General features: G+C 71.4%; 54 protein-coding genes (2 of these 54 only partly in view). 21 read left to right on the top strand and 33 right to left on the bottom strand.

Annotated elements, in window-relative coordinates; genetic code table 11:
• Positions 1-377, bottom strand: partial view of a polysaccharide deacetylase family protein gene (locus tag ACFU8V_RS00255; protein ID WP_025105445.1) — the 5' portion only. The gene continues 550 nt to the left of window position 1, outside the view; only the first 377 of its 927 coding nucleotides appear in the window; the start codon lies at positions 375-377; its stop codon lies beyond the left edge, outside the window.
• A 23-nt stretch (positions 378-400) separates the two neighbouring features.
• The gene (locus tag ACFU8V_RS00260; protein WP_085605933.1) at positions 401-1,546 is read right to left on the bottom strand and encodes an ROK family protein; all 1,146 of its coding nucleotides are present in this window, start codon (positions 1,544-1,546) and stop codon (positions 401-403) included.
• A 248-nt stretch (positions 1,547-1,794) separates the two neighbouring features.
• Between ACFU8V_RS00260 and ACFU8V_RS00265 the strand changes: the two genes are divergently transcribed.
• The gene (locus ACFU8V_RS00265) at positions 1,795-2,322 is read left to right on the top strand and encodes a GNAT family N-acetyltransferase (protein ID WP_378868103.1); all 528 of its coding nucleotides are present in this window, start codon (positions 1,795-1,797) and stop codon (positions 2,320-2,322) included.
• 12 nt (positions 2,323-2,334) lie between these two features.
• Here ACFU8V_RS00265 and ACFU8V_RS00270 read toward each other — a convergent pair whose 3' ends face one another.
• Positions 2,335-3,783, bottom strand: a complete 1,449-nt coding sequence (locus ACFU8V_RS00270) for a gamma-aminobutyraldehyde dehydrogenase (protein ID WP_378868106.1) — start codon at positions 3,781-3,783, stop codon at positions 2,335-2,337.
• A 99-nt stretch (positions 3,784-3,882) separates the two neighbouring features.
• Between ACFU8V_RS00270 and ACFU8V_RS00275 the strand changes: the two genes are divergently transcribed.
• The 3 genes from ACFU8V_RS00275 to ACFU8V_RS00285 are packed head-to-tail and all read left to right on the top strand — an operon-like array spanning position 3,883 to position 6,127.
• Positions 3,883-4,350 carry an Lrp/AsnC family transcriptional regulator gene (locus ACFU8V_RS00275; RefSeq protein ID WP_025105441.1) on the top strand — a complete coding sequence of 156 codons (468 nt, stop codon included), beginning with the start codon at positions 3,883-3,885 and terminating at the stop codon, positions 4,348-4,350.
• A gap of 26 nt (positions 4,351-4,376) precedes the next feature.
• The gene (locus tag ACFU8V_RS00280; protein ID WP_378868110.1) at positions 4,377-5,780 is read left to right on the top strand and encodes an NAD(P)/FAD-dependent oxidoreductase; all 1,404 of its coding nucleotides are present in this window, start codon (positions 4,377-4,379) and stop codon (positions 5,778-5,780) included.
• On the top strand, positions 5,777-6,127 hold the full coding sequence (locus tag ACFU8V_RS00285) for a cupin domain-containing protein (RefSeq protein WP_378868113.1): 351 nt from the start codon (positions 5,777-5,779) through the stop codon (positions 6,125-6,127). Before ACFU8V_RS00280 ends, ACFU8V_RS00285 begins: the two co-directional genes overlap by 4 nt.
• Before the next feature lie 23 nt (positions 6,128-6,150).
• On the opposite strand, the gene ACFU8V_RS00290 is transcribed toward ACFU8V_RS00285, so the two are convergent.
• The 5 genes from ACFU8V_RS00290 to ACFU8V_RS00310 all read right to left on the bottom strand — a co-directional run bounded on the left by ACFU8V_RS00290 (position 6,151) and on the right by ACFU8V_RS00310 (position 11,588).
• Complete coding sequence (locus ACFU8V_RS00290) at positions 6,151-7,068, bottom strand: site-specific DNA-methyltransferase (RefSeq protein WP_036293392.1); 918 nt, start codon at positions 7,066-7,068, stop codon at positions 6,151-6,153.
• A gap of 104 nt (positions 7,069-7,172) precedes the next feature.
• Entirely contained in the window at positions 7,173-8,222 is a 1,050-nt protein-coding gene (locus ACFU8V_RS00295) for a biotin/lipoate A/B protein ligase family protein (protein WP_025105437.1), read from the bottom strand.
• Between the two features lie 33 nt (positions 8,223-8,255).
• Entirely contained in the window at positions 8,256-8,993 is a 738-nt protein-coding gene (locus ACFU8V_RS00300) for a DUF1684 domain-containing protein (protein ID WP_062765531.1), read from the bottom strand.
• A 972-nt stretch (positions 8,994-9,965) separates the two neighbouring features.
• Positions 9,966-10,820: an alpha/beta fold hydrolase gene (locus tag ACFU8V_RS00305; RefSeq protein WP_126894475.1), complete on the bottom strand. Its 855-nt coding sequence runs from the start codon at positions 10,818-10,820 to the stop codon at positions 9,966-9,968.
• A 9-nt stretch (positions 10,821-10,829) separates the two neighbouring features.
• Positions 10,830-11,588: a copper homeostasis protein CutC gene (locus tag ACFU8V_RS00310; RefSeq protein ID WP_378868118.1), complete on the bottom strand. Its 759-nt coding sequence runs from the start codon at positions 11,586-11,588 to the stop codon at positions 10,830-10,832.
• A 71-nt stretch (positions 11,589-11,659) separates the two neighbouring features.
• Here ACFU8V_RS00310 and ACFU8V_RS00315 point away from each other — a divergent pair, with 71 nt between their 5' ends.
• From ACFU8V_RS00315 to ACFU8V_RS00325, 3 genes are read left to right on the top strand one after another with little or no spacing between them, the layout of a single operon-like run.
• Entirely contained in the window at positions 11,660-12,100 is a 441-nt protein-coding gene (locus ACFU8V_RS00315; RefSeq protein WP_025105433.1) for a MarR family winged helix-turn-helix transcriptional regulator, read from the top strand.
• A 5-nt stretch (positions 12,101-12,105) separates the two neighbouring features.
• On the top strand, positions 12,106-13,437 hold the full coding sequence (locus tag ACFU8V_RS00320) for an MFS transporter (RefSeq protein WP_378868121.1): 1,332 nt from the start codon (positions 12,106-12,108) through the stop codon (positions 13,435-13,437).
• A 60-nt stretch (positions 13,438-13,497) separates the two neighbouring features.
• Positions 13,498-13,782 (top strand): hypothetical protein, encoded by a 285-nt coding sequence (locus ACFU8V_RS00325; protein WP_025105431.1) that lies wholly within the window; start codon positions 13,498-13,500, stop codon positions 13,780-13,782.
• 90 nt (positions 13,783-13,872) lie between these two features.
• Here the strand turns inward: ACFU8V_RS00325 and rocD are convergent, their stop codons facing one another.
• The 7 genes from rocD to ACFU8V_RS00360 all read right to left on the bottom strand — a co-directional run bounded on the left by rocD (position 13,873) and on the right by ACFU8V_RS00360 (position 22,952).
• Positions 13,873-15,177 (bottom strand): ornithine--oxo-acid transaminase, encoded by a 1,305-nt coding sequence (gene rocD / locus ACFU8V_RS00330; protein ID WP_378871750.1) that lies wholly within the window; start codon positions 15,175-15,177, stop codon positions 13,873-13,875.
• Positions 15,178-15,179: 2 nt separating this feature from the next.
• Entirely contained in the window at positions 15,180-16,058 is an 879-nt protein-coding gene (gene ddaH / locus ACFU8V_RS00335; protein ID WP_126894479.1) for a dimethylargininase, read from the bottom strand.
• A gap of 163 nt (positions 16,059-16,221) precedes the next feature.
• Positions 16,222-17,220: an NAD(P)-dependent alcohol dehydrogenase gene (locus tag ACFU8V_RS00340; RefSeq protein WP_378868126.1), complete on the bottom strand. Its 999-nt coding sequence runs from the start codon at positions 17,218-17,220 to the stop codon at positions 16,222-16,224.
• A complete protein-coding gene (locus ACFU8V_RS00345; protein ID WP_060922632.1) occupies positions 17,217-17,447 on the bottom strand; it encodes a helix-turn-helix transcriptional regulator in 231 nt (76 codons plus the stop codon). Before ACFU8V_RS00345 ends, ACFU8V_RS00340 begins: the two co-directional genes overlap by 4 nt.
• Positions 17,447-17,881 carry a hypothetical protein gene (locus ACFU8V_RS00350; protein ID WP_062636978.1) on the bottom strand — a complete coding sequence of 145 codons (435 nt, stop codon included), beginning with the start codon at positions 17,879-17,881 and terminating at the stop codon, positions 17,447-17,449. The genes ACFU8V_RS00345 and ACFU8V_RS00350 overlap by 1 nt, the downstream gene beginning before the upstream one ends.
• Before the next feature lie 771 nt (positions 17,882-18,652).
• Entirely contained in the window at positions 18,653-22,327 is a 3,675-nt protein-coding gene (locus ACFU8V_RS00355; RefSeq protein WP_378868131.1) for a proline dehydrogenase family protein, read from the bottom strand.
• 64 nt (positions 22,328-22,391) lie between these two features.
• Positions 22,392-22,952, bottom strand: a complete 561-nt coding sequence (locus ACFU8V_RS00360; RefSeq protein ID WP_025105424.1) for an acyl-CoA thioesterase — start codon at positions 22,950-22,952, stop codon at positions 22,392-22,394.
• Positions 22,953-23,082: 130 nt separating this feature from the next.
• On the opposite strand from ACFU8V_RS00360, the gene ACFU8V_RS00365 reads away from it, so the two are divergent.
• Positions 23,083-23,592, top strand: a complete 510-nt coding sequence (locus ACFU8V_RS00365) for a GNAT family N-acetyltransferase (protein ID WP_025105423.1) — start codon at positions 23,083-23,085, stop codon at positions 23,590-23,592.
• A 52-nt stretch (positions 23,593-23,644) separates the two neighbouring features.
• On the opposite strand, the gene ACFU8V_RS00370 is transcribed toward ACFU8V_RS00365, so the two are convergent.
• From ACFU8V_RS00370 to ACFU8V_RS00390, 5 genes are read right to left on the bottom strand one after another with little or no spacing between them, the layout of a single operon-like run.
• The gene (locus tag ACFU8V_RS00370) at positions 23,645-24,796 is read right to left on the bottom strand and encodes an acetyl-CoA C-acetyltransferase (protein ID WP_378868136.1); all 1,152 of its coding nucleotides are present in this window, start codon (positions 24,794-24,796) and stop codon (positions 23,645-23,647) included.
• Positions 24,797-24,809: 13 nt separating this feature from the next.
• The gene (locus tag ACFU8V_RS00375; RefSeq protein WP_315109185.1) at positions 24,810-25,283 is read right to left on the bottom strand and encodes an ASCH domain-containing protein; all 474 of its coding nucleotides are present in this window, start codon (positions 25,281-25,283) and stop codon (positions 24,810-24,812) included.
• A 3-nt stretch (positions 25,284-25,286) separates the two neighbouring features.
• Positions 25,287-26,942, bottom strand: a complete 1,656-nt coding sequence (locus tag ACFU8V_RS00380) for a cytochrome b/b6 domain-containing protein (protein WP_378868139.1) — start codon at positions 26,940-26,942, stop codon at positions 25,287-25,289.
• A gap of 2 nt (positions 26,943-26,944) precedes the next feature.
• Positions 26,945-27,916: an electron transfer flavoprotein subunit alpha/FixB family protein gene (locus tag ACFU8V_RS00385; RefSeq protein WP_025105420.1), complete on the bottom strand. Its 972-nt coding sequence runs from the start codon at positions 27,914-27,916 to the stop codon at positions 26,945-26,947.
• Position 27,917: 1 nt separating this feature from the next.
• Positions 27,918-28,694, bottom strand: coding sequence for an electron transfer flavoprotein subunit beta/FixA family protein (locus ACFU8V_RS00390; RefSeq protein ID WP_025105419.1), 777 nt, complete (start codon positions 28,692-28,694; stop codon positions 27,918-27,920).
• 175 nt (positions 28,695-28,869) lie between these two features.
• Between ACFU8V_RS00390 and ACFU8V_RS00395 the strand changes: the two genes are divergently transcribed.
• Genes ACFU8V_RS00395 through ACFU8V_RS00405 form a run of 3 tightly spaced genes read left to right on the top strand, consistent with a single transcriptional unit; the run spans position 28,870 to position 30,316 of the window.
• Positions 28,870-29,406, top strand: a complete 537-nt coding sequence (locus ACFU8V_RS00395; RefSeq protein ID WP_025105418.1) for a MarR family winged helix-turn-helix transcriptional regulator — start codon at positions 28,870-28,872, stop codon at positions 29,404-29,406.
• Entirely contained in the window at positions 29,406-29,876 is a 471-nt protein-coding gene (locus ACFU8V_RS00400) for an SRPBCC family protein (protein WP_126894130.1), read from the top strand. Before ACFU8V_RS00395 ends, ACFU8V_RS00400 begins: the two co-directional genes overlap by 1 nt.
• A complete protein-coding gene (locus ACFU8V_RS00405) occupies positions 29,873-30,316 on the top strand; it encodes a YdeI/OmpD-associated family protein (RefSeq protein WP_025105416.1) in 444 nt (147 codons plus the stop codon). The genes ACFU8V_RS00400 and ACFU8V_RS00405 overlap by 4 nt, the downstream gene beginning before the upstream one ends.
• A 14-nt stretch (positions 30,317-30,330) precedes the next feature.
• Here the strand turns inward: ACFU8V_RS00405 and ACFU8V_RS00410 are convergent, their stop codons facing one another.
• From ACFU8V_RS00410 to ACFU8V_RS00425, 4 genes are all read right to left on the bottom strand, one after another.
• Complete coding sequence (locus ACFU8V_RS00410; protein ID WP_085605491.1) at positions 30,331-31,107, bottom strand: enoyl-CoA hydratase; 777 nt, start codon at positions 31,105-31,107, stop codon at positions 30,331-30,333.
• Between the two features lie 101 nt (positions 31,108-31,208).
• Positions 31,209-32,087, bottom strand: coding sequence for a 3-hydroxyisobutyrate dehydrogenase (mmsB, locus tag ACFU8V_RS00415; protein WP_025105414.1), 879 nt, complete (start codon positions 32,085-32,087; stop codon positions 31,209-31,211).
• The gene (locus ACFU8V_RS00420; RefSeq protein WP_303709822.1) at positions 32,084-33,265 is read right to left on the bottom strand and encodes an acyl-CoA dehydrogenase family protein; all 1,182 of its coding nucleotides are present in this window, start codon (positions 33,263-33,265) and stop codon (positions 32,084-32,086) included. Before ACFU8V_RS00420 ends, mmsB begins: the two co-directional genes overlap by 4 nt.
• A 61-nt stretch (positions 33,266-33,326) precedes the next feature.
• Positions 33,327-34,826, bottom strand: coding sequence for a CoA-acylating methylmalonate-semialdehyde dehydrogenase (locus ACFU8V_RS00425; RefSeq protein ID WP_249520914.1), 1,500 nt, complete (start codon positions 34,824-34,826; stop codon positions 33,327-33,329).
• 392 nt (positions 34,827-35,218) lie between these two features.
• Between ACFU8V_RS00425 and ACFU8V_RS00430 the strand changes: the two genes are divergently transcribed.
• Positions 35,219-36,193: a hypothetical protein gene (locus tag ACFU8V_RS00430; RefSeq protein WP_378868148.1), complete on the top strand. Its 975-nt coding sequence runs from the start codon at positions 35,219-35,221 to the stop codon at positions 36,191-36,193.
• Positions 36,194-36,347: 154 nt separating this feature from the next.
• The gene (locus ACFU8V_RS00435) at positions 36,348-36,950 is read left to right on the top strand and encodes an antibiotic biosynthesis monooxygenase (RefSeq protein WP_062765537.1); all 603 of its coding nucleotides are present in this window, start codon (positions 36,348-36,350) and stop codon (positions 36,948-36,950) included.
• A 13-nt stretch (positions 36,951-36,963) separates the two neighbouring features.
• On the opposite strand, the gene ACFU8V_RS00440 is transcribed toward ACFU8V_RS00435, so the two are convergent.
• From ACFU8V_RS00440 to ACFU8V_RS00465, 6 genes are all read right to left on the bottom strand, one after another.
• Positions 36,964-38,451 (bottom strand): MFS transporter, encoded by a 1,488-nt coding sequence (locus tag ACFU8V_RS00440; RefSeq protein ID WP_126894135.1) that lies wholly within the window; start codon positions 38,449-38,451, stop codon positions 36,964-36,966.
• Positions 38,452-38,623: 172 nt separating this feature from the next.
• Positions 38,624-39,757, bottom strand: a complete 1,134-nt coding sequence (locus ACFU8V_RS00445; RefSeq protein ID WP_378868152.1) for a bifunctional 2-methylcitrate synthase/citrate synthase — start codon at positions 39,755-39,757, stop codon at positions 38,624-38,626.
• Between the two features lie 77 nt (positions 39,758-39,834).
• Entirely contained in the window at positions 39,835-40,743 is a 909-nt protein-coding gene (gene prpB, locus ACFU8V_RS00450; protein ID WP_062637018.1) for a methylisocitrate lyase, read from the bottom strand.
• A gap of 123 nt (positions 40,744-40,866) precedes the next feature.
• Positions 40,867-42,393 carry an MmgE/PrpD family protein gene (locus ACFU8V_RS00455; protein ID WP_378868155.1) on the bottom strand — a complete coding sequence of 509 codons (1,527 nt, stop codon included), beginning with the start codon at positions 42,391-42,393 and terminating at the stop codon, positions 40,867-40,869.
• A complete protein-coding gene (locus ACFU8V_RS00460) occupies positions 42,390-43,055 on the bottom strand; it encodes a GntR family transcriptional regulator (protein ID WP_378868158.1) in 666 nt (221 codons plus the stop codon). The genes ACFU8V_RS00455 and ACFU8V_RS00460 overlap by 4 nt, the downstream gene beginning before the upstream one ends.
• Before the next feature lie 105 nt (positions 43,056-43,160).
• Entirely contained in the window at positions 43,161-44,105 is a 945-nt protein-coding gene (locus ACFU8V_RS00465) for a DMT family transporter (protein WP_378868160.1), read from the bottom strand.
• A 38-nt stretch (positions 44,106-44,143) separates the two neighbouring features.
• On the opposite strand from ACFU8V_RS00465, the gene ACFU8V_RS00470 reads away from it, so the two are divergent.
• The 8 genes from ACFU8V_RS00470 to ACFU8V_RS00505 all read left to right on the top strand — a co-directional run bounded on the left by ACFU8V_RS00470 (position 44,144) and on the right by ACFU8V_RS00505 (position 52,463).
• Positions 44,144-44,680 (top strand): CGNR zinc finger domain-containing protein, encoded by a 537-nt coding sequence (locus ACFU8V_RS00470; RefSeq protein WP_105950498.1) that lies wholly within the window; start codon positions 44,144-44,146, stop codon positions 44,678-44,680.
• Between the two features lie 140 nt (positions 44,681-44,820).
• Positions 44,821-46,089 carry an ABC transporter substrate-binding protein gene (locus tag ACFU8V_RS00475; RefSeq protein ID WP_025105402.1) on the top strand — a complete coding sequence of 423 codons (1,269 nt, stop codon included), beginning with the start codon at positions 44,821-44,823 and terminating at the stop codon, positions 46,087-46,089.
• Between the two features lie 99 nt (positions 46,090-46,188).
• Entirely contained in the window at positions 46,189-47,172 is a 984-nt protein-coding gene (locus ACFU8V_RS00480) for a carbohydrate ABC transporter permease (protein WP_231919661.1), read from the top strand.
• Positions 47,172-48,026: a carbohydrate ABC transporter permease gene (locus ACFU8V_RS00485; protein WP_017204137.1), complete on the top strand. Its 855-nt coding sequence runs from the start codon at positions 47,172-47,174 to the stop codon at positions 48,024-48,026. Before ACFU8V_RS00480 ends, ACFU8V_RS00485 begins: the two co-directional genes overlap by 1 nt.
• Positions 48,023-49,939, top strand: a complete 1,917-nt coding sequence (locus tag ACFU8V_RS00490) for a hypothetical protein (RefSeq protein WP_378868167.1) — start codon at positions 48,023-48,025, stop codon at positions 49,937-49,939. Before ACFU8V_RS00485 ends, ACFU8V_RS00490 begins: the two co-directional genes overlap by 4 nt.
• A complete protein-coding gene (locus tag ACFU8V_RS00495) occupies positions 49,936-50,718 on the top strand; it encodes a dimethylmenaquinone methyltransferase (protein ID WP_062637033.1) in 783 nt (260 codons plus the stop codon). Before ACFU8V_RS00490 ends, ACFU8V_RS00495 begins: the two co-directional genes overlap by 4 nt.
• The gene (locus ACFU8V_RS00500; RefSeq protein WP_025105398.1) at positions 50,688-51,632 is read left to right on the top strand and encodes an aldo/keto reductase; all 945 of its coding nucleotides are present in this window, start codon (positions 50,688-50,690) and stop codon (positions 51,630-51,632) included. Before ACFU8V_RS00495 ends, ACFU8V_RS00500 begins: the two co-directional genes overlap by 31 nt.
• A 21-nt stretch (positions 51,633-51,653) precedes the next feature.
• Positions 51,654-52,463 carry an amidohydrolase gene (locus tag ACFU8V_RS00505; RefSeq protein WP_303709810.1) on the top strand — a complete coding sequence of 270 codons (810 nt, stop codon included), beginning with the start codon at positions 51,654-51,656 and terminating at the stop codon, positions 52,461-52,463.
• Between the two features lie 298 nt (positions 52,464-52,761).
• On the opposite strand, the gene ACFU8V_RS00510 is transcribed toward ACFU8V_RS00505, so the two are convergent.
• The 3 genes in view from ACFU8V_RS00510 to ACFU8V_RS00520 are tightly spaced (at most 19 nt apart) and all read right to left on the bottom strand, a layout consistent with a single transcriptional unit that may run on beyond the window.
• Positions 52,762-53,412, bottom strand: coding sequence for a GntR family transcriptional regulator (locus ACFU8V_RS00510; protein WP_060922931.1), 651 nt, complete (start codon positions 53,410-53,412; stop codon positions 52,762-52,764).
• Positions 53,413-53,431: 19 nt separating this feature from the next.
• Positions 53,432-54,037: an SGNH/GDSL hydrolase family protein gene (locus tag ACFU8V_RS00515; protein ID WP_338566805.1), complete on the bottom strand. Its 606-nt coding sequence runs from the start codon at positions 54,035-54,037 to the stop codon at positions 53,432-53,434.
• Positions 54,028-55,582: the 3' portion of an Ig-like domain-containing protein gene (locus tag ACFU8V_RS00520; protein ID WP_378868173.1), read on the bottom strand. The gene runs 2,519 nt beyond the window's last position; the window shows 1,555 of its 4,074 coding nt (coding positions 2,520-4,074); its start codon lies off the right edge, out of view — the gene reads right to left on this strand; its stop codon occupies positions 54,028-54,030. Before ACFU8V_RS00520 ends, ACFU8V_RS00515 begins: the two co-directional genes overlap by 10 nt.

Genomic DNA, 55,582 nt, shown 5'->3' on the forward strand with positions numbered 1-55,582 from the left:
GCGGCGATCTCGGCCGCGACATCCGCTTCGGAGGCGTGCTGCTCCACGGTCGCGACGTCGGCGGGGAAGAAGCCGGCGGCATCGACCAGGGTCGAGGCGCCGGTGAGCGGGCGCCATCGGTACCGGCGCCACTCGCTCGTGAGCACGAGGTGCACGCCCACGTCGAGGTCCGGGTGCGCGGCGGCGAAGGCGAGCGCTTCCGGGGACCACGCGCAGGGCACCATCACCGTCGCCGAGTCGATCCGGCCGCGCACGAGGAGACCGGAGATCGCGGCGTTGGCGGCATGGCACATCCCGAAGTCGTCGGCGTTGAGGATGACCGCCCTGGCACCAGACGGCAGTCCGAGTCGGTCGGCGAGGGCGGAGGAGGCGGTCATGGCGTGTCCTGTCGGGCGGGCGGTCAGCGGCCGGCGGCGGCTGCGCGGGAGGGGGTGAGGATCCGGGTGAAGACATCGGCACGGAGCGCGGAGGCCGCCTCGCCCACGGCTCCGACGAGCGGCGCCTCCGGCCCGAACGCCGAGGCGAGGAAGCGGAGCGGCAGCTGCGCGGAGAACTCGTCCGCGACGCGCTCGATCGCGTCCAGGAGCGCCGGGTGCACCGCCTCCCCGCCGAGGATGAAGGCCTCGGGATCGAGCACGAGCGCGACGCTGCCCGCCGCGAGGAAGAGCCGCCGTCCGATCTCGGCGACGAGGGCCTGCGCCGCCTCGTCGCCGTGCCGCGCCGCCTCCAGGTGGGCGAGGAACGGCGCGTCGACATCCAGTCCGAGGCCGAGGGCGAGGTCGCGCACCACCGTGGCGCCCGCGACCGGGGCACCGATGGGCACCGGCGTCTGCGGGAGATACATGACCTCGCCCGCCACGCCGGAGAACCCGCGGTGCAGCGCCCCGTCGATCACGATTCCGGCGCCGAGGTCGTCATCGAGCAGCAGCAGTGCGAAGCTCGCGAGGTCGATGCCGACGCCGGTGGTCGACTCGGCGAGGGCGGCGAGGTTGACGTCGTTCTCGACGCGGACCGGGCAGTCGAGGGCGGTCGCGAGGGCCGAGCGGAAGGCGCCGCCGTCCGGTCCCTGGTCGTCGCGGATCGCGCCGTCGGCGGCGACGATGCCGGGCACTCCGACGACGGCGAGGTGGAGCGCGCCCTTCACGGATCGCCGGCAGGCCGCGACGAGGGCGGCGATGTGCGCGACCCGGTCTTCACCCGCGGGGAAGGCGCCGTGCCGTTCGGCCCTGACGGCGCCGGTCGCGTCGACGAGGACGACGTGGGCCGCGTGATGGTCCACGTGGACCGCTGCCGCGAAGCCGAGGGCCGGGTGCAGCGCGACGCGGCCGGCCGCCGGTCCGCGGGTGTCGCGGTCGACTCCGGCCGCGGTGACGGCTCCCGCGGCGTCGAGCATCCGCAGCACCTGGGTCACGGCCGTGCGGGAGAGGCCGGTCGCCGCCATGAGCTCGGCCCGAGTCTGCGGTCCGCTCCGGGCGAGACGCTCGAGGATCGCGCGGCCGTTGAGCGTGCGGAGCAGGGTCTGCGGTCCTGCGAGGGGTCGTGACATGCGGCGGAACCTCTGGGGGGTCGATTCTCGTGCGGAGTCGGTGCCCGCCAGCCTGCCACATCGTGTCGCACCCGTCGACCCGTCTCCTCCGGCTGTGTCACCTGCACGACCCGGCGACGGTTGCACGACGGAACACGGGATCCGGCCCCCCCAGACGTACCCGGGTCGTGCAGGTGTGCCCGGGTGTCGGAGGAGGAAGGGACGGGAGGGGACCGAGGGACGTCGGGGGGTCCGCATAGGGTGGAGGGATGACGCCCCTGGTGATCCGAGACGCCGTCGCCGACGATGCCGAGGCCGTGGCCGGAGTGCATGTGCGCTCGTGGCAGGCGGCCTACGAGGGCCTCATCGACCAGGAGGTGCTGGACGGGTTGTCCGTCTCGGAGCGGGCCGACGGGTGGCGCCGCATCTTCGCCGACCCGCTGCCCACGAGCCTCGGGACCCTGGTGGCCGAGCGCGACGGCACCGTCGTCGGCTGGGCGTCGTTCGGCTCCGGCCGCGACCCCGACGGCCTGGACGATGCGGAGCTGTACGGCATCTACGCCGATCCCACCGCGTGGTCGACGGGGGCAGGGCATGCCCTCCTCGCCGCGGCCGAGCAGCGCATGATCGACGCCGGCCACACCCGCGCCTACCTCTGGGTGCTCGACGGCAACGACCGCGCCGACGGCTTCTACGCCCGGCACGGGTGGGAGCTCGACGGGGCCACGAAGATCGATCAGCGTCCGCAGTTCACGCTCCGCGAGCACCGCCGCGTCAAGCACCTCGGCCCGCGCTGAGCCGTCCCGCCGTCAGTCCAGCGCGCTCATCACGTGCTTGACCCGGGTGTAGTCGTCGAAGCCGTACTGCGACAGGTCCTTCCCGTATCCGGAGTGCTTGAAACCACCGTGCGGCATGTCCGACACGAACGGGATGTGGGTGTTGATCCACACGCACCCGAAGTCGAGGTCGCGGGAGAGGCGCATGGCGCGAGCATGATCCCGGGTCCACACCGATGCGGCGAGCGCGTACGGCACGTCGTTCGCCATCGCGAGCGCCTCCTCCTCGGTGTCGAAGGGCTGCACGGTCAGCACGGGTCCGAAGATCTCCCCCTGCACGACCTCGTCGTCCTGCTGCACGCCGGTCACGACGGTCGCCTCCCAGAAGTAGCCACGGTCGCCCTGCCGCGCCCCGCCGGTCGCGACCGTCGTATGCGCGGGAAGCCGGTCGACGAAGCCCTGCACCTGCGCGAGCTGGGCCGCGCTGCTCAGCGGCCCGTACAGCACGCCCTCGTCGTCCGGGGCCCCGGTCCGCGCGTGCGTGCGGGTCCGCTCCACCAGTGCGGCGACGAGCTCGTCGTGCACCGACGCGTGCACGAGCACCCGGGTCGCCGCGGTGCAGTCCTGCCCCGCGTTGAAGAAGGCCCCGGTGACGATGCCCTCGACCGCCTTCTCGATCGACGCGTCAGGGAAGACGATCGCGGGCGCCTTGCCGCCGAGCTCCAGGTGCACGCGCTTGACGTCGTCGGCTGCCGAGCGGGCCACGGCCATGCCCGCGCGCACCGAGCCGGTGATGGCCACCATCTGCGGCGTCGGATGCTCGACGAGGGCTGCTCCGGTCTCGCGGTCGCCGAGAACGATGTTGAGGGTGCCGGCGGGGCTGTGTCGCGCGACGATCTCCGCGAGCAGCAGCGTGGTGAGCGGCGTGGACTCCGCCGGCTTCAGCACGACGGTGTTCCCGGCGGCGAGCGCTGGAGCGATCTTCCACACCGCCATGTTCAGCGGGTAGTTCCACGGCGTCACCTGCCCGATCACGCCGATCGGCTCCCGCCGCACGAAGGAGGTGTGCCCGGGGAGGTATTCCGCGGCAGCGCGACCCTCGAGGCTCCGCGCGGCGCCGGCGAAGAACCGCAGCTGGTCCACCGACTGCAGGATCTCGTCGGCGACGAGCGTCGCCCGCGGCTTGCCGGTGTCCTTCGACTCGAGGTCGGCGAACTCCTCGGCCCGCGCGGCCATCTCCTCGGCGATGCGGAACAGGGCGAGCTGGCGCGCGGACGGCGGCGTGTCCCGCCAGATCGGGAACGCCTCCGCGGCCGCGGCGTACGCGGCATCCACGTCGGCACGGTCCGAGATCGGGATCTCGCCGTAAGCTTCCTCCGTCACCGGATCGATGAGCGGCAGGCGCCCGCTCCCCGCTGCGGTGACGGCGCGACCGCCGATGAAGTTCTGCAGGGGCACGGTCATCGTCGACGGTGAGGACATAGCGCCATGGTAGCCATCCGAACGCGGAATCTGTAGCTTTTCGTCCACAGATCGACGGATTCAGTTGCGCAGCACCCATCGGAATGTCACGATCGGTACATGAGTCCGAAGACGCCTCCCCCCGCCCTCGACGATATCTCGAAGCGCATCGTCGAGCTGCTGCAGGAGGACGGTCGGCGACCCTATGCGGAGATCGCCCGCGAGGTGGGGCTCAGCGAGGCGGCGGCCCGCCAGCGTGTGCAGCGCCTGACCGAATCGGGCCTGATCCAGATCGTCGCCGTGACCGACCCGCTGCAGCTCGGCTTCCACCGCATGTCGATGATCGGGATCCGGGTGTCGGGCGACCCCCGCGCGATCGCGGAGGAGCTTACGGCGATCCCGGAGCTCGCGTACGTCGTGGTCACCCTCGGGACGTTCGACATCCTCGTCGAGGCGGTGTGCGAGGACGACGACCACCTGCTCGACCTCATCGCCACCCGCATCCGCACCATCCCCGGCATCATCCAGACGGAGAGCCTGCTCTACGCCGGCCTCTACAAAGACCTCTACAACTGGGGAACGCGCTGACGCGCTCCCCTCGCATCGGAGTGAACATGGGCACCACGGTCTTCGAACGCCGGCGTCCTCCGCAGTCCGTCATCGACGACGCCCTGCGCGACACGGCCCTGTCGGTCTTCTGGCTCGACGACGTCGAGCGTCCCGCGCACCCGCCGCTCCGCGGCACCGTGCACACGGACCTCGTGGTCGTCGGCGGCGGCTACACCGGACTCTGGACGGCCGTACGTGCGAAGGAACGGGATCCGGAGCGGAGGGTGATCCTCCTCGAGGCGTCCCGCGTGGCCTGGGCGGCGTCCGGGCGCAACGGCGGCTTCTGCGAGTCCAGCCTCACCCACGGCCACGAGAACGGCGTGAACCGCTGGCCCCAGGAGATCGACCGCCTCGAGGAGCTGGGCCACGAGAACCTCGACGGCATCGCCGAGACCGTGCGGCGGTACGGCATGGATGCCGAGTTCGAGCGGACGGGCCAGCTCGCGGTCGCCGTGGAGCCGCATCAGGTCGAGTGGCTGCGCGAGGAGGAGGGGTTCCTCGACCAGGAAGCGGTGCAAGCGGAGGTGCACTCCCCCACGTTCCTCGCCGGCGCGTGGGACCGGGAGGGCAGCGCTCTCGTGCACCCCGCGAAGCTGGGTCTGGAGCTCGCGCGGGTGGCCGTCGAGCTCGGCGTGGAGATCCACGAGCACAGCCTCGTCCGGCGGATCGAGGGCGCGGACTCCGGTCCGGTGACCCTCGTCACGGAGCACGGCCGAGTGACCGCCGACGCGGTGGCGCTCGCGACGAACGTGTTCCCCTCGCTCCTCAAGCGCAACCGCCTCATGACGGTGCCGGTGTACGACTACGTGCTGATGACGGAGCCGCTGTCGGCCGAGCAGCTCGCCTCCATCGGCTGGCGGAACCGCCAGGGGCTCGCCGACAGCGCCAACCAGTTCCACTACTACCGGCTCACCGCGGACGACCGGATCCTGTTCGGCGGCTACGACGCGGTCTATCACTTCGGCGGCAAGGTGCGCCCCGCCTACGAGGACCGGATGGAGAGCCACCGGCGCCTGGCCTCGCACTTCTTCACCACCTTCCCGCAACTCGCCGGCCTCCGCTTCACGCACCGCTGGGCCGGGGCGATCGACTCGTCGAGCCGGTTCTGCGCATTCTTCGGCACCGCCCGCGGCGGCCGGGTCGCCTACGCCACGGGGTTCACCGGCCTCGGGGTCGGCGCCGCCCGGTTCGCCGCCGATGTCATGCTCGACAAACTCGCCGGCGAGGAGACCGAGCGCACGCAGCTCCGGATGGTGCGCGAGAAGCCGATCCCGTTCCCGCCGGAGCCGGCCGCGTCCGTCGGCATCAACCTCGTCCGCGCCGCGATGGACAGGGCGGATCACAACGAGGGGCGCCGGAACCTGTTCCTGAAGACGCTCGACGCCCTCGGCATGGGCTTCGACTCGTGACCGCGCTCCCCCCGGGGGCCGTCGTCGACGCCGGACGCCTCGCGCTGACGCACACCCTGCTGCCCGACGAGGACGTCCGCGACGGCGCGCCGACCACGGCATACACGGTGCTCGACGACGCAGGCGGGATCGAGATCGGCGTCTGGGAGATGACGCCGGGCACCGCGGTGGACGTCGAGGAGGACGAGGTGTTCGTCGTGCTCTCCGGTCGCGCGACCGTGACGTTCACCGCGCCCGCGCTCCCTCCGGTGGAGCTCGGCCCCGGGTCCTTGATGCGGCTCACCACCGGCATGCGGACAGTCTGGACGGTGAGTGAGACCCTGCGGAAGGTCTCGATCGGGATCTGACGGCCGCTGCCGACCAGGCCCGCTCAGGCCCGGCGGACCTCCGCGTGCGGGATGCGCGCGGCCATGACCCGCACCGCCTCCGGGTTGTCGTCGACGAGCACCGCGTCCCGGCCGAGTGCGGAGGCCACGGCTCCGGTCGTGCCGCTGCCCGCGAAGAGGTCGAGCACCCGGTCGCCCGGCCGGCTCGACGCGGTCACGATGCGCCGCAGGACGCCCTCCGGCTTCTGCGTCGGATACCCCGTCTTCTCGCGCCCCGTGGTCGGGACGATCGTGTGCCACCACACGTCCGTCGGGAGCTTGCCGCGCGCGGCCTTCTCCGCGGTAACCAGTCCCGGCGCCATGTACGGCTCCCGGTCGACGTCGTCGGAGTTGAACACGTACGTCCGCGGGTTCTTCACGTACACCAGGATCGTGTCGTGCTTGGTGGGCCACCGCCGCCGGGACTTCGCGCCGTAGTCGTACGCCCAGATGAGCTCGTTGAGGAAGCAGTCCCGGCCGAACACCGCGTCGAGCATGACCTTCGCGTAGTGCGCCTCGCGGTAATCCAGGTGCAGATACAGGGTGCCGTCGTCGGCGAGCAGCCGCCAGGCCTCCTCCAGCCGCGGCATGAGGAAGGCGCCGTAGTCGTCGAAGCTGTCGTCGTAGGCGCGCAGCATGCCGCGCACCCGCTCATACCGGTGCCCGTGGAAGCCGTGTCGCACCTCGGGCTCGCCGGGCGCCCGTTCAGGACTCCGGCCCTCCGCCGCAGGCTCCGCCGGCTCGACGCTGGCGCCGTCCGCATCCGTCGGCTCTTCCTGGGGTGGGAACGTGCGGCGGGCGGTGACCACCTGCCGCTCCCGCACCCGCCCGGTGTTGAACGGCGGGTCGAGGTAGACGAGCGTGAAGGATCCGGACGGCAGGGTCGCCGCGACCGCGAGGTTGTCCCCCTCGATCACCGACACCCGCCCCGGATCCTGGACCCCTGAGCCGCCCCCCTGGGTCCCTGAGCTTGTCGAAGGGCCCTGGGTCCCTGAGCCTGCCGAAGGGCCTGAGCCTGTCGCAGGGCTCACGGAACCCGGTGCAGCCACGCGTCGGTCGAGAACTTCGACTCCACCAGCGCCTGGGCATCGGCGTACTCGTCCGGCGTGATGCCGCCGTCCTCGGCGGAGGTGAGCGAGCGGAACGTGTCCTTGAAGCGCTCGATGATCTCGGCGCGTTCCAGTCCGGTCTGGCTGCGCAGCGGGTCGACGCGCTTGGCCGCCGAGGTCGTGCCCTTGTCACTGAGCTTTTCACGGCCGATGCGCAGCACCTCGGTCATCATCTGGCCGTCGATGTCGTAGGAGAGGGTGGCGTGGTGCAGCACGCCCCCGTTCGCGAGGCGCTTCTGCGCGGCGCCGCCGATCTTGCCGGTCGGGCTCGCGATGTCGTTGAGCGGCTGGTAGACGGCGTCGATGCCGAGCGAACGGAGCGCCTGCAGCACCCAGTCGTCGAGGAACGCGTAGGAGTCGGCGAAGGTCATGCCCGCCACGAGCGAGGCCGGCACGTACAGCGAGTAGGTGATGATCTGTCCCGCCGCCATGAGCATCGCACCGCCGCCGGAGATGCGGCGGACGACGTCGAAGCCGTGCTTCGCGGCGCCTTCGGGGTCGACCTCGTTGCGGTACGACTGGAAGGAGCCGATGACGACGGCCGACTCGTCCCACTCCCAGATGCGCAGGGTCGGGCGACGGCGCCCCTCGCCCACCCGGGAGGTGAGCACCTCGTCGAGCGCGAGGTTCATGCGCGGCGAGACCGCCTTCTCGTGGACGATCTCCCAGTCGAAGTCGCGCCACCCGGGCGCGGTGACCAGAGCGCGACGCACGGCGGTGCCCACGGCCTCGGGGCTGAAGCCGAGCAGCTGCGCCCCCTCGGGGAGGGCACCGCGGACGGCCGCGGCGATGGCCGTGGCGTCGGACTCGGCGGGGAGGCCCTCGACGGCGGCGTTGATGTCGTCGAGCGCGGAGTCCGGTTCGAGGAAGAAGTCCCCGGCGAGCCGGAACCGCGCGATCCGGTCGTTCTCGACCTCGAGGTCGACGACGACGAGCTTGCCCCCAGGAACCTTGTATTCACCGTGCACGGATCCAGCTTAAGGCGCACGCTGCCGCCGTGGTCAGCCGCCGAGCACGACCACGCGTTCCCCGGCCCTGATCGGCGTGGAGTAGCGGTTGCCTGGTGTGGGCAGGGGGCAGATGAACTGGTCGGAGAAGGCGCACGGCGGGAGGTACGCCCGGTTGAAGTCGATCACGGCGGACCCGTCGGCGGCGGGCTCGTCGACGGGGAGAAAGCGGAACCGGTACGTCTCCAGCCCGTTCGTCCCGTCGGCGAAGACCGCACTCAGCGCTCCGCTCCCGCTGCGGGTGACCGTGAGCTCGTGCGGGGCCCCGGCGAGCTCGAACCGCAGGCGTCCGGCGATCGGGGTCTCGCGCTCCTCGCCGTCGACCGCCGTGACGACGATCCGCTCGTCCGGCGCGGGCTCGAACGTGGCCGGGATCCGCCATCGCTCGTCGGGGGCGTAGGCGTCGATCGCGGTGAACCACTCCCGCTGCGGACGGGCGGGGTTCCAGACGCGGAGCGCCAGCAGTCCGTTGCGGTCGAACACACGCAGCTCGCGCCGCCCGAGGCGCAGGGTCTGGGTGCCGCGGAGGGTGACGACCGACCCCGACGGTCCCAGCTCACTGCCGCGGATGCCGCCGTCCCCGGTGAGGGCCCAGAGTCCGGGTACGCCGTCGACCGCGGCGGGTTCGGTGATGAGCCAGTTCGTGGACTCCAGCGCGGACGGCCCGTACTCCGACCCCGCATAGCGCTCGCGCGCCGCATGCCACTCGTGCCAGTCCGTCAGGAAGCTCATCGCCGCGGGCCCTCCCCTCGCTCGTGCGGATGTGCCCCGAATCTAGGGCTGCCCCCGTCGCCCGTGATCCCCGTCCGTCACACGCCTTCACCCCGCGTCATCCCGCGTCACACTCCCCCTCCGTCCGTCCCTCCCTCCGGTGCGGGGTCACACCCGTCCCTCCCCACCCCCTCCCCCGCCCGTTCCTGATCCCGCCCCCGGCCGCCCCCACCGCCGGTCTCCCGCGCGGGATCAAAACCGCCCCCCGCCACCCCATCCCGCGCCCGTTTCTGACCCCGCCACCCGGGCGCCGCGACCGCCCCCTCCCGCGCAGGATCAAAACCGCCCCCTGGCACCGCGTTCCGCGCCCGTTCCTGATCCCGCCAGCCAGACCCGGCCCGCCACGCACCTCCCTCGGGTTCGAAACCGCACCCGCCATCCCGTCCCCCAGCCCGTTTGTGATCCCGCCACCGCGCGGCCCTCCGCCACTCGCACGCTCCGAACTCACCACCACCGCCCCGATCAGCGGCGCGGTCACCGGCGTACCCGCTCACCGCGTGTGTTCGAAAACGTTCTCCCGCCGCCCACCCCGGGCCCGAAAGTGATCCCGCACAGGGCCGGAGGGAGGCACGAACGTTGTCCCGGAGTGGGGTGAGGCGCCCGTGATCCCGACGATGAGCCCGGGCGCCAACGCACCCACTCACCGCGTGTGTTCGAAAACGCCCTCCCGCAGCCCGTCGCAGGGCCGAAAGTGATCCCGCGAGACGGCCGGCGGCCCGAAAGTGATCCCGCGGGATGGCCGGAGGCGTGAAAGTGATCCCGACACGTCGCCACGGACGCTGCCTCGTCGACGCGCGCCGAGGCCCCACACTCGTCGTGAGCGCAAGAACGCGCCTCTGGGACGTGTTCCGGGCACCAAAGTGATCCGGCGTGGCGGACGGAAGGGGCCGGAAGGGCCGGACCGGAACGGAACGGGAGGTAACGGGGCGGGGGTCAGCGGGCGGGGATGTGGGCGTCGAGCCACGCGAGGACGTCGGCGCGTACCTCGTCCTGCTGGAGCTCCTGGAAGATCTCGTGCCGGGCGTCGGGGTAGACGAGGGTCGTGACGTCGGTGAGCCCGGAGCGCCGGCGGTACGCGTCGGCGAGCTTGTGCACGCTGCGGGGACCGCCGACCGGATCGTCACGGCCGACGAGGAGCAGCACCGGAATGTCGCGCGCGAGGTGCTTCGCCGGACGTCCGTACAGCCGCGCCGCGTCGAGCAGGCCGAAGAGCTTGAGCAGCGGCACTCCCGTCGTGAGCGGATCCTCCTCGAAGGCCTTCCACACCGCGGGGTCCCGGCTCAGCCACTCGTATCCGGTCGCGTCGTCGGCGGCCCACGCGGCGTTCAGCGGCGCCGGGTTCAGGGAGCGGGGCGTGCGCAGCGCCGAGCCGGACAGGATGACCGCATCGAAGGCCTCCGCGTGCTCGTTCACCAGCATCTGCGCGAGGAACGACCCCCACGAGTGTCCGAGGAGCACGAGCGGGAGGTCGGGGTTCTCGTCGCGGATGATGCCGGTCAGCTGCCAGACCGCGTCCTTGGCCGCCCGGAGACCCCCGGGACCGAGCCGTCCGAGCTGGGCGGGGTCGCCGTGCTGACGCATACCGGTGCGCCCGTGCCCGCGGTGGTCGTCGGCGTAGACGGTGAACCCGGCTCCGGTGAGCGCGGCGATCAGCGCCGGGTACCGTCCCGCGTGCTCGCCCACCCCGTGCAGGAGCTGGACGACGCCGCGGGGCGTCCCCTCCGCCGGGTGGACGTCGTAGACGATGGCGATGCCGTGGCTGTCGGTGTACTCGCGGGTCTCGGTCATGATCCTGCCTTACCGGTCGGTCTCCGCGAGCGCCTCGCGGATGACGTCGCGGATGGCGAAGGCGATGTCGCGATCCGTCACCTCGTAGCCACCGACCCCGTCGGAGGCGGAGCCCATGCGCACGCCGCCGTCCTCGGTCACGGCCCGCTTCGCGGAGAAGTGGAGGGCGTCCACCCCGGCCCCGGCGAGCACCGGAGCGCTCGCGACGTCGACGCCACTGCCGGCCATCACCTCGATCTGCCCCTCGGCGGCGGCGACGAGCGCGCGCAGGGTGTCGATGCCGTCGATCGCGGCGGACGCCCCTCCGGAGGTGAGCACGCGCCGGAGCCCGAGCTCCCTCGCGGCCCGCAGGGTCGCCACCGGGTCGGCGGTCACATCGATCGCGCGGTGCAGGGTCGCCGGAGCTCCCCCGGCCGCATCCCGCAGCCGGGCCATGGCGTCGCGATCCAGTCGGCCCTCGCCGTCGAGCGCGCCGATCACCACTCCCGCTGCGCCCGCCGCGACCGCGTGCCGCACGTCGCGTTCGGCGACGGCCAGCTCATCGGCGCTGTAGTGGAAGCCGCCGGCGCGCGGACGGATGAGGACGTGCACCTCGGGGCCGCTCGCCCCCGCGGCTTCGAGCGCGAGCTCCAGGGTGGCCGGCGACGGGGTGAGCCCGCCCAGCGCGAGGGCCGTGGCGAGCTCGACGCGAGCGGCGCCGACCTCGGCGGCGATGCGCACTCCGGCGGGATCCTGGACGGCGATTTCGAGAGCGATCGTTCGGGTCACCCCTCCATTGTGCCCGCTGACCTCGGCTCCCCCGGCCCTCGGGGCAGAAATATTAGATAGACTAACTAAGTATGTCTGCGTCCGATGATTCCCTGCACCTCACCGCCACAGACCTCCGCATGGCCACGTTCCGGCTCGCCCGCCGGCTCCGCTGCGCCCGTGCCGCCGACATGATGAGCGACACCCAGCTCGCCGTCCTCGCCGACCTCCGCATGAACGGTCGGCGCACGATCTCCACCCTCGCCGAGCGCGAGCGCGTGACCGCCCCCTCGATGACGAGCATCGTGAACGGCCTGGAGGAGCAGGGCTATGTCGCCCGCACCCCTGACGAGGACGACCGCCGCCGCGTGCAGGTGGACATCACCCCCGCCGGCGTCGAGATCGTCGTCGAGACCATCCGCCGCCGTGACGTGCTGCTGGCCGACATGCTCCGCGAGGTCGACTACACCGAGGAGGAGCTGGCGACGCTGCGAGAAGCGAGCGCCCTGATGCGGAGGGCGGTGGAGCGATGAACGCCATGTTCCGTTCCTTCGCGAACATCAACTACCGGATCTGGTTCGCCGGAGCCCTCGTGTCGAACGTCGGCGGGTGGATGCAGGCCACCGCGCAGGACTGGGTCGTGCTGACCGAGCTCACCGACAACGACGCGACCGCGATGGGCGTCACCATGGCGCTGCAGTTCGGCCCTCCCCTGGTGCTCGTGAGCCTGACCGGCTGGGTCGCGGATCGCTTCGACCGGCGGATGATCCTCCTGACCACGCAGACCGCACTCCTCGCCCTTGCGATCGCCGTGGGCTCCCTGCTGCTCGCCGGGGTGATGACCCTGCCGATGATGCTCACCTTCGCCCTCGGATTCGGCATCGTCAACGCCTTCGACGCCCCCGCGCGGCAGGCCTTCGTGTCGGACATGGTGTCCGCGACGGAGACCTCCAACGCCGTGGCACTCAACTCCGCCTCCTTCAACCTCGCCCGCATGATCGGCCCCGCGGTCGGCGGTCTGCTCATCGTCGCGATCGGCTCCGGCTGGGTGTTCATCGTCAACGCCGCGACCTTCCTCGCCATGATCGTCGCGCTGCTGCTCATGCGCACGAACCTGCTCGCACCGCGGCCCAAGAACCGCAACCGCGGCGGCCTCGCCGAGGGATTTCGGTACGTCTGGGCGCGCAGCGACCTCAAGGTCGTGTTCGTGACGGTGTTCCTCATCGGCGCGTTCGGCATGAACTTCCCGATCTTCGCCTCGACCATGGCGCTGGAGTTCGGAGCCGGCGCCGACGGGTACGGGGTGCTGAGCTCGGTGCTCGCGATCGGGTCCCTGATCGGCGCCCTCCTCGCCGCGCGTCGGGACCGGGCGAGGGTGCGCGTGGTGATCCTCGCGGCGGGCGGCTTCGGGATCGCGGCCTTCGTCTCGGCCGCGATGCCCACCTACCTCTCCTATGCGGTCACGCTCACGTTCACCGGCTTCATGATCGTGACGCTGCTGACCACGGCCAACGGCTACGTGCAGATCACGACGGATCCGGCACTGCGCGGCCGCGTGCTCGCCCTCTACATGGCGGTCATCATGGGGTCGACTCCGGTCGGGGCGCCGATCGCCGGTTGGGTCGCCGACGCGTTCGGCCCTCGTGCCGCCATCATGCTCGGCGGGACCGCCGGTTTCATCGCGTGCGCGATCGGGGTGACCTGGGTGCTCACGTCCGGGCGTCTGCGCCGTGAGGAGAGCAGCCGCTTCCGCCTGACGCTCGACGAGACCCGGCCGCTGCGGGTCGTGCAGGCGGTCGAGCCGGTCGACTACACGGAGAAGGCGGCGGCGACCACGCCCATCCGGCTGCCGCGCCGCGACGGCGAGTGAGCTGTGAAGGCGTTTGTCAACGCCTTCCTCATCGCGGCCCGACGGTCGTAGCGTCGGGTCATGGACGAGAACATGAGCACCCCGCACCCGCAGGATCCGGCCGAAGGCGCTCCCGGCGTCGACGTCCCTGACGAGAACTCCGGCCAGGGCGACGGCACCGGCGGCGCGATCCAGGGCGACAGCTCTCGCGGCGAGTCGACCGGCGGCGCCATCCAGGGCAGTTCCGGCCCGGGCCACGACGCGCCGCTGGGCGGCGACGAGAACACCGAGGACGAGCTCGCGGCCGACAACGCCGCCGAGGAGGACACCCTCCGCACGCTCGACCCGGACTCCCCGCCGGCCTGAGCCGTCGACCCACCCCTTTCGAGACGAGCCACCCCCTTGCGAACGTTCGCAAGGGGGTGGCTCGTGCAGAAGGGGGTGGGTCGGCCGCGGTCAGGCGTCGAGTACCACCTTGAGCTGCTCGACGGCCCAGTCGAGCTCGGTCGCCCGGATGACGAGCGGCGGGGCGATGCGGATGGTCTGCCCGTGCGTGTCCTTCACGAGCACACCCCGGTCGAGCAGCTTCTCCGCGATCTCGCGGCCGGTGCCGATGGCGGGGTCGATGTCGACGCCCGCCCACAGCCCGGCGATGCGCACTTCCGTGACGCCGTGGCCGATCAGCGGCTGCAGCGCCTGCTCGAGGTGCGCGCCGAGCGCCCGCGCACGCTCCTGGAACTCGCCCGTCTGCAGCATCTCCACCACGCGGAGACCGACGGCCGCCGCGAGCGGGTTGCCGCCGAACGTGGAGCCGTGCTCACCGGGGCGGATCACGCCGAGCACATCCGTGTTCCCCACCACGGCCGAGACCGGCAGGATGCCGCCGCCGAGCGCCTTGCCCAGCAGGTACAGGTCCGGCACCACGCCCTCGCGGTCGCACGCGAACGTCTCGCCGACACGTCCGAGGCCGGCCTGGATCTCGTCGGCGATGAACAGCACGTTCTTCTCGTCGCAGATCTCGCGGATGCGGCGCAGATACCCCTCCGGCGGGATCACGACACCGGCCTCGCCCTGGATCGGCTCCACGAGCACGCCCGCCGTGTCCTCCGTGATGGCCGCGGCGATCGCCTCCGCGTCACCGAACGGCACACGGTCGAAGCCCGGCGTGTAGGGACCGAAGTCGTCGTGCGCGGTCTCGTCGTCGCTGAAGCTCACGATCGTCGTCGTGCGACCGTGGAAGTTGCCCTTCGCCACGACGATCCGCGCCTTCCCCTCCGGGATGCCCTTCACGCGGTAGCCCCAGGCCCGGGCGACCTTGATGCCGGTCTCCACCGCCTCGGCGCCCGTGTTCATCGGCAGCACGAGCTCCTTGCCGCAGAGCTCGGCGAGCGCCGCGGCGAAGGGCTCCAGCATGTCGCTCTGGAACGCCCGGCTGACGAGCGTGACCCGACCGAGCTGCTCGGTCAGGGCCGCGACGAGAGCGGGGTGCCGGTGCCCGAAGTTGACCGCGGAGTACGCCGCGAGCAGGTCGAGGTACCGCTTGCCCTCGACATCGGTGACCCACGCCCCCTCGCCGCGCGCGATCATCACCGGCAGCGGGTGGTAGTTGTGCGCGACGTGCGGCTCCGCGACCGCGCTGGGTCCCTGAGCCTGTCGAAGGGTCGAAGCGTCCGTTCCCTGGTTCGCTGCGTCCGCCCCCTGGGTCGCTGAGCTCGTTCTCTGGGTCGCTGAGCTCGTCGAAGCGCCCGCCGCCTGCTCGATCGTCACTTCGCACCCCGCAGTTCGAGCGTGCAGCACTTGATGCCGCCGCCGCCGAGGAGGAGCTCGGAGAGGTCGACGGTGATCGGGTTGTAGCCGCGCTCGCGGAGCTGCCGCTCGAAGCCCTTCGCCCGCGGCGAGATGATGACGTTGTAGCCGTCGCTCGACGAGTTCAGGCCGAACACCGCGCCGTCCTCGTCCGACACGAGGATCGCGTCCGGGAAGCGCTTCTCCAGCTCGGCACGGCTGGCGTCGTCGAAGGCTCCGGGGAGGTAGGCGATGTTCGCCCGCTCGGGGCCGCCGTTCCCCACGCCCTGCACGGGGTCGAGCACTGCGATCGCGGTGTCGAGGTGGTAGAAGCGGGGGTCGGTGAGGTTCAGCGACACGACCTCGCGGCCGAAGACCTCGCCGACCTCGCGGTGGCTGTCACCGGTGGAGCGAAAGCCCGTGCCCGCGAGGATCACATCGCCGACGAGCAGGAAGTCGCCCTCGCCCTCGTTGACCTCCTTCGGCATGACCGTGTCGTAACCCGCGGCGCGGAACCAGTCGGCGAAGGCCGGAGCCTCGCCCTGGCGCTCGACGAACCGGAACTCCGGCACATAGGCGCGGCCATCGATGAGGAAGCCGCCGTTGGCCGTGTAGACCATGTCCGGGTAGCCGGGGAGCGGATCGATGAGCTCGACCTCGTGGCCGAGCTCGACGTACAGGTCATAGAGCTTCTGCCACTGGGCGACCGCGTTGGCGGTGTCGGTCGGCCGCGACGGCTCCATCCACGGATTGATGGAGTAGTTCACCGTGAAGTGCTCGGGACGGCACATCAGGTAGTGGCGGCGGTGCGCGGTGCGCGTGGGGGCGGTGGTGACGGCGGTCTCCGGCGTCGACATGGATGCTCCTCGTGTGAACGGGCGCGGCGGACGCTGTCCAGGGGCCCGGCGGTCCTTCGACCCCCTGCTCGGACGAGGCGGAGGGGAAGATGCGACTCGGGCACGCCGGTGACCATTGTGCCACCGGACCCTGGGCGCCACCAGCATCCGTCCCGTGTCGCCCTCAGCCCTCGCGCTGCGTCACCACGACCTTGCCGACCGTGTGCCCGGCCTCGATGTGCGCGAGCGCGGACACCGCCTCGTCGAACGGGTACGTGCGCTCGATCACCGGAACCAGCTGCCCCTCCTCGACGAGCTCGAGCAGCTTCGTGAGGACCTCCGGGCGCGAGGTCGCCGTGAGCGACACCACTCGGGGTCCGCGGAGCGAGAGCACGGCGGCGCGGATCATCCGCGGCACGGGGCCGAGCACCCGTCCGCCGTCGCCGGTCACGAGCACCACGCGGCCACCCGGACGGACCAGGCGCTGGAGCTCGCGGATCGGCACCCCTCCCGCGATGTCGATGACGGCGTCGAACCGGGAGGAGGGCAGGTGCGTGAGCGGAGACGTGCGGTGGTCGAGCGTGCGCACGGCTCCGAGGCGCTCCAGCAGCAGGGCGTTCCGGGGACGGCACGTCGCCCAGACCTCGGCCCCGCGGAGCGCCGCGAGCTGCACGGCGAAGGTCCCCACGCCGCCGGACGCCCCGATCACGAGGACCCGCTGCGCGCGGTGCCGCAGCCCCACCCCGGCGGCGTCGAGCGCCTGCCACGCGGTGCCACCGGCGATCGGCAGGCACGCAGCCGCCTCGGGTGTCACGTCGGGCGGGACGGGCACGACGCGGTCAGCCGCGATGCGGGCGTGGGAGGCGAGGCCGCCGCCGCCCTGCAGCTCCCCGACGACGAGTTCGCCGAGCTCGGCGTTCACCACGTCCGCGCCGACCGCCACGACGGTGCCGGCGACGTCGAGCCCGCGCACCGGGTGCTTGGGGCGGGTGAGCCCGAAGAACGGCCGGACCAGCAGCGGGTCGCCGAGGAGCAGCCGCACGTCGCCGGCGTTGAGGGCGGTGGCCTGCACGCGCAGCACGACCTCGCCCCGATGCGGCTGGGGGACGGGCTGCCGGGTCCGTGTTGTCCCGGCGGCCGGGCCGTACGTCTCGCGGGTCCAGGCTGGCATGGTCTCGGTCATGCGGCACCTCCGGGGTCGGTCGGATACGCGAACAGGTCGTCGATCCCGACGCCGAAGGCCCGCGCGATCTGGAACGCGAGCTCCAGCGTCGGCGAGTACTTCTGCTGTTCGATCGCGATGAGGGTCTGCCTGGTGACCCCGATCGTGCGGGCGAGCTCGGCCTGCGTGAGTCCGGCGCGCTCGCGATGGGCGCGGATGGTGTTGGAGACGAGGGTGGGCTTGACCATCAGCGGAGCCCTCGGCGGTAGGCGATGGCCCGGGCGACACCGCCGACGACGGCCGCCACGAGGAACCCGGCGAACATGGTGTTCGCGATCCAGAACACGTCGGCGCCGAGACCGCAGAGGACGATGACCCCGAGGCCGGCGATGGTGACGAAGGCCTGCTCCACGCGGGCTCCCATCCGGCCGATGTCCCGGTCGCGGATGTCGGAGCGGCCGACGCCGTCCGGATCGGACATCCCGGCGACGATGCCCCAGAGGACGCTGAGCACGATCGTCCCGACGATGCCCCCGCCGATCGTCCACAGCATCAGCGGGAACCAGTCCGTGGCGGTGAGCGGTCCGCCGCCGGCCTGCTGCAGCAGCAGCACGACGTAGACGACCGCGACGATCGGGCTGACGATGAGCCCGGCCCAGACGTTGCGCTCCTCGTAGACCATGCGAATCTCCTCGTGTCAAAAATTCTTGACACGAGACTACGTCCGCCCGTCCCCCATGTCAAGAATCTTTTACGCCGCACCCCGTCCCCGCACCCCCGTCCCTTCCCCGCAGTCTCTCCCCGGGATCACAATCGCACCCCCGCACCTCCTCTCCCGCCCGTTTCCGATCCCGCACGCCACCCACTCCCCCACGCCCCGCGCCGCGGGATCAACAACGCACCTCCCCAGGCCCCCGACGGCACCTTTTCGATCCCGCCTCCCCGGAACCTCCCGCCCCTCCCCGCAGCACCCCACACCGATCCCGCACACCCACCGCAGGCGGGATCGAGAACGCACCCGCAATGTGGAGGGGCAGACCGCCAGGAGACGGGATCAAAATCACCCTTCCACAGACCTGCGTCAGCTCTCTTTTGCACCGGCACCGAAACCGGCGCGGCACCCCTCGGCACGGGCGGGATCAGGATCGCACCCCCGGAAGCCCGGAGCGGCACGTTTTTGCCCCGCACCCGAAAGGGGCGCGGAACCCTGGCGACGGGATCACAAACGGACCCCTGGGGGTTCCAAACCGGGTACCCATTCGCACCCGCACCCGAGACGGGCGCGGCATCCTCGGCTGGCCGGGATCAGAAACACACCCCGGGCGGCCCCACGCGGGGCCTTTTCGCCCCCACACCCGAGATGGGCGGGGCACCGCGGCGGGCCGGGATCAGAAACGGACCCCTGACGGACCGGAGCGGCACGTTATCGCCCCCGCACCGAAACGGCCGGGGGTCAGATGACGGAGGCACTCCAGGGGTCGGGGTTTCCGTAGCGGTGGGCGGTGATCGAGACGGACTGCTCGTGCACGAACGGGAGGAGCTCGATGCGGGCCGCCGCCGTCACCTCCGCGTCGTACACAGCGAGGTCCGGGTCACCGCCGGTGGCCACCGCCAGCGCGGAGCGCAGCGCCGCCACCGACTCCCGTCCGCCCACGAGCCGCACGCGCCCATGCCGCGGAAGCACCGGAACACCCGCATCTCCCGCGGCCCCGGACTCCTCGGCCACCTGCATCCGCTGGAGCCACTCGACCTCCGTCTCCAGGAACACCACGGCGTCGAGGTCACCCAGAGCATGCCGCACGCCCGCCGGAAGCCCGACCGGAGTGGACACGACGAAGCCCGCCCCCGCGCGCACTCCCGCGATCACGACCCGCAGCAGGTCGTGCAGGGCGGCGTCCTCGGTGGCGCGGATCTCCACGGGTACGGGCCGATACCGGAAGAGGTTGCGCTCGATCTCCAGCCGCGAGACGTCCCGCACCCGGCCGAACTCCCGGTCCCAGGCCAACGCGTCCGACAGAGCGGATCGCCGAAGCCACTCGAACGACTCGAACGGGAGGGAGGGCTGCGCCGCCTCGATGAGCCCCGTGATCCGGGAGTCGAGCCCCCGCAGATGGAGGGTGCTCGACGCCGGGGCCCCGTGCTGGGCGCGCCACGACCCGAGTCCGATGAGGTGGTTCGGCCCGCCCGGCTTGGCACCGGCGCCGACGGAGGAGCGCTTCCACCCGCCGAACGGCTGCCGCTGCACGATCGCCCCGGTGGTGCCGCGGTTGACGTAGAGGTTCCCGGCCTGCACACGGTCGAGCCAGAAGGAGAGGTCGTCCGGGTCCTGTGTGCGCAGACCCGCGGTGAGACCGTAGGCGACGGCGTTCTGCAGGTCGACGGCCTTGGCGAGGGTCGGCGCGTGCATGACCCCGAGGACCGGTCCGAAGAACTCCTCGGTGTGGAAGCGGGAGCCGGACTGCACGCCGACCCGCACGCCCGGGCGCCACAGCCGGCCGCTGCCGTCGTCGGCGGAGTCGAGGGCGGGTTCGATGAGCCACCGCTCGTCGCCCTCCAGCTCGGAGAGGGCCCAGGCGAGCTTCCCCTCGGGCTTCTCGATGACCGGGCCCACCTCGGCGAGCGGATCCGAGGGCCACCCGACACGCAGCGAGCGGACAGCGTCGGAGAGCTGACGGGCGAAACGCTGCGAGCGCCCCACCGGCCCGACGAGGATCGCGAGGGACGCCGCGGAGCACTTCTGCCCCGCATGACCGAACGCGCTCTTCACGAGGTCGGCCACGGCGAGGTCGAGATCGGCCGAGGGCGTGATGATCATGGCGTTCTTGCCGCTGGTCTCCGCGAGCAGGGGCAGGTCGGGACGCCAGGAGCGAAACAGCGCCGCGGTCTCCCACGACCCGGTGAGGATCACCCGGTCCACCGCCTCGTCCGTGATGAGGGCACGCCCGAGGTCGCCTTCCTCGATGTCGACGAGAGCGAGAGCCTCACGGGGCACGCCACCGTCCCACAGGGCCTCCACGAGCACCGCCGCACACCGCCGCGCCTGCGGGGCGGGCTTCAGGACCACGCCGGAGCCTGCGGCGAGCGCCGCCAGCACGCCACCCGCGGGGATCGCGAGGGGGAAGTTCCACGGCGGCGCGACGACGGTCACGCGGGCGGGGACGAACACGGCGCCGGAGATCGCGTCGAGCTCACGGCAGGTCGCGGCGTAGTACCGGGCGAAGTCGACGGCCTCGCTCACCTCGACATCGGCTTCGGCGAAGACCTTGCCCGTCTCCACCGCCGCGACCTCGATCAGCTCCGCACGCCGGGACTCGAGCGCCGCCGCTGCGCGCAGCAGCACCTCGGCCCGTTCGGCTGCAGGACGCGCACCCCAGGCCGCCGCCGCACCCTGCACACCGCGCACGATGCGGCCGAGGTCGTCGGCGTCGTCGACGCGGGCCGCGTCCAGGACCTCCGTCCCGACCGTCGAGTCCGCGAGCCGTGCGCGGATCCCCGCCGCCCACTCGCGGTTGGCGGGGAGCGCGAGATCCGTATCGGCCGTGTTCGCGAAGCCCGGGGCGCCCCCGGTGTCCTCCCCACGCTCGCGCGCCGCGTACACGGCGGTCTCGAGGTAGGCGCCGGTGTCGGCGTCGTCCGAGCCGCGCACGATGCCGAGCACGGCCTTGGTGAGATCGGCCTCCGCGACCGGGCTGACCGGCGCCGGCCGCACGGACTCGTGCACCGGCGCGAGGCGGTCCTGCGTGCGCCGCGGCCCGAGGGCGAGGGCGGGGTCGGCCGCCCGGTCGAGCGCGTCGAGGAAGCGGTCGGCCTCTCGGGCGAAGAGCGTCTCATCGTCGTGCAGATGGAACGCCGCGGAGAGGAAGTTCTCGGACGACGCGTTCTCCTCCAGCCGCCGCACGAGGTAGCTGATGGCCACGTCGAACTCGGCGGGCGCCACGACCGGCACGTACAGCAGCACCGGACCGACTTCGCGGGACACCGCCTGCACCTGCCCCTGAGCCATGCCGAGCAGCATCTCGAACTCGACCGCGTCGCGGACGCCCCGCTCCCCGGCCCGCAGCCACGCGTGGGCGATGCCGAAGAGGTTGTGGCCGGCCACGCCGATCCGCACGGCCGACGTGTGCTCGGGCCGCAGCGCCCAGTCGAGGCAGCGCAGGTAGTTGGCGTCGGTGTCGAGCTTCGTGTCGTAGGGCGCGGGCGTCCACCCGTGCAGCGTCGCCTCGACGTGCTCCATCGCGAGGTTCGCGCCCTTCACGAGGCGCACCTTGATGCGGGCTCCCCCGTGGATCACGCGGTCCTGCGCCCAAGCGGTGAGCTCCTGGAGGGCCGGGAGCGCGTCGGGCAGATAGGCCTGCAGCACGATCCCGGCCTCGAGCCCGGTGAGCCGCGGATCCTCCAGGAGCCGCGTGAAGACGGCGATCGTGAGGTCGAGGTCGCGATACTCCTCCATGTCGAGGTTGATGAAGGTGCCGTCTGCCGCAGCCGTCACGTACAGCGGGAGCAGCCGCTCCACGACCCGGTCGACGACCTCGTCGAAGCCCCACATCGAGATGCGGCTGACGATGGCGGAGACCTTGACCGACACGTAGTCGACGTCCGGACGCCGGATGAGCTCATGGATGCCGTCGAGCCGCCGCTGCGCCTCCGCCTCGCCCAGCACCGCCTCCCCGAGGAGGTTGAGGTTCAGGCGCGAGCCCGACTCCCGCAGCTTCTCGATCGCGGGTCCGAGCTTCGCGGGCCGCGCGTCCACCACGAGGTGCCCCACCATCTCGCGCAGCGCCCGCCGCGCGAGGGGGACGACCGGGGTCGGCAGCACCGGGGCGACGCCGCCGCCGAGCCGCACGGCGGAGCGCAGGTACCACGGCAGGAACTCCGGCACGATGGGCGCGATCCGGCGCAGCTGGGCGGCCGCGGCGGTCAGGCTCTCCGGCCGCATCACGCCGTCGACGAAACCGAGGGTGAACGGCAGACCGTTGGCGTCGCGCAGGACTCCGGCGAGGCGTTCCGCTGCGGGGTCGACGTCGGCTGCGGCCGCCTCGATCACCCAGCGGCGCGCGAGTTCGACGGCCTGATCGGCGAGGGATGCGGATGCCCCCGCCTCCGCGGAGGATGACGACGACTCTGCCATGTGACCACCCTAGGTCTCCGGTCGCGGAATCCCGGGGTGCCCGACCGTGCGGGCCGGAGTCGGGTCAGTTCCAGATGCTGGGGGCGGGGGTGCGTACGGGCGGCAGGGCGGACGCGGCCGCCCAGTCGTGCACCCACGCGTCGATCTCGGGAACCCCGTCGGGCTTGCCCACCGCGGCGAAGAGCTCCTCGTTGCTGACCGTGCCGCCGGAGCGCCGCAGCACGCGGGCCCGCACGATGGCCCGGGCGTAGACCTCGCCGCCGACCACGGCGCGATGCTCCAGGAACAGGGCCTTCTCGTCGTGCCCGATGAACCGGGACTGCACCTCGAACCGCTGCCAGAGCTGGAGCGACTTGCGGAAGGTGATCGTCTCGCTCGACACGACCGCGTACCAGCCCTGCTCCTTCATCACGTCGAACAGCCCCGTGCGGATGAGGTGGTCCCAGCGCCCGAGGTCGAACAGCGACAGGTACCGGCCGTTGTTCATGTGGCGGAGGATGTCGAGGTCGGTCGGCAGGGTGGTCACCGTCACGGTGCCGACGGCGGTGGGGTCGAGGGTCTTCCCCTGACGCACGCGGCGACGCGCACCGAGGATCACGAGGAGGGTCCGCCAGATCACGTTCACGAGGACTGATCGTAGCCATCCGCGCACGACGGTCGAACTTCGTTGTCCGATTCCTCCATGCCGTCGGAGTGCCTCTCGGGGGCCGTCGTCCCGATTTCCGATTTCCACGGACCCGCCGTAGAGTCACCGCATGAGCGCCGAAGCCCAGCCCGAAGTCATCGTCCGTCCGGTCCGTGATGTGGATGCGGAAGCCCTCGGTCGCGTGCATGCGCAGTGCTGGCACGAGACCTACGATCACCTCATCAGCAAGGCGGCTCTGGAGAAGGTCTCCCCCCGCCGGATGGCCGAGCTCTGGACGCACTGGGCGGCGCAGGGTCCCGACTTCAAAATGAACGCGGCGCTCGTCGACGGCGAGATCGTCGGCTTCGTCGGCTCGGGTCCGGCCCGCGACAAGGACGCCCCGGCGTTCCGCGAGCTGTACTTCATCTACCTGCTCGACGCGTACCACTCGACCGGCATCGGGCAGAAGCTGTTCGATGCGGCCGTCGAGAAGGACGAGCCGCTCTACCTCTGGGTCGCCGAGGACAACCCCCGCGCGCACCGCTTCTACACGCGCAACGGATTCCACCTCGACGGCGCCGCGCACACCGAGCCGTTCCTCGGCGAGACGCTCACCGAGGTCCGCTTCGTGCGCCCCTGACCCTCGTCTTCACCGAAAGGGCCGCCCCGCGGGGCGGCCCTTTCGTCTGCACTCAGAGGCGTTCGATGATCGTGACGTTCGCGACGCCGCCGCCCTCGCACATCGTCTGCAGGCCGTACCGACCGCCGGTGCGCTCCAGCTCGTTGAGCAGGGTCGCGAGGATGCGGGTGCCGGTCGCGCCGATCGGGTGCCCCAGCGCGATGCCGCCGCCGTTGACGTTGACCTTCTCGTGCGGCGCACCGGTCTCGCGCATCCACGCGAGCACGACCGAGGCGAACGCCTCGTTGACCTCGAACAGGTCGATGTCCTCGATCCGGAGCCCGGTGCGCTCCAGCGCGTGCCGGGTCGCCGGGATCGGCGCGGTGAGCATGAGCACGGGGTCGTCGCCGCGGACGGAGACGTGGTGGATGCGGGCCCGCGGGGTGAGGCCGTGCTCCTGCACCGCCCGCGCACTGGCGATGAGCACGGCACTCGATGCATCGCTGATCTGCGACGCGACCGCGGCGGTGATCCGTCCCCCGGGCGCGAGCGGCGGCAGTCCGGCCATGCGTTCCAGAGTGGTGTCCCGGCGCACGCCCTCGTCGTGGTCGAGCCCGGCGAGCGGCGCGATCTCCGCCGCGAACCGCCCCTCGTCCTGGGCCACGGCCGCCCGGCGGTGACTCTCCAGCGCGTACCGCTCCATCTCCTCCCGCGAGATGTCCCACCGCTCGGCGATGAGCTCCGCGCCCCGGAACTGCGAGATCTCCTGGTCGCCGTAGCGCTCCTGCCATCCGGGCGACTCGGCGTACGGCGTCGTGAAGCCGTACTCCCGGCCGACGGTCGCGGCGGCCGTGAGCGGGATCCGCGACATGTTCTGCAGCCCGCCGGCGATCACGAGGTCACTGGTGCCGCTGAGCACCGCCTGCGCGGCGAAGTGCACGGCCTGCTGACTGGATCCGCACTGGCGGTCGATCGTCACGCCGGGCACGTGCTCCGGGAAGCCGGCGACGAGCAGCGCGGTGCGCGCGACGTTCCCGGCCTGCCCCCCGATCGCATCGATGGCTCCGAGGATCACGTCGTCCACGGCGCCGGGGTCGATGCCGGTCCGGTCGACGAGGGCCCGCAGACTGTGCGCGCCGAGGTCGGCGGGGTGGATCTCCGCGAGAGCGCCGCCACGGCGTCCGACCGGCGAACGGACCGCGTCGACGATGTAGGCCTCTGCCATGATCTCCCTCTTCTCAGTCCTCCGTGCCGGCCGGCAGGAGCAGCCGGAAGCGTTCGCACAGCACCGGCATGTCGGGTTCATAGCCGCGCGGGTTCTCGGAGTGGGTGCGCCAGTAGCGCTCGTGCACCTCGCGCCAGTGCGCGAGCGTGCGATCCCCCTCCCCCTCGGCGAACGCGTGCGCCTCGTCGACCTCGTCGAACGGCACGATGTCGATCGCCGTGGTCTCGATCACGGCGCGCGGGGCGCCGGTTCCGTCGAGGATGATGCTGAGTTCGCCGACGGTCGGCAGCGGATCCCCCGTCTCCTCGTAGTCCCAGACGGAGGACGCGGTGCCCACCTTGATGCCGCGGAGCACGAGCTCCAGGAGCTCGTCGGCGTGCTCCGGCGTCGCACCGAAACCCCACGCCTCGGGAAGGGCCTCGGGCAGGTGCGGCAGCGCGATGCGGGCGTCGCGCCAGTACTCCTCGATGGCGGTGCGGTCGGTCATAGATCAGCGCCCCGAGACCTTGCCGAACACCTTCGCGATCGGCGCGAGCACGAGCGGCCGCGCCGCGACCCACGCGATCGCGATCACGACGAGCGAGGCGATGAACACCCAGAACCCCGTCCACGTCGCGGCATCCTGCGCGGCGAACATGTGGTTGAGGTTGCGCAGGAAGCCGGTCAGCATCACGAGCGCGACGTGCGCGATGATGAACGCCACGAAGTAGAGCATCACCGGGAAGTGCAGGGCGCGCGCCCATTCCACCGGATACGCCTTCGACAGGCGCTCCGCCTTCTTGGGCCAGAGCCCCGACATGCGGAACCCGGTGACGGCGGCGAGCGGTGCCGCGAGGAAGACGGTGACGAAGTAGGCGAGCTGCTGCAGGCTGTTGTAGTTGTTCCAGCCGTTCTCGTGCGGCCAGTCGAACGAGATGTACTGCAGCGCCGCCGACAGCGCATTCGGGAAGACCTCCCAGCTCGTCGGCACGATCCGCACCCAGTGCCCCGTGGCGAACAGCAGCACCACGAAGATCACACCGTTCAGCAGCCACAGGATGTCGAGCGCCTGATGGAACCAGAGGTTCAGGCTGATCTTGCCCTTCGGGTTGTTCCGCGGCGTCCAGAACACGCTCGGACGCTTCTCCGTGCGCACCTGCAGCCCCGAGCGGATGATCAGCACGATCAGGAACATGTTGAAGAAGTGCGCCCAGTTGACCCACGGCGCGAAGCCGGGCTCGACCGGGATCGGCGGCTCGTACTCGCCCGGGAAGGCGGCCAGGAAGTCCTGCATGAAGGGGAGGCTCAGCAGCGTGCGGACGAGGGCCACGGCCGCGGCCGCGAGCACACCGAGAGCGGCGGCACCGAACAGCGCCGCGATCGCCTGGGTCCAGGTCGGGCGCCGGCGAGCGGTCGGGGTGGTCGAGGCGGCGGCCGGGAGGTGTCGGGGGGCACGACCGTTCCAGACCGTGCGGGTCCAGGGCAGCGGCGTGCTGATGTCGGCGGCCGGGGCGAGCGCGGTGCCGGGGACCGCGGGTTCCGCCGTCGCGGGTGCCGCGGCCGGAGCCGGAGTCTCCGCGATCGCGGGGGCGTCCGCTGCTACGGCCGAGGAGGTGTCGGCGGTCGCCCGCGCAGGCACGGTCGCCGCGGGCGGCCAGGGTTCGCCGCCCGGGACACGGGGCAGTCCCCGACGGACGCTCTCGCCTCCGGCGGACGACGCGGCAGCGGGCGTCGCGGCGGCAACGGGCGCGGCGGCAGCCGGCTCGGCGACGGGCACGGGGGCAGCCGGCTCGGCAGCGGGAGCGTCGGGCGCCGTGACCGCGGCACGTGACGTCTCGGCAGGCACCGCGGCGACGGCCGACACCGCCGGCGCGGCCTCGGCCGGCGGCCACGGCTCGCCGCCCGGGACGCGCGGAAGGCCCCGACGGAGAGTCGGGCGCGGGGCGGCGTCCTCCGGCAGAGAGGGGGTCGCGACAGCGGCCTCGACCTCGGGGGCCGTGCCCTCGAGGCGCTCCGTCGGCGCCGACACCGGAGCCTCGACGGCGGCCACCTCGACCACGGCGGCCACCTCGGCCGCATCGACGGTCTCGACCGTCACCTCGGCGGGCGGCCACGGCTCGCCGCCCGGCACCCGCGGAAGCCCGCGGCGCAGCACCCGCGTCGCCATGGCTACTTCTTCCGCGCCTCGAGCGCAGCGATCACCTGCGGCACGATCGTGAACACATCGCCGACGATGCCGAAGTCGGCGACGTCGAAGATCGGCGCCTCCGGGTCCTTGTTGATCGCCACGATGTTCTTCGACGTCTGCATGCCGGCGCGGTGCTGGATCGCGCCGGAGATCCCGAGCGCGACGTAGAGCTGCGGCGACACCGAGACCCCGGTCTGCCCGACCTGGTGGGACTGCGGGATGTAGCCCGCGTCGACGGCGGCGCGCGAGGCGCCGACCGCGGCTCCGAGGGCGTCGGCGAGCTCCTCGACGAGCACGAACTTCTCCTTCGAGGCGAGACCCCGGCCGCCCGACACGACGCGGGTCGCTCCGCGCAACTCGGGCCGGGACGAGGTGGCCTCGACCGTCTCGACGGGGCCCGCCGTCGCGGCGACCGCTCCGGACGGAGTGACCGCGAGCTGCTCGACCTGCGGGGAGGCGACCGCCTCGGCCCTGGCCTCCACCGCACCCTGGCGCAGCGTGACGATGAGCGTGCCGTACGTCGCGGCGGCGTCGACGAGATACGCCCCGCCATAGACCGAGTGGTGGGCGACGATGCCCTCGTCGTCGCGGGAGACCCCGACCGCGTCCACGGCGAGCGCGCTCTTCGTCCGCACCGCGAACCGGCCGGCGACATCGCGTCCGGAGATCGAGTTCGAGATGAGGACGGCCGCGGGATGCACCTGCGCGGCGGCGGCCTGCAGCGCGTCGACGATCGGGACCGTCAGCGCGGACGGGTCGCCGTCGGCCGTGAGCACGACCGCGGCTCCGGCCTCCGCGGCCGTGGCGACCGCCGCCTCGGAACCGCCGACGATCACCGCGACCGGTGTGCCGATGCCTGCCGCCGCGCCGAGGAGTCCGGCGGTGCTGCTGGTGAGTGCACCGGACGGGTCGACGTCGAGGAGCACGAGGATCGGGTTCTCGGGGTACGCCATGTCACACCAGCCTGTTCTGCACGAGGAACTCGACGAGCTTCTCGGCGGCATCGCCCTCGTCGGTGATCTTGACGCCGGCGGCCCGCGGGGGCTTCTCCGAGACCGCGGTCATGATGGTGCGCGGCGCCGCCGCCGGGTCGGCCGACAGGTCGAGGTCGGCGAGGGACAGCACCTCCAGCGGCTTCTTCTTCGCCGCCATGATGCCCTTGAAGTTGGGGAACCGGGCGTCCGGGAGCGCCTCGGTGATGGAGATCACGGCGGGCAGCGGCGCGGTCACCTGCTGGTTGCCCGCATCGGCACCCCGGGTACCGGAGACGCCCTCGGCGGTGATCTCGACCGCGGTGAGGGCGGTGGCCTGCGCCCAGCCGAGGTGTTCGGCGAGCATGGCGGGGAGGACGCCGCCGGCGCCGTCGGTGGACAGGTTGCCGGTGATGACGAGGTCGGGGGCGCCGCGGCGGATCGCGGCGGCGAGCACCTCGGCAGTGAGACCCAGGTCGGCGCCGACGAGCTGCTCGTCGACGATGTGGATCGCGGAGGCGGCACCGATCGCGAGGGCCCGGCGCACGGATGCCGTCGCACTCTCGGGCGCCATCGTGAGGGCCACGACCTCGGTGCCCTCGTTCTTGTCGGCGTGGGCCAGGGCGACCTCGAGGGCCCGCTCCGTGATCTCGTCGAGGACCACATCCCCGGCCCCGCGTTCGGCGAGTCCGGTCTCGAGATTCAACGTGCGATCGCCATAGGTGTCCGGTACCTCTTTGACCAGGACGAAGATCTTCATCGAATGCTCCTCACGACACGCTGAGTCTATCCGCACGCTCTTCTATGTAGCCAAAGGCGGAGGGACCCGCAGGTGGTACCCCCGATTTCGGCCGCCAATGTATACATAGTCGACAGTCGGGCCCCGCGGCTCGCCGCTGACAGCCGGGGGCGGACTCCCCCGGTACCGTAGAGACGTGGTCCGACCCCGCCCGCTTCCCGTCGACCCGCTCGCCGAGGCGAAGCGGCAGTGGATCGCGCACGGCTGGACCGAGGCCGCGGACGGCATGACGGTGGTCACCTCGGTGATGCGCGCCCAGCAGCTCCTCCTCGCCCGTGTCGACGCGGCCCTCAAGCCCTTCGCGCTGAGCTTCGCCCGCTACGAGGTCCTGCGGCTGCTCGCCTTCAGCCGGGCCGGACGCCTGCCGTTGTCGAGCGTGGTCGCACGGCTGCAGGTCCACGCCACCACCATCACCAGCACGGCCGAGCGCCTCGTGCGCGACGGCCTCGTCGTCCGCGAACCGCACCCGCACGACGGACGCGCGGCGATGCTCGCCCTCACCGACGACGGCCGCGATCTCGTCGAGCGCGCCACGACCGCCCTCAACGCCGACGTCTTCGCCGACCCCGGCATGAGCGAGGCCGACGCCGCCGAGCTCGTCGCCATCGTCGCCCGTCTGCGTCGTGACGCCGGCGACTTCATCGACCCGCGCCCCCTCCCCGAACCGCTCTGATGCCCCGGTTCGTGCTCGAGACCGTGATCGCGGCACCGCGCCCTGTCGTGTTCGCCGCAGCACTGGACCCGGAGCTGCATCTGCAGTCGATGGCGCGCTACGACGAGACGATGATCGAGGAGCCCGCAGGCGGCGCGTTCAGCGAGGGGTCCACGGTCACCTGGCGCGCGCGGCACTTCGGCATCCCGTTCCGCCTGCGCTCCGTGGTGTTCGACATCGACGCGCCGCATCGGTTCACCGACCGTCAGATCGACGGACCGTTCCGCGACCTCCGGCACGAGCACGTGTTCGAGGAGCATCCGCGCGGCACCCTCATGCGCGACACGATCGTGTTCCGGTCGCCCTTCGGGCTCCTCGGCCGCGTCGTCGACGCCCTCGTGCTCGGCCGCTACATGGAGCGCCTGATCGCCGAACGCAACACCGCTCTGGTCGCCGCGATCGAGGATGGCGGGCGTACTCTTCCTGCATGAGCGAACTGCGCGTGCACACCGTCCTCACCGGTCGCGGCCCCGCCGCGGCGATCCTCCTCACCGACGAGCAGGTGGCGTCCTTCGGCGCCGGCAAGGCCTTCCCGGTCGCGGTCACGATCGGCGGGCGCACCGCGCGCCTGCGCCTGGCCCGCATGGGCGGCGAGAACATGATCGGGCTCAGCAAGGCCGCCCGCGCGGACCTCGGTGTCGAGATCGATCAGGAGGTCGACGCCGTCATCCGGCTCGACACCGCGGAGCGGGTGGTCGAGGTGCCGCCAGCACTGGCCGCCGCCCTCGACGCCGATCCGGCCGTGCGCGCGGCGTTCGACGCCCTCTCCCCGTCGGCGCGCAAGGAGCACGCCAGGGCGGTCGCCGAGGCCAAGCAGGAGGCGACGCGCGAGCGCCGGATCGCGAAGATCGTGGAGTCCCTGCGCGGCTGACCCGTGCCCCGCGGTCAGCGGTTCTGGAAGTCCGGCGTGCGCTTCTCGCGGAAGGCCGCCATCCCCTCCTTCTGATCGTGCGTGTCGAACAGCGCCGCGAACGCCTGCTTCTCGTGGGCGAGGCCCTCGGACAGCGTCGTCTCCATGGCGGCATCGAGCGCGGCCTTGGCGGCGTAGACCGACGGCAGCGACTTCGACGCGATCGTCTCGGCCAGCGTCGTCGCCTCGGTGAGGAGATCCGCCGCGGGGACGACACGGGACACGAGTCCGGAGCGCTCGGCCTCCTCTGCCCCCATGAAGCGGCCGGACAGCACGAGCTCCGCCGCCTTGTAGTACCCCACCGCGCGGATGAGCCGCTGGGTGCCGCCCATGCCGGGGATCACTCCGAGGTTGATCTCGGGCTGTCCGAACTTCGCGGTGTCCGCGGCGAGGATGATGTCGCACATCATCGCCAACTCGCAGCCGCCGCCGAGCGCGAACCCGGAGACCGCCGCGATGACCGGGGTGCGCACGGCCGCGAAGTCGTGCCAGACGCCGAAGTGGTCGGTCTCGAGCATCTCCGCCGCGGACATGCCCTCCATCTCCTTGATGTCGGCGCCGGCCGCGAAGGCCTTCTCGGAGCCGGTCACGACGATGGCCCCGACGCCGTCATCCGCATCGAAGGCCTGCGCGGCCGCGGTGACCTCCTCGGCGAGCCGGCTGTTCAGCGCGTTGAGCGCCTCCGGTCGGTGGAGGGTGATCCAGCCCACCCGTCCGCGCTGCTCCACCAGGATCGTCTCGTACTCGGTCATCGCTCCCGCCTTCCTGTCGTCATCCACCCTCCCCTTCGAATCGCCCGATTTGCTGCATTTCGGCCGGATTTGCGACCATTCAGGCGATTCGAAAGCGGGAGTCAGCCGCGGATCTCCGTGATGATGCCGGAGAAGTCACGGGCGGCGCCGTCGCCGGCGGCGTAGGCGGCGTACAGCTCCTGCGCCAGACGACCCATCCGCGCGTCCGTCGAGGTCTGCTCGATGGCCTGCAGCGCGAGACCGAGGTCCTTCGCCATGAGGGCGCCCGCGAACCCCGGCTGGTAGTCCCGGTTCGCGGGGCTGGTGGGCACCGGACCGGGCACGGGGCAGTTCGTGGTGAGCGCCCAGCACTGCCCCGACGCCTGGGACACCACGTCGAACAGGGCCTGATGCTCGAGCCCCAACCGCTCGCCCAGCACGAACGCCTCGGCGACGGCGATCTGCGACACCGCGAGCACCATGTTGTTGCAGACCTTCGCCGCCTGTCCGAGTCCCGGTCCGCCGCAGTGCACGATGCGCTTCCCCATGATCTCCAGCAGCGGCAGCGCCGCCGCGAAGTCGTCGTCGGAGCCCCCGACCATGAACGCCAGGGTCCCGGCCTCCGCCCCGACCACACCTCCGGATACCGGAGCATCGATGTGCCGGTGGCCCGCGGCGAGCGCGAGCGCATGGGCGGCCCGCGCCTCGTCCACCGCGATGGTCGACGACTCGATGAACAGCGTCCCGGGGCGCGCGGCCGCCAGCAGCTCCGTGCGGTAGGCCTCGATGACGTGCTTCCCCGCCGGGAACATCGTCACCACGACCTCCGCGTCCGCCACCGCCTCCGCGCCGCTCGCCGCCACGGGGATCCCGGCCGCTCGCGCCGCCTCGATGGCCGCGGGCACGAGGTCGAAGCCGTGCACCTCGTGTCCGGCGGCGACGAGGTTCTTCGCCATCGGCAGCCCCATGTGCCCGAGCCCGAGGAAGGCGACGCGGGTCATGATGCGCTCCGCATCGACGTCGACCCCGCGGGTCGCAGCATCTCCCGGCCGACGATCAGGCGCATGATCTCGTTTGTCCCCTCGAGGATCTGGTGCACGCGGAGGTCGCGGACGATCTTCTCGATGCCGTAGTCCTGCAGGTAGCCGTAGCCGCCGTGCAGCTGGAGGGCGCGGTTGGCCACCTCGAAGCCGGCGTCGGTCGCGAAGCGCTTGGCCATCGCGCAGCGCATCGTCGCGTCCGGCGCCTTCTCGTCCACCGCCTGCGCGCCGTCGCGCACCATTAGCCGCGCGGCCTGCAGGTCGGTGCGCATGTCGGCGATCGCGAAGAGGATCGACTGCTTCTCCGCCAGCGGCTCCCCGAACGCGACGCGCTCGTGCACGTACTGCACGGCCTTGTCGAGCGCGGCCTGCGCGCCACCGAGAGAGCACGCCGCGATGTTGAGGCGGCCACCGTTGAGCGCCGACATCGCGATCGCGAAACCGCGTCCTTCGTCGCCGAGCATCGCGGACGCCGGCACCCGCACGCCGTCCATGATCACGGGCCGGGTGGGCTGCGCGTGCCACCCCATCTTCTTCTCCGGAGCACCGAAGCTCAGGTTCTCCGCGTCGCCGGGGACCAGGAAGGCGCTGATCCCGCGGGCTCCCGGCTCGCCGGTCCGCGCCATGACGACGTACACCGCGGCCTCACCGGCTCCGGAGATGAACTGCTTCACCCCGGTCAGCACGTACTCATCGCCCTCGCGGACGGCGCTGGTCGCGATGTTCGCCGCGTCGGATCCGGCCCCCGGCTCGGTGAGGCAGTAGCCGCCGAACTCCTGCATGGCGGTCAGCGACGGCAGCCAGCGCGACCGCTGCTCGTCGTCGCCGTAGGTGTCGATCATCCACACCACCATGTTGTGGATGGAGATGTAGGCGGCCACCGCGGGGTCGGCCTTGGCGAGCTCCTCGAAGATGGCGACGGTGTCGACGCGGGTGAGGCCCGTGCCGCCGAACTCCTCGCTCACGTAGATCCCGCCGAGGCCGAGCTCGCCGCCGCGCTGCAGCGACTCCCGCGGGAACAGGTGCTTCTCGTCGCGTTCCGCGGCGAACGGGGCGAGCTCCGCATCGGCGAACTCTCGCACGGCGTCGAGGATCGCCTCGCGCTCCTCATCGGTGGTGGTGACGGTGGTCATGGTCATCGCGTGTCCTTGAGATATGGGTCCCTGAGCCCTGTCGAAGGGCCCTGAGCCGGTCGAAGGGTCAATGCATGGTGGGGATGACGAAGCTGGCGCCCTCGCGTATCCCCGACGGCCAGCGGCTCGTCACCGTCTTGGTCTTCGTGTAGAAGCGGAAGGCGTCGGCGCCGTGCTGGTTGAGGTCGCCGAAACCGCTGCGCTTCCAGCCGCCGAACGTGTAGTAGGCGATCGGCACCGGGATGGGCACGTTCACGCCCACCATCCCGACCTCCACGCGTGCGGCGAAGTCGCGGGCGGCGTCACCGTCGCGCGTGAAGATGGCGACGCCGTTGCCGTACTCGTGCTCGGAGGCCATGCGCAGCGCCTCTTCGTAGTCGGCGGCGCGGGCGATCACGAGCACCGGGCCGAAGATCTCCTCGCGGTAGATCGCCATGTCGGTCGTCACGTGATCGAACAGGGTCGGTCCGAGGTAGAAGCCCTTCTCGTGCCCGTCGACCGTGAAGCCGCGGCCGTCGGCGAGTAGCGTCGCGCCCTCGTCGATCCCCTGCTGGATGTAGCCCTCCACCCGCTCGACGGCTGCCCGCGTGACCAGGGGTCCGTAGTCGACGTCCGCCGCGAGGGAAGGGCCGACCCGCAGCTGAGCGACGCGTTCGGCGAGCTTGGCGGCGAGGGCGTCCGCGGTCTCCTCGCCGACCGGCACGGCGACCGAGATGGCCATGCACCGCTCCCCTGCGGAGCCGTAGCCGGCGCCGATGAGCGCGTCGACGGCCTGGTCGAGGTCGGCGTCCGGCATCACGATCATGTGGTTCTTCGCGCCGCCGAAGCACTGCGCGCGCTTGCCGTGGGCGGCCGCGGTGGCGTAGATGTACTCGGCGATGGGCGTGGAGCCGACGAAACCGACCGCGCGGATCCGGTCGTCGGTGAGCAGCGTGTCCACCGCCTCCTTGTCGCCGTGCACCACGTTGAGGACGCCGGCCGGCAACCCCGCTTCGAGGAAGAGCTCGGCGAGGCGCACCGGCACCGAGGGGTCGCGCTCGCTGGGCTTGAGCACCACGGCGTTGCCGGCGGCGAGCGCGGGCCCGGCCTTCCACAGGGGGATCATGGCGGGGAAGTTGAAGGGCGTGATCGCCGCGACGACCCCGAGCGGCTGCCGCATCGAGTACACGTCGATGCCCGCCCCGGCACCGGTGGTGTACTCGCCCTTGAGCAGGTGCGGGGCTCCGGCGGAGAACTCGATGACCTCGAGCCCGCGCTGGATGTCGCCCTTGGCGTCGTCGACGGTCTTGCCGTGCTCGCTCGCCAGGAGTTCGGCGAGCGAGGTCATCTCCTGCTGCACGAGGTCGAGGAACCGCAGGAGGACGCGGGCGCGCTTCTGCGGGTTGGTCGCCGCCCACGCGGCCTGTGCCTGCTCCGCGTTCCCGATGACGCGGCGCACCTCCTCCGCGGACGCGAGCGGCACCCGGGCCTGCACGGCTCCGGTGCTCGGGTCGAAGACGTCGGCGAAGCGGCCGTCTTCCGGGGTGACATGCGTTCCGCCCACGAAGTGCGGGATAGTACGGGTCATTGTGCGACATCCCTCCGTGCCGTCTTTGGCACATCGGCGAGTTTACTCCGACAACCGAGAAAATACGAGGACGTCCTTGCATCTCTCGTCGCCGTGCGTTCGGATGCCGCCGCCGGCCGTTCTCCGGCCGTTCACCCGCCGGACATCCGGGCCGATTACAACTGCAGATGCACGGCACAGACTCAGACCGGATCGGGTAGTCGCGTCTCCCGTGCACACGGTGAGCACTCTCGCTCCCGAGACCCCCGCCGAATCGGGTCGGCGGGGGTCTTCTCTTCCTTCGAATCGCTTGCTTTGCTCCATTTCGGCCGGGGATGGAGCACAGTGCGCGATTCGAACCGGGGCTGTGGAGACCGACCCCGCCCCGGCCGCCGGGGTGGGAGCGTGGGGGCATGGGACGACGACAGCAGCTTCCGGCCCGCTTCGAGGCGGACTTCGCGGTCCGGACGGCGCGACTGCACGGCCTGAGTCGCGGACGGCTGCGCGGATCCGACCTCGAGGCTCCGTTCCACGGGGTCCGCGTGTACCCCCGCCCGGCTCCCGGGCCCGATATCGCAGACCCGTACGAGCGGCAGCGGCACGCGCGGGTGGCACGAGCGCAGTCCTATGCCCCGATCCTGCACACGGGACACTTCTTCAGTCACGAGACCGCCGTGTCGATCTGGGGAGGCCCCCTGCCGCTCGCCTTCGACGATCACGGAGGCATCGCGACGGAGGACGACCTCGCCCTCCACGTCAGTGCGTCCGGCGGGATCCCGTTCCCCCGCGCCCGCGGCGTGACCGGGCACCGCACACTGTCCAGCCTCACCTCGATCCGCTATCGGGACGGCCTCCGGGTGAGCTCCCCCGCCGCGACTTGGGTCTCCCTCGGCACGCTGCCGCTGGTGGACCTCGTGGCCCTCGGCGACTACTTCTGCCGGCGCTGGAGACCGGGTGTCGGGCGGCCGGATGTCACGCGGCAGCCCTGGGCGACGATCGATGAGCTGCGGGAGATGCTGGCGGCTGGGCGGAGGCGCGGGGCGGCACGGTTGCGGGAGGCGGTCGAGCTCGTGCGGGAGGACTCGTGGTCGCCGCGGGAGAGCCGGCTGCGGTGCGTCCTGGTCGCGGCCGGGATCCCGGAGCCCCAGCTCAACGTGGACGTGTTCGACGACCGAGGCCGCTTCCTCGCCTGCGTCGACATGGTCTGGGAGGCCGAACGCGTCGCGGCGGAGTACCACGGCATGGTGCACGGCGCGCAGTGGGCACGGGATGTCGAGCGGGTCGCGGCGCTGCGGGCTGCCGGGTGGACGGTGATCGAGGTCACCGCACCCCTCCTCCACAGACCGGAGGAACTGATCCGCCGTGTGGCGTCGGCGCTGGGGCGGTGACCCCGCGTTCGAATCGCGCGAATGGCGGCATCCGGGCCGGATTCACAGCCAATCGCGCGACTCGAACGGGAACTAGAATCGACCAGGCGCCGCGACCCTGGCGCCGCCACCCCGCGTCCGCACCCCGACGCCGCTCACCCCCGAGGACCGCACCATGTCCGCATCCGCGCCCGTCTCCGAACCCGTCACCGTCTCCATCCGCCGCGAGGTCGACCCGGAGCGCATCGCCGAGGCCACCGCGTGGGTGCAGACCGGGGTGAACCTGGCGACGAAGTACCCGGGGTTCCTCGGCTCCGGCTGGGTCCGTGCCGGCGAGGACTCCCAGGTCTGGCACATGCTCTACCGCTTCGCGAGCGAGGACGCGCTCACCGCGTGGGAGCAGTCCGGCGAACGCGCGTGGTGGCTGTCGATGGGCCAGGGCTTCGTCCGCAGCGAGCGGTCCAAGCGCCGCTCCGGCATCGAGGGGTGGTTCGACGAGCCGTCCACGGGATCCATCCCCGTCGTCGACCCGGATGGCACGACCAGCACCGTGACCGTCGCCCCCGCGCCGCCGCGGTGGAAGCAGGCCGTCTCGATCTGGCTCGGCTTCTTCCCCGTGAACCTCGCGTTCACCTACGCCATGAGCCCGGTGCCGGGATGGGACGCCGTGCCGCTGTGGCTCCGCGTGCTCATCACCACCCTCGTGCTCACGCCGATCATGACGTACTGGGTGCTGCCGTTCGTCACGCGCTCCCTGCGGAACTGGCTCGCCCGCTAGCGGAACCGCCTTCTCAGGAGCCGGACTCCGTACCCGGGGTGACACCCTTCTTCGCCGGTTCGACGAGCGAGAGCGGATCGGCGATGTCCTCCAGCGACTTCCCGGCGGCGCTGACGCCGAAGACACCGCACACGACGCCGCCGAACATCATGATGGCCGCACCGAGCACGTAGCCCCAGAACAGCGGACCGCGGTCGCCAGACTCCGCGCTCGCTCCGATCAGGGCGCCGTAGAGCACCGGAGCGACGGCGCCGACGAGCTGCCCGATCGAGAAGACGTACGAGATCACCTGGCTGCGCAGTTCGAGCGGGAAGATCTCGCTCACCGTCAGATACGCGGCGGACGCGCCGGCCGAGGCGAAGAAGAACGATGCACACCAGAACGCCGTGTGCGTGCCCGCGTTCAGCACCCCCGCGTTGAAGAGGAAGGCGCTGACGAGCAGGATCAGTCCCGCGAGCACGTAGGTGCCGAACAGCATCCGCCGACGACCCCACGTGTCGAAGAAGTGGCCGAGGATGAGGGCGCCGGCGAGGTTGCCCACCGCGAACACGATGAAGTACTGCGACGCGGATGCCGGCGGGGTGTCGTAGAAGTTCTCCAGCACGAGCGCGTACGTGAAGAAGATCGCGTTGTAGAGGAAGGACTGCGTGACCATCATCGTGATGCCGACGAGCGTGCGCCGCGGGTACTTCTTGAACAGCACCTTCGCGATCACGAGGAACGGGACGCTGCCGTATTCCTTGACCGTGATGGCCTTGCTCTCGTCGACGGGCTCGATCGTCTTGCCCTCCTTGCGGATGCGCTCCTCGATCTCGTCGACGTTGCGTTCCGCCTCCTCCTCGCGGCCGTGCGTCATCTGCCAGCGCGGGCTCTCCGGGATGTGCCGCCGCAGCCAGATGATGAGGAGGCCGAGGATCGGGCCGAGGAAGAAGCTCAGCCGCCAGCCGATGTCGGCGGGCAGGATGTCGGTGTTGAGGAAGAACATGTTGGCGACCGCGCCGAGGGCCGCACCGCCCCAGTAGGTGCCGTTGATGGCGATGTCGACCCGGCCGCGGTACTTCGCGGGGATGATCTCGTCGATGGCCGAGTTGATGGCCGCGTACTCACCGCCGATGCCCGCCCCGGCGACGAAGCGCCAGATGTAGAAGAACCAGGGGGCGAACGCGAGCCCGGCGACGGCCGACCCGACGAGGTACACCCCGAGCGAGAGCAGGAAGAGGTTCTTGCGGCCGAGGCGGTCGGCGAGACGGCCGAACACGAGGGCGCCGAAAACCTGTCCGAGCAGGTAGCAGGTGCCGGCGAGACCGACCTCGGCCGGGCCCATCCCCAGCGTCTGCGCGTAGCCGTTGGCCGCGACGATCTGCACCTCGAGGCCGTCGAGGATCCAGGAGAACCCGAGTCCGACGACGATCATCCAGTGGAAGCGCGACCAGGGGAGCCGGTCCATGCGCGCGGGGACGAGCGACCGGACCTCCTTGACGGTGACGTCGGACGCGGACATGGGGGCCTCCTTCTCGCGGGACACGCTTTCGTTCCGGATCCGGTTTACTCCTCCCGGAAATCCGCCGCATCCGCTTGACCCGGGGCCGTCGGCACGCTACCGCTTCGAATCGCGCGAATGGCTCCATCCCGGGCGAGAATGGAGCCAATCAGGCGATTCGAACGGAACGGGGTCAGCGGGCGACGTGCCGCTCGTCCGGGCCGTCGTAGTGCGACAGCGGGCGGATCAGGGCGTTCGCGCCTGCCTGCTCGATGACGTGGGCCGTCCACCCCGTCGCCCGCGCCGCGACGAACAGCGGCGTGAAGGTGAGGGTGTCGAAGCCGATGAGGCTGTATGCGGGACCGGACGGGTAGTCGAGGTTCGGGTGGATCCCCTTGCGCTCGACGAACTGCGACTCCAGGGCGTCGTACAGCGCGGCAACGTCCTCCCGGCCGTAGTGCGCGACCAGGGTGTCCAGCGCGGCCTTCATCGTCGGCACGCGGGAGTCGCCGTTCTTGTAGACGCGGTGCCCGAAGCCCATGATCTTGCGCTTCTCCGCGAGGGCCTTGTCGAGCCAGGCCTCGACGGCGTCCGCCGATCCGATCTCCTTGAAGATGTGCAGCACCGCCTCGTTCGCCCCACCGTGCAGCGGGCCCTTGAGCGCGCCGATGGCGCCGACGACCGCCGAGTAGATGTCGCTGAGGGTCGAGGTGATGACCCGGGCGGTGAAGGTCGAGGCGTTGAAGGAGTGCTCGGCGTAGAGGATCATCGACCGGTTGAACGCGTCGACCACGACATCGTCGGCCTCCTCCCCGAAGGTCATCCAGAGGAAGTTCGCCGAGTAGTCGAGGTCGTCGCGCGGAGCGATGAGCTCCTGGCCGCGACGGCGTCGCTGGCCGTAGGCCACGATGGCCGGCAGCGCGGCGAACAGGCGGATGCTGCGCGCCAGGTTCTGCTCCGGGCTGCCACCGGCGTCGAGCACGGAACCGCCGGCCTCGGGGTCGGATGCGCCGATCAGGCTCACGGCGGTGCGCACCTCGTCCATCGGGTGCGCCTCGAGCGGCACGAGGTCGATGGCGGCCTTCACGTTGTCGGCCAGGGCGCGGTGCTTCCGCTCCTCCAGCCGGAACGCGGCGAGCTCGTCGTCCGTCGGCAGCTCGCCGTTCCACAGCAGGTACGCCACGGCCTCGAAGCACTGCGTGTCCGCGAGCTCCTGCACGGGATAGCCGCGGTAGAGCAGGCTGTTCGTCTCGGGGTTGACCTTCGAGATCGCGGTCGTGTCGACGACGACCCCCGCGAGGCCCTTCTTGATGTCCGGCTCGGTCATGGTCACTCCTTCGTGTACTTCGACTCGTCGCTGCGCTCCTCGCTCAGCAACCGCGTCGTGTGTCCGCTTCGCTGCGCTCAGCGACCGGTGTTGTCGAGTGTGAAGTTGAAGACGCCGGAGTCGAAACGGTTGTACGACTCGTAGTCGATCAGCTCGTAGAGGTCGGCGCGGTGCTGCATCTCCCCGAGCTTCGAGGTCAGGTGCCCCTCGTCGTTCAGCGTATCGAGCGCACGGCCCGCCGCCCCCATCGCGATCCGGAGCAGCGACACGGGCCAGATGACCATGCGCACCCCGGCATCGCGGAGAGCGTCGACCGAGAACAGCTCGCTCTTGCCGAACTCGGTCATGTTCGCGAGGATCGGCACGTCCAGCGCCGCGGCCATGGCCTCGAACTCGCCGATCGTGCGCATCGCCTCGGGGAAGATCGCGTCCGCCCCCGCGTCGACGAGCGCCTTGGCCCGGTCGATCGCCGCGTCCAGCCCCTCGATCGCGCGGATGTCGGTACGCGCCATGATCAGGAAGTTCTCGTCGCGGCGGGCGTCGGCGGCCGCGCGGATCCGCTTGATCGCGGTGTCCTCGTCCACCACGGCCTTGCCGTCGAGGTGTCCGCAGCGCTTCGGGTTGATCTGGTCCTCGATGTGGGTGCCGGCGAGGCCCGCGTCTTCGAGCTCCTGGATCGTGCGGGCGACGTTCATCGGCTCACCGAAGCCGGTGTCGGCGTCGACGATCGCGGGCAGCTCGGTCATGCGGGCGATCTGCTTCGCGCGCCCGGCGACCTCGGTGAGCGTTGTGAGGCCGATGTCCGGCAGCCCGAGGTCCGCGGAGAGCACGGCGCCCGAGATGTAGACGCCCTCGAACCCCTTCTCCTCGATGAGCCGGGCGCTCAGCGGGTTGAACGCGCCGGGGAACCGCAGCAGCTCCCCGGAGGCGAGCCGCTCCCGGAAGAGGCGCCGCTTCTCGGCGGGCGTCGTGGTGGAGTACAGCATCAGTTGCTCCTTCGTGATCGTGCTTCGACAGGCTCAGCATGCTTCGACAAGCTCAGCAACCCAGCGGCGCTTCGACAGGCTCAGCGACCCAGCTGGCTGGGTCCCTGAGCCTGTCGAAGGGCATCAGAACAGGCCCGTCGGGGCGTCGGCGTCGTCGAGCAGACCCGGCTTCGCGACGATCGAGAGCTCGGCGACCTCGGCGGCCGTGAGCTCGGGCAGGCGCTGCACGAGCTCGAGGAACCGCTCGATCTCGGCGGGCTCGAGCACGGGCTCCGCGAGCAGGCGGAACTTGGCGATGTAGTTCTCCCGCGCGAACGGGCGCGCGCCGAGGGGGTGGGCGTCGGCGACGGCGATCTCGTCGACCACGGTCGAGCCGTCGGTGAGGCGGATCTCGACGCGACCGCCGAAGGCCTTCTCGTCCGGGTCCTCCGAGTGGTAGCGGCGGGTCCATTCCGCGTCCTCGGCCGTGGTGATCTTGTGCCACAGCGCGACGGTGTCGGCGCGGCCGGCGCGCTCCGGCGTGTAGGAGTCGACGTGGTGCCAGCCGCCGTCCTGCAGCGCCACTGCGAAGATGTACGGGATGGAGTGGTCGAGCGTCTCGCGGGAGGCCGTCGGGTCGTACTTCTGCGGGTCGTTCGCGCCCGAGCCGATCACGTAGTGGGTGTGGTGGCTGGTGTGCAGCACGATCGACGCGATGTTCGCGGGGTCGCGGAGGGCCGGGTTCGCGGTGCCGAGCTTGCGGGCGAGGTCGATCCACGCCTGCGCCTGGTACTCCGCGGAGTGCTCCTTCGTGTACGAGTCGAGGATCGCGCGCTTGGCCTCGCCGGCGGCGGGCAGCGGCACCTCGTAGGCCGCGTCCTTGCCGTCGAGCATCCAGGCGATCACGCCGTCCTCGCCTTCGTAGATCGGCGCGGGGCTCGTCTGTCCGCGCATCGCCCGGTCGACCGCCTCGACGGCCATCTTCCCGGCGAAGGCCGGGGCGTGCGCCTTCCAGGTGGAGATCTCGCCCTTGCGGCTCTGGCGCGTGGCGGTCGTGGTGTGCAGCGCCTGTCCGACCGCCTGGTAGATCGTCTCGACGTCGAGGCCGAGGAGCGTGCCGATACCGGCGGCGGCGGACGGGCCGAGGTGCGCGACGTGATCGATCTTGTGCTTGTGCAGGCAGATCGCGCGCACGAGGTCCATCTGGATCTCGTACCCGGTGGCGATGCCGCGCACGAGCGCGCGCCCGTCCTTGCCGGTGTGCTGCGCGACCGCGAGGATCGGCGGGATGTTGTCGCCCGGGTGCGAGTACTCGGCGGCGAGGAACGTGTCGTGGTAGTCGAGCTCGCGCACGGCCACGCCGTTCGCCCAGGCCGCCCACTCCGGGCTGGTGCGGCGGTCGAGCGGCGTTCCGAACAGGTTGGCGCCGGCCCCGCCCGTCGAGACGGGGTGGCTGAACGCCTGCGCGCGGGCGGCGATGATCGGCGCGCGGGTGAGAGAGGCGGCGGCGACGGCGGCGTTGTCGATGATGCGGTTGATGATCATGTCGACGACGGGCTGCTCGACCTCGACCTGGTCGACCGCGACCTCGGCGATCTTCCACGCGAGCTGATCCTCGCGGACGAGGTTCTCGGAGCTGGCGTGCACGCGGACGTGGTGGGTGACGGTCATGAGTGTCCTTCGCTGTCGGGGAGGGAGTCGAGGATGCCGGTGAGCGCGTTGTGCAGGTGCACGTGCGTGGCATGGGCGGCGAGGTCGCCGTCGCGGGCGGCGAGCGCCTCGGCGATCGTGCGGTGCTCGGCGGCGGAGGCGGCGAGCCGGGCGGGCTTGTCCCGCGCCATGCGCCGCACGCGGACGAGGTGGGTGCGGACAGTGCGCAGCGCCGCAGCGATGTAGTCGTTGGCGACGGCGTCGTCGAGGGCCGCATCGAATCGCGCGATCAGGGCGTAGTAGGCGTCGCGGCCCTCCGCCCTGGTGAGGTCCACGTGCGCGAACTCCTCGGCGAGCGCGGCGAACCGGTCGGCGTCACCCCGGACGGCGGCGAGCCGGGCGGAGGTCTCCTCCAGCGCGCGGCGGATCTCGAACAGGGACCGGATGTCGTCGGCGTCGAGGTCGGCGACGACGGTGACGCGGGGCGACTGCTGCACGACCAGACCGTCGGCGGCCAGGCGACGCAGAGCCTCCCGCAGCGGCGTCCGGCTCACACCCAGGCGCTCGGCCTGCTCCACCTCGCCGAGCACGAAACCGGCCGGCAGCTCCCCGGACTGGATGCCGTCGAGGAGCGCCGCATAGGCGCGATCGCCCATGGACGTGCGCTCAACAGGGAGGACCATCTCGCCAGTGTATACATAAAGAGCCCCACGCGGTCCACTTCTCGAATGCGGGTGGTCTATTCGTATACATAGCCTCTGCCCGCCCGCCCTCCATCCGGGCGCAGCTCAGGGGGCGGGGCGGGGCTCGCCGAGCTTCACGACGACCACGCCGGCGAGCACGAGCACGCCCCCGAGGGCCTGCAGCGGGCCGGGGAGCTGCCCGAGCAGGAGCCAGCCGAAGAGCAGGGCCGCCACGACCTCGGCGAGCGCGACGAACGAGGCCAGCCGGGAGCCGAGCATGCGCGTCGAGACGATGCCGAGCACGTACGCGAGGGCCGTGGCGATCACGCCGATCGCGAGGACCGGCACGAACCACGGCACCGCGCCGAACCGGTAGTCGACGTCGGCCGTCGTCCACGCGAACGGCAGCACGCCGATGAGCGCGGCGAGGCTCAGACCCACGGCGCCGAGCAGCAGCCCACTGCCCGCGAGGGCGATCGGCGGGATCCCGGTGTCCGCCCGGGCGGACAGCACGAAGTAGCTCGCGGCCCCCACCATCGCCCCGAGCGCCCAGAGGACACCGATCACGTCCACCTGCGCCCCGGTGACGATGTCGAGCATGAGGACGAGCCCGACGAAGGCGATGCCGGCACCGAGGACGCTGCGCCGCGTGGGACGCTCGCCCCGGCGCAGCCAGAGCCAGAGGAGCACCGCGACCGGGGCGGTGTACTCGATGAGCAGCGCGATCCCGACGTCCATCACCGCGACGGCCTGGAAGTAGCAGAGCTGGGTGGCCGCGACGGCGAGGAGGCCATAGGCGGCGACCATCCCCGCGTTCTGCCGGAGAGCACGCCACCGCCCGCGGAGCGCGAGGACCGTGGGGACGAGCAGCACGAGCGCCGCGACCCAGACCCGCACCGTGACGGCGGCCCCCGGCGTCCACCCCGCATCGATGAGTCCGCGCGCCCACGCCCCGGAGGAGCCGAACGCGAAGGCGGCGGCGACAGCGAGCGGCAGGCCGAGGCGCACCCCGGTCCGGGTGCGCGGAGTGTCATCAGCCACCGTGCTCATGAGGGATGACGCTACGCCGACCGGAGTAAGCTGTCAATATGGTCTTCACCGATGACACAGAGGATGCACTGCGCGCGGCGGTCTGGCTCGCCAACTCGGCGGAGGACCCGGACACCCTGGTCGACATCGACGACGAGAAGGCCTTCCTTCGGGTGTTCCCGTACACGGGACGGGTCGACGGGGACACGGTGGAGCTCGACGACCTCCGCGCTCTGCGGTCGCGCCTCCGCGCCATGCTGCTCGCTCCGCGCGACGAGATGGCCGCACACGTCAACGCCGCTCTCGCCGAGGTGCGCCTGACCCCGCGGCTCGTGCGCCACGACGAGCTGGACTGGCACCTGCACGGGCTCGCCGACGAACGCCCGCTCGCCGAACGGGTGCTCGTGGAGACCGCGATGGCCCTGATCGACGTCATCCGCACGGACGAGGGCTCTCGCCTCACCGTCTGCGCGGACGGGACATGCCAGGCGATCGCCCTCGACCTCTCCCGCAACCGCTCCAAGCGCTACTGCTCGACGAGCTGCGCCAATCGCAACGCCGTGGCGGCGTACCGCGCCCGCCGCGCCGCCGGCTGACCGCGCCGCGCGCCCCGCTCGGAGACCGCAGACCGGAATGCGGTCCGAGCGGGTTCGATGCTGCCCGCTCTTCACAAACGATTATCGATTAGTGTAATGTCGCGAGCGGCCCTCCCTCATGCATCAGGAAAGGATCAACGATGATCAAGGCCCGAGTCCTCCCCCTCGCCGGCATCGCGGCGGTGTCCGCCCTCGCCATCGCCGGCTGCTCGACCACCGCCGGCGACGACGGCGGTGACGCCGGCGGCGACGTCACCGTGCGCATGCTCGTGAACGTCACCCCGAACCTGACCGAGGAGTTCTGGAACGACCTCGTCGCGCCGTTCGAGGACGCCAACCCGAACATCGACGTCGTCATCCAGAACCCGGGTGCGGAGGGCGTCGAAGCCGCCGTGCCGCGCCTGCTGGCCGCCGGTGACGCTCCCGACGTCGTGCAATCCATCGCGCCGACGACCAAGCTCGCCCCCGAGCTCGTCGACCTCTCGCAGTACGAGTGGGCGTCGTCCGGTCCGCTCGCCGACCAGTACTCGATCGACGGCAAGAACTACATGGCCGGCATCGGCGTGCAGCTGCAGAGCCTCTTCTTCTACAACAAGACCGCCTTCGAGGAGGCCGGGATCACGGAGGTGCCGACGACGGTCGACGAGCTCACCGAGGCCCTCGGCAAGCTCAAGGACGCCGGGTGGACCCCGGTCCAGACCGGCGGCGACTGGATGACGAGCCACACCCTGCAGGCGCTCGGACTGCCGACCATCATCGCCGAGGACCCGGAGTGGTTCCAGGACATCTCGGCAGGCGACGTCACCTTCAGCGAGACCTACGGCGATGCGGTCGAGACCTACGCGGACTGGGTGTCCGAGGGCTACATCCCCGGCGACGCCCTGGGCATCAAGTACCCGGACGCCGAGCAGGCCTTCCTCTCGGGCAAGACGGCGGTGTACTCGATGGGCAGCTGGTTCGCCGGCACGCAGGCGAAGGCCGCCGACTCCGCGGACATCGGCGTCTTCCGCGCCCCCGCCATGAGCGCCGACGAGCAGCCCGCGATGGGCGCCAACATCGCCAGCCCGTACTCGATCCTCAAGGCGAGCAAGAACCAGGACGCGGCGGCGAAGCTCATCGAGTTCCTCACCACCGACCAGACCGCGGTGAGCGACCAGCTCGCGGTCGACGGCAACTTCCGCGACGGCTACGAGTACGACATGACGCCGCTCGGCGAGGAGCTGCTGCAGATCGTGGCCGACACCCCGGCCGAGGCCTACACGCCCACCGGCGGCGGCTACGGCGAGCGCACGCTCCCGGACGGCTACTCCGGCGAGATCAACACCCAGACCCAGGCCCTGCTCGGCGGCGCACCCGCCGACCAGGTGCTGCAGGCCATGGACGACTGGTTCGCCGCCAACGCCGGTTGACCCTCGCGGCGCCCGGGACGCGACATCCGTCCCGGGCGCCGTCCCGGCGCTGCCCCAGCGCCTCCCCCTGAACGCGCCACCGAGAACGAGAGTGCCGCCATGACTCCGCCCACCACGACCGCGCCGCCTCCGGCCGCCGCCGCCACCCCGACAGGACCATCGACGCCGATGAGCTCGCCCCCCGCCCCGCGCCGCCGCACGGCGCTGCAGCAGTGGCGGAACCGGATCCCCGGCATCCTCATGGGCGGCCCGGCCGTCGCGGTCTTCCTCGCGATGTTCGTCATCCCGATGATCCTCGCGGCGGTGCTCAGCTTCACCGACTGGAACGGGTACAGCCTCAACTTCAACTTCATCGGCTGGGACAACTACATCAAGGCGTTCCGCAGCCCGCGCTCGACGCAGGCCGCGATCTTCACGGGCATCATCGCGGTGGTGGGCACGATCCTCTGCAACGCCATCGGCCTCGCGATCGCCGCCCTCATCTCCGGGCCCGGCCGCTCGAACACGATCCTGCGCACGATCTTCTTCTACCCGTACGTGATCAGCGCCCTCATCATCGGCTTCCTCTGGTCGGCGATGCTCTCCCCCACCGGCGCCGTCAACGGTCTGCTCAGCACGCTCGGCCTCCCGGCGATGCCGTTCCTCACGGACCCGACCTTCGCCAAGGCGAGCGTGATCTTCACGATCGTGTGGTCGCACTTCGGCTTCAACATGATCCTGTTCCTCGCCGGCATCAAGTCCGTCCCCGCGGAGTACTACGAGGCGGCGACCGTGGACGGCGCCTCGCGGTGGCAGCAGTTCCGGTCCATCACGCTGCCTCTCATCGCGCCGGTCTTCACCGTGAACCTCGTGCTCACCCTCGTCGGGCTCCTCAAGGCGTACGACGTGGTGCTGTCGCTCACCGACGGCGGGCCTGCCGGATCGACGCAGACCATCGTGTACCAGATCCTCAAGGACTCCTTCGCGAACTCGGCCCTCGGCTTCGGCGCCGCGCAGTCCATGATCCTCCTCATCGTCACCGCGGTCGTCGGCCTCGCCGTCACGCTGGTGCGACGCCGCGCCGAGCAGAAGGCGACCGACTGATGAAGCAGACCCGCAACCGCCCGGCCCTCGCCGTCAGCACGATCCGGTGGATCGTCCTCGGCGTCGTCGCGATCACGATGCTGATCCCGATGTACACGATGCTGATCAACGCGTTCAAACCGCAGGCCGACATCATCGAGAACCCGCTGCTGATCACGCCGCAGATGTTCACGTTCGACTACCTGTGGGCCGCGATCACGAGCAGCAAGTTCAACGTGATCGCCGCGTACGGCATCACGCTGCTGTTCGTCGTGCTCGTGAACCTGTGCTGCATCGCCCTCGCCGCGCCCGTCGCCTACGTCATCGCCCGCGGGCGGTCGAAGTGGCATCTGGGACTGCTGCTCCTCTTCGTCTCCGGGCTCTTCATCCCCGGTCAGGTGACGCTGATCCCCGTCGTCTTCGTGCTGCGGGTGCTCGGGCTCATCAACACGATCCCCGGGTTCATCCTCTTCGAGACGGCGGCGACCCTGCCGGTGACGATCTTCCTGTTCACGGCCTACCTCCGCAGCGTGCCGCGTGACATCGACGAGGCGGCGTCACTGGACGGCGCCGGGCCCATCCGCGCGTTCTGGGCGTGCATCTTCCCGATCATGAAGCCCGTCGTCGCGACGGTCGTGGTGCTCAACTCGATCGGCGTGTGGAACGACTTCGTGAGTCCGCAGATCATCCTCGGGCCGAGCTCGGGGATCTACACGGTCACCACCGGCGTCTACGCGGCGGTCGGACAGTTCTCGACCGACTACACGCAAGTGTTCCCGACCCTCCTGCTGGCCGTGCTGCCCGCGATGGTGTTCTTCATCGTGATGCAGCGCCACATCATCGGCGGCCTGGTCGCCGGAGCGACGAAGGGATGACCGTGCCGGAGACCCCGCTCACCCGTCCGCTGCGTGCGATCCCGGCCTGGGCCGTGCTGCAGCGCCGGCTCTTCGCCGAGGTCGAGGAGGCCCGCCGCCTCTTCCGCGACCGCTACACGCTGCCGGACGGCCGCCTCCGCGGCGTCGCGGAGTTCATCGACCGCGACGGCGTGGACGACCTGTACGAGCCCTTCTTCAACTGGCCCGCGTTCTACCTGCTCGGTGGCTCCGACGAGGTGCTCGCCGACGCCAAGCGGCACTGGGAGGGCGTGACCGTGCAGCTCGCCGAGGCGGGCATGCTCACCGAGGAGTACGACAACGGCTACGACTGGTTCCATCAGGGCGAGTCGCTGCTGTTCCTCGCCGGCATCTGCGCCGCCGACCCGGCCGACCCCGCGTTCGCCGCGCGCGCCGCCCGGTTCGCGACCCTCTTCACCGACCCCGCACAGGGCAACTACGACGCCGAGCGCAACATGATCCGTTCTCCGCACAACGGCGCTCTGGGTGCCCGCGAGGGTCTCGACGAGAAGATCGTGCCGTACACCGCCGACCGGGACGAGATGCGCCCCTACGGTCTGCCGCTGCACGGCCTGGACGGCATCGCCTCCTGGGACGACCTCGCCGACCCCGCCCACGCCCAGCGGATGGCGGAGGAGATGCAGCGCCGCGCGGCCGGCGACATCGCCGTGAACCTCGCCGCGACCTCCCTCGCCGCGAACCGCTGGCTCTACGACGGTGACGAGGAGGCGGCCGCGTGGATCCGCCGGTACGTCGACGGCTGGCGTGCGCGCGCGGGCGGCGGGCTGCTCCCCGACAACGTCGGTCCTGACGGCACCGTCGGCTCCCTCCACGACGGCCGCTGGTGGGGCGGCCACTACGGCTGGGCCTGGCCGCACGGACTGCACTCCGTCGGCATGAGCGCCCTGATCGGTGCCCTCAACCACGCGCTCGTCACGGGCGACGACGGCGCCCTCGACCTCGTGCGCACCATGCTCGACACCGTGCTCGCCGAGGCGCGCACGGGCAGCGTCGCGGAGTCCACGTACAGCCTGCGCGGCGGGTGGATGGCCCGGCTCGGCGCGGCCGCCACCGAGCCCGCTCTGCTGGTCCCCTACCGCCACGGCGCGGACGGCTGGTTCGACTACGGTCCGCTGCAGCTCGACCTCCCCCTGTGGCTGTGGTGGTGGTCGCGGCGGCCGTCCGACCGGGAGCGGCTGGAGACGGCGATCGCCGGCCTCCCCTCCTCCGCCGACCTCGTCGCGCCGTTCCGCGACAAGGAGGAGGCGGGTCACGAGGCCGGCTGGTTCGCGTATCTCTCGGGCGACCTGCCCGATTATCCGGTGCGGGCGCTGGAGATGGCGCTCGGCCAGGTGGCACGTCGTGCCGCGATGATGCTCGCCGACGACCGCGACCCCGACGCCGCGCACCTGCACTTCTGGCAGCGCGTGAACCCGGTGGTGACGGAGGTGCTGACCCAGCTCGTCGGCGGGGCGCCGCAGGTGCTCTACAACGGCGGGCTCGGTTTCACGGCGCTCCGCTACGAGGACGTCGACCGCGCGCGGCCCGGACTCCCGGAGGACGTCGCCGCGCTCGTGCACCGTCTCGACGACGACGACATCGGCGTGCATCTCGTGAACACCTCCGCCGTGCACACCCGCACCGTGCGGCTGCGCGGGGGGCGCTTCGGCCTGGACCGGATCGTGCGGGTCACGGCGACCGGCGAGGAGCCCGGCTTCTGGCCCGGCGCCTCGGGCACGTACACCGCCCCGGACGCCCCGACCGTCACCACGACCTTCGACGTGGACGACGACCTCGTGGTGACCCTGCCCCCGGCGCACACCGCCGACCTCGACCTGACCATCGCGCGCGCGACCGGCTCGCCGCGCCACCTGTTCCCTGAAGGAGACGCATGAGCGCCGATCTGATCCGACCCGACTTCGCCCTGCCCGTGCGGGGTGGGGCCTACCAGCGGCCCTCGCGCGAGGTGGTCGACTCCTTCGACGCGATCTCCTCCGCCACCGCGTGCGCCAAGCTGCACGGGCTCGGGATCCGCCGCAGCTACATCGACGGGCCGGAGCCGCTGAGCCTCGGCCAGCGCGTCGTCGGCTCGGCGCTGACCCTGCAGTTCATGCCGCAGCGCGAGGACATGGCCTCGGGCGACGGCCAGGAGTACGCCGAGCGGCACACCGCCCTGTGGCACGTGCTCGAAGCCGTGCAGCCCGGCGACGTGCTGGTGATCCAGGCCTACGGCAGCCGGTTCTCCGGGTGCATCGGCGACATCCTGGCGCGCTACTTCGCACGCAAGGGGGGCGCGGGGATCGTCGTGGACGGCCGCATCCGCGACGCCGGCCGCATCCGCGAGCTCGGGATCCCGGTGTGGTCGACGGGCACGACCCCGCACTACGCCTCGCAGTCGGAGCTCGTGCCGTGGGCCTACGACGTGCCGGTCGCGGTGGGCGGCGCGCTGTGCATGCCCGGCGACCTCGTGGTCGCGGACGACGACGGCCCTGTCGTGGTGCCGCAGGCCATGGCGCCGCGGGTCGTGGACGACGCGCGCGATCATGAGGAGTGGGAGGTGTTCAGCCGCCGCCGTCTCGACGAGGGCGCGCGCCTGAGCGACTACTACCCGTTGACCCCCGACAGCCGCGAGGAGTACGAGGCATGGCGTTCCGTCCAGAGCTCCGTCCGCTGAATCCCGAGGTCGCCGCGCGCGACGACGTCGGGCTCGGGTGCGCACCGATCGGCAACCTCTTCGCCCCTGTGCCCGACGGCGACGCGGTGGCGACCGTGCAGGCGGCGCTCGCCCGCGACGTCCGTTTCTTCGACACCGCACCGCTGTACGGCTCGGGCGAGAGCGAGCGGAAGCTCGGCCTCGCCCTGCGCGGCGTGCCGCGGGACGACTACGTGATCGCGACGAAGGTCGGCCGGGTGCTGGTCGATGCGGACGGCCGCCCCGTCGCGGGCGCCGCGAGCGGACACGACTCCGTCGTCGACCTCAGCAGGGACGGCGTGCGGAGGAGCCTCGACGGCAGCCTCGCCCGGATGGGTGTCGATCGCGTGGACGTGCTGCACCTGCACGACCCCCTGGACGTGGAGGCGGCGTTCGCGACGGCGCTTCCGGCCCTCGTCGAACTGCGCGACGAAGGGGTCGTGCGCGCGATCAGCGTGGGCCTGGGACGGCTCGACCCTCTGGAGCGCTACGTCGCCGAGGCGCCGCTCGACGTGGTGATGGAGGCCGGTCGGCTCACGCTGCTCGACCGCACCGCCCTGGACCGGTTGCTGCCGACCGCGGCGGCCCGCGGCATCGGGGTGCTCGCGGCCGCGGTGTTCAACTCCGGCATCCTCGTCGACCCGGTCGGCTCCCCCTTCTTCGAGTACAAGCCGGCACCCCCGGAGCTCCGGGAGCGGGCACAGCGCCTGCAGGCCGTGTGCGCCGCGTACGGCGTGCGCCTCGCGGATGCCGCGGTGCAGTTCCCGCTGCGGCAGGGTGCGGATGCGGTGGTCGTCGGGGCGCGCACCCCCGCCGAGGTGGACGCGTTCGTGGACGGCCTCGACGCCGTGCTGCCCGCCGCGCTGTGGGACGCCCTCGACGCGGAGGCTGCATGACCGCGCGGCCCGGGAGCTGACGTGCGGATCGTCGACGCCCATGTGCACGTCTGGGATGCGGACGCCGTGCCGATCCCGTGGTTCCGCGACGACCTCGGGCTCCCCCGGCAGGCCGCGGCCGCTCGTCTCGGACGGGAGCTGACCGTAGCCGGCGTCTCCTCCGCCATCGCCGTGCAGGCGGCGGACTCGGTGGCGGAGGCGGAGTGGCTGACCGCGACCGCCGCCCGCGACCCGTTCCTGCGGCGCGTGGTGCTGCAGTACACCCCCGCGCCGGGACGAGCCGCCGGCGCCACCGCAGTCGCGTTCTCTCCCGCCGTGGTCGGCGTGCGCGCCGCGGTGCCGCAGTTCGCCGCGGATCTCTCGGATGTGGACGGCCTCGACGCCCTTGCCGACCACCTGGGCGCGACCGCCCGCACCCTCGAACTCCTCATCCGTCCGGACCAGCTGCCCGCCGCGGCCACCCTCTCCCGACGGCACCCCGACACCGCGATCGTCGTCTGCCACCTCGGCCTCGGCGCCCGGACGGCCGATGAGGCATGGCTCTCCGCCCTCGCCGAGGCCGCGTCGGCTCCGGGGGTGTCGGCGAAGGTCTCCGGGCTCGACTTCGCGGCGCGCGGGGCGGAGGAGTCGCGAGAGCTGCTGCGCTCCGCGTTCGCCCTCTTCGGCGCGGAACGGCTGATGTACGGCAGTGACTGGCCGATGTCCACGCGGACCACGACCTACGCGGAGGTGCTCGCCGCGACCCGGCAGGCTCTCCCTCCCCTCTCCCCGGCCGAGGCTCGAGCATTCTGGTCCGGCACCGCCGACCGCCTCTCGCCCTTCACCGCTTAGCCCATCGCAGTTTCGCACCGAGGTCGCAGGGATTCCGGGGATGGATGCGACCGCGTGCCGAATCTGCGACCTCGCGCCGGGACTCCTACCCCGGGGACACTTCCGCACCCCCGTCGCAGATCCGCCCCGCGTCGCTGGGACTCCGGGGATGGATGCGACACCGGTGCGAAACTCCGACCTCGCGCAGGGACTCCCACCCCGGGGACACTTCCTCAACCCCGTCGCAGATCCTCACCGTGCCGCAGGGACTCCGGTCAGCCGTGCGACCTCGGTGCGAAACTCCGACCTCGCGCGGGGGTCAGTCGAGGAGGGTGCCGGCGGCGTGGGCGCGGAAGAGGGCGGACGCGGCCTCTTCGTCGCCGGCCTCCAGTGTGTCGAGCAGGCCCTTGTGCCAGTCCGCGACCTCGTGCCAGTCCCCCGTGAAGGTGGGGTCGCCGAGCACGTGCATGACGCGCAGGCTCGGCTCCAGGAGGTCCCACATGCGCGGGAGGTACACGTTGCCGCTGGCCTCGATCACCGCACGGTGGAAGGTGAAGTCGAGCTCGCGGAACCGGGCGAGGTCTTCCGCCTCAGCCGCCTCATGCATCTGCGCGATGAGGCCGACGAGCTCGGCGCGGCGAGCAGGGTCGAGCGCCCCGCAGGCCAGCCGTCCCGCCAGCCCCTCCAGCTCGACGCGGGCGACCTTGGCCTGCGCCGCCTCCTCCGCGGAGTAGCTCGCGACGAAGTTGCCCTGATGCCGCACATGCGACACGAGACCCTCGTGGGCGAGCCGCTTGAGGGCGTCGCGCACGGGCGCCTGGCTCACCTGCATCTGCCGGGCGAGCTGCGACTCCACGAGCTGCTCGCCGGGAGCCAGCGTCGAGTCCTTGATCATCGCCTTGATGAGCGCGTAGATCTGATCCGACAGCAGTCCGCGCTGCAGTCCGGCCGTGCCGAGAGCATCCGTCATGACCATCAGTCTACGTCCATTATCGACTATCGCTAATGAACGCGGCCGTGCGCCAGGCATCCGCGATGAGGGCGGATCCGCGGGGCGTCGGGTGCACCCCGTCCGGCGCGAGCTCGACGACCGGATACTGCTCCGCCGCCGCCGTGAACACCTCGTGCAGGGGGACGAACGCCGCCCCGTGCTCCGCGGCGAGAGCCCGCACCGCCGCCCGCTTCCCGTCCAGGTCGTCGAGCCACGTGCGCTGCTCCTCCGTCACCGGGAGGAAGTACGGCTCCATCAGGATCAGCCGCGGGGCGTGCGCGGCCACCGCGCGGCCGAGGAGGTCGCCGAGCGTGGCGGCGAACTCCTCGGCCGAGGTCGGGTCGTCGCTGTCGAACCGCCGCCACATGTCGTTCACGCCGACGTACACGGTCAGCAGCTCCGGCGCCGTGGGCAGCAGCTCCGCGTCCCACCGCGCGGCCAGGTCGCGGGCGCGGTCCCCCGCGATCCCGAGGTTGCGGACCGTGGCCCCCGCGGCCTGCAGCTCGGGGGCGAGGAGCGACACGTAGCCGTCCCCGAAGGACTCCGGGTCGGAGCGATCGCGCCCCGCGTCGGTGATCGAGTCTCCGATGAAGGTCACCCGCATCGTGGCACGTCCTGTTCGTCGTTCTTGAGCTTCGGTCGCACCGAGATCGGGAGCTCGACGCTCGCGCCAGCGTACGTCACGGTGAGCGTGTGGTGCGGGCGCACCTTGCTGCTGTCGAAACCGCTGACCATGTCCGCCGTCACCTGCTGGGTGGTACGGGATCCGTCGCTCCAGTCCACGCCCAGCAGCATGCCGGTCACGTCGAGCTCCTCGCCGCGCACGTAGCGGGTCTTCGGGTCGGCTTCGGGCGCCCAGCAGATGCCGGTCACCGTCGCGGGAGGGGGTGTCGGCCGCACGGCCAGGGTGTTCGTCTTGCCGTAGTGGTAGACGTTGAAGAAGCCGTCCGCACCGATGCGGAGGTTCTCCCGGGCGTCGACCATGTTCCACACCGTCACGTCGTCCACCCGGAGCACGATGCGGGTGCCGCCGTCCTCGGCGACGGCCCCGAACTCGATGCGGTGCGTGGAGCCCGGCTCGATGACGGTGTTGGGGATGCTGTCGAGCATGGTCTGGCCCGGGGTCCAGCTCTGGAACTCGATCACGTCCTCCTTGATCACCGCGAGGTACCCGGTGTTGGAGTTCTGCCAGGCCGGGAGGCCGGTCTGGTCGGAGCGCGCCTGGAAGCCGTACCAGCCGCCGTCGAAGGCGCCGAACTCCGCCTCGAACTGCAGCAGGGTGTCGCCGAAGCGCTCGGCCTCGTAGCCGTGCACGCCCTGACCGCTGATCACGACACCCGTGTCGTCCACCGCGATGAGGTCGGACTCACTCCAGTTCGCCCCGTCCTTCAGCTGACCGTCCAGGCGGGTGGTCGGGTACTCGGCGTCGTCCACGGTCACGGTGACCGTGTCGCTGAGGCTCGGATCGGCGACCGAGGTCGCGGTGATCGTCGCCGTGCCCGCCGTCACTCCCGCGATCCGTCCCCCGGAGACCGTGGCGACCTCCGGAGCGTCGGTCGTCCAGGTGACCCGGGCGTCGCTGGCGTCCTCCGGGGCGACCGTGGCCGCGACGGACCGCCGCTCCCCCACGGTCAGTCCCACGGCATCGGCGTCCAGGCTCACGCCCGTGACCGGCACGCCCGAGAGCGAGAACCCGATGTCGTCGAAGTCGAGCGAGGCGTAGTTCTCCACGTAGAACCCGACCCGACCGGCCTTGCCGGGGCCGGGGTCGGCGCCTTCCAGCGCGATCGCCCCGTTGACGGAGATCCGGGTCTGCCCGTCCTGCACCGCGATACGGACGTGCGAGGTCTCGCCGGGGGTCAGGCCCTGCGCCGCCGGCACGACCTTCTCGGCGACGACCTTCCAGGCGTCGTCGAAGATCGTCCAGGTCGGCCCGGCCGCGGCCTGGCGGAAGCGGATGTAGCCGCCGCCCTTGCCGTTGCGGTCGTAGACGATGAGTCCCGCGTTGGCGGGGGTCGTGGCCGGCGCCGTGACGTCGAAGTCGAGCACGAACTCCGTGAAGTCCCGCGGCAGGATGCTGTTGGCGCCCTTGAGGATGCGGTACACCTTGTCGCCCGACGCATCCACCTGGATGGAGCGGTTCGGGTCG

The organism is Microbacterium sp. NPDC057658 (assembly GCF_042799975.1).
In the GTDB taxonomy this organism is placed as follows: domain Bacteria; phylum Actinomycetota; class Actinomycetes; order Actinomycetales; family Microbacteriaceae; genus Microbacterium.

Bases quoted from the DNA above. Each gene is read 5' to 3' on its own strand.
- ACFU8V_RS00365 (WP_025105423.1), top strand. From the start codon at position 23,083: ATGAGCGCCGAAGCCCAGCCCGAAGTCATCGTCCGTCCGGTCCGTGAT.
- ACFU8V_RS00485 (WP_017204137.1), top strand. From the start codon at position 47,172: ATGAAGCAGACCCGCAACCGCCCGGCCCTCGCCGTCAGCACGATCCGG.
- ACFU8V_RS00435 (WP_062765537.1), top strand. From the start codon at position 36,348: ATGTCCGCATCCGCGCCCGTCTCCGAACCCGTCACCGTCTCCATCCGC.
- ACFU8V_RS00380 (WP_378868139.1), bottom strand. From the start codon at position 26,942: ATGGCGACGCGGGTGCTGCGCCGCGGGCTTCCGCGGGTGCCGGGCGGC.
- ACFU8V_RS00495 (WP_062637033.1), top strand. From the start codon at position 49,936: ATGAGCGCCGATCTGATCCGACCCGACTTCGCCCTGCCCGTGCGGGGT.
- ACFU8V_RS00390 (WP_025105419.1), bottom strand. From the start codon at position 28,694: ATGAAGATCTTCGTCCTGGTCAAAGAGGTACCGGACACCTATGGCGAT.
- ACFU8V_RS00470 (WP_105950498.1), top strand. From the start codon at position 44,144: ATGGTCTTCACCGATGACACAGAGGATGCACTGCGCGCGGCGGTCTGG.
- ACFU8V_RS00490 (WP_378868167.1), top strand. From the start codon at position 48,023: ATGACCGTGCCGGAGACCCCGCTCACCCGTCCGCTGCGTGCGATCCCG.
- ACFU8V_RS00385 (WP_025105420.1), bottom strand. From the start codon at position 27,916: ATGGCGTACCCCGAGAACCCGATCCTCGTGCTCCTCGACGTCGACCCG.
- ACFU8V_RS00370 (WP_378868136.1), bottom strand. From the start codon at position 24,796: ATGGCAGAGGCCTACATCGTCGACGCGGTCCGTTCGCCGGTCGGACGC.
- ACFU8V_RS00455 (WP_378868155.1), bottom strand. From the start codon at position 42,393: ATGACCGTCACCCACCACGTCCGCGTGCACGCCAGCTCCGAGAACCTC.
- ACFU8V_RS00320 (WP_378868121.1), top strand. From the start codon at position 12,106: ATGTTCCGTTCCTTCGCGAACATCAACTACCGGATCTGGTTCGCCGGA.
- ACFU8V_RS00440 (WP_126894135.1), bottom strand. From the start codon at position 38,451: ATGTCCGCGTCCGACGTCACCGTCAAGGAGGTCCGGTCGCTCGTCCCC.
- ACFU8V_RS00300 (WP_062765531.1), bottom strand. From the start codon at position 8,993: ATGAGCTTCCTGACGGACTGGCACGAGTGGCATGCGGCGCGCGAGCGC.
- ACFU8V_RS00515 (WP_338566805.1), bottom strand. From the start codon at position 54,037: ATGCGGGTGACCTTCATCGGAGACTCGATCACCGACGCGGGGCGCGAT.
- ACFU8V_RS00425 (WP_249520914.1), bottom strand. From the start codon at position 34,826: ATGACCCGTACTATCCCGCACTTCGTGGGCGGAACGCATGTCACCCCG.
- ACFU8V_RS00260 (WP_085605933.1), bottom strand. From the start codon at position 1,546: ATGTCACGACCCCTCGCAGGACCGCAGACCCTGCTCCGCACGCTCAAC.
- ACFU8V_RS00465 (WP_378868160.1), bottom strand. From the start codon at position 44,105: ATGAGCACGGTGGCTGATGACACTCCGCGCACCCGGACCGGGGTGCGC.
- ACFU8V_RS00410 (WP_085605491.1), bottom strand. From the start codon at position 31,107: ATGACCGAGTACGAGACGATCCTGGTGGAGCAGCGCGGACGGGTGGGC.
- ACFU8V_RS00270 (WP_378868106.1), bottom strand. From the start codon at position 3,783: ATGTCCTCACCGTCGACGATGACCGTGCCCCTGCAGAACTTCATCGGC.
- ACFU8V_RS00325 (WP_025105431.1), top strand. From the start codon at position 13,498: ATGGACGAGAACATGAGCACCCCGCACCCGCAGGATCCGGCCGAAGGC.
- ACFU8V_RS00340 (WP_378868126.1), bottom strand. From the start codon at position 17,220: ATGACCGAGACCATGCCAGCCTGGACCCGCGAGACGTACGGCCCGGCC.
- prpB (WP_062637018.1), bottom strand. From the start codon at position 40,743: ATGCTGTACTCCACCACGACGCCCGCCGAGAAGCGGCGCCTCTTCCGG.
- mmsB (WP_025105414.1), bottom strand. From the start codon at position 32,087: ATGACCCGCGTCGCCTTCCTCGGGCTCGGGCACATGGGGCTGCCGATG.
- ACFU8V_RS00445 (WP_378868152.1), bottom strand. From the start codon at position 39,757: ATGACCGAGCCGGACATCAAGAAGGGCCTCGCGGGGGTCGTCGTCGAC.
- ACFU8V_RS00480 (WP_231919661.1), top strand. From the start codon at position 46,189: ATGACTCCGCCCACCACGACCGCGCCGCCTCCGGCCGCCGCCGCCACC.
- ACFU8V_RS00375 (WP_315109185.1), bottom strand. From the start codon at position 25,283: ATGACCGACCGCACCGCCATCGAGGAGTACTGGCGCGACGCCCGCATC.
- ACFU8V_RS00460 (WP_378868158.1), bottom strand. From the start codon at position 43,055: ATGGTCCTCCCTGTTGAGCGCACGTCCATGGGCGATCGCGCCTATGCG.
- ACFU8V_RS00350 (WP_062636978.1), bottom strand. From the start codon at position 17,881: ATGGTCTACGAGGAGCGCAACGTCTGGGCCGGGCTCATCGTCAGCCCG.
- ACFU8V_RS00475 (WP_025105402.1), top strand. From the start codon at position 44,821: ATGATCAAGGCCCGAGTCCTCCCCCTCGCCGGCATCGCGGCGGTGTCC.
- ACFU8V_RS00280 (WP_378868110.1), top strand. From the start codon at position 4,377: ATGGGCACCACGGTCTTCGAACGCCGGCGTCCTCCGCAGTCCGTCATC.
- ACFU8V_RS00510 (WP_060922931.1), bottom strand. From the start codon at position 53,412: ATGACGGATGCTCTCGGCACGGCCGGACTGCAGCGCGGACTGCTGTCG.
- ACFU8V_RS00345 (WP_060922632.1), bottom strand. From the start codon at position 17,447: ATGGTCAAGCCCACCCTCGTCTCCAACACCATCCGCGCCCATCGCGAG.
- ACFU8V_RS00420 (WP_303709822.1), bottom strand. From the start codon at position 33,265: ATGACCATGACCACCGTCACCACCACCGATGAGGAGCGCGAGGCGATC.
- ACFU8V_RS00275 (WP_025105441.1), top strand. From the start codon at position 3,883: ATGAGTCCGAAGACGCCTCCCCCCGCCCTCGACGATATCTCGAAGCGC.
- ACFU8V_RS00305 (WP_126894475.1), bottom strand. From the start codon at position 10,820: ATGACCGAGACCCGCGAGTACACCGACAGCCACGGCATCGCCATCGTC.
- ACFU8V_RS00500 (WP_025105398.1), top strand. From the start codon at position 50,688: ATGGCGTTCCGTCCAGAGCTCCGTCCGCTGAATCCCGAGGTCGCCGCG.
- ddaH (WP_126894479.1), bottom strand. From the start codon at position 16,058: ATGTCGACGCCGGAGACCGCCGTCACCACCGCCCCCACGCGCACCGCG.
- ACFU8V_RS00400 (WP_126894130.1), top strand. From the start codon at position 29,406: ATGCCCCGGTTCGTGCTCGAGACCGTGATCGCGGCACCGCGCCCTGTC.
- ACFU8V_RS00430 (WP_378868148.1), top strand. From the start codon at position 35,219: ATGGGACGACGACAGCAGCTTCCGGCCCGCTTCGAGGCGGACTTCGCG.
- ACFU8V_RS00265 (WP_378868103.1), top strand. From the start codon at position 1,795: ATGACGCCCCTGGTGATCCGAGACGCCGTCGCCGACGATGCCGAGGCC.
- ACFU8V_RS00315 (WP_025105433.1), top strand. From the start codon at position 11,660: ATGTCTGCGTCCGATGATTCCCTGCACCTCACCGCCACAGACCTCCGC.
- ACFU8V_RS00405 (WP_025105416.1), top strand. From the start codon at position 29,873: ATGAGCGAACTGCGCGTGCACACCGTCCTCACCGGTCGCGGCCCCGCC.
- ACFU8V_RS00355 (WP_378868131.1), bottom strand. From the start codon at position 22,327: ATGGCAGAGTCGTCGTCATCCTCCGCGGAGGCGGGGGCATCCGCATCC.